A 55865-nucleotide genomic window follows, 5' to 3' on the forward strand; every position below is an offset into this window, starting at 1 on the left:
GCTCTGCGCCTTCGTCCAGTCGCACGGCACGTCGGCGTCGGCGATGCGCTCGGGCCAGCTCATCCCGAGCGCGATCGGCACGAGCATCCGCGGCGGCCCGGCCTGGGCGATCGTCGAGCCGTCGACGAACTCGACCATCGAGTGGATCATCTGCTGCGGGTGCACGACGACGTCGATGCGCTCGAACGGGATGTCGAAGAGCAGGTGCGCCTCGATGACCTCGAGGCCCTTGTTGACCAAGGTCGCCGAGTTCGTCGTGATGACGCGGCCCATGGCGAAGTTCGGGTGGGCCAGGGCCTGCTCGGGCGTCACGTCGGCGAGCTCGGCCCGGCTGCGTCCGCGGAACGGACCGCCGCTCGCGGTGACCACGAGGCGCCGCACCTCCTCGGCGCGGCCGCCCCGCAGGCACTGGGCGATCGCGGAGTGCTCCGAGTCGACGGGCACGATCTGACCGGGCGCTGCGACCGCCTTGACGAGCGGGCCGCCGATGATGAGCGACTCCTTGTTCGCCAGCGCCAGCGTCGTGCCGGCCCGCAGCGCGGCCAGCGTCGGCTCGAGGCCGATGGCTCCGGTGATGCCGTTGACGACGACGTCGGCGTCGCGGGCGGCGAGGGTCGTGCTGGCGTCGGGGCCGACGAGCACCTCGGGGGCGTATGCCGTCACGCCCGCCTCGTCGGCAGCGCGGGCGATCGCGCGCGCCACGTCGTCCTCCGTTGCACTCGCCACCGCCACGACCGGCACGCGCAGCGCCACGGCCTGCCGGGCGACGAGCTCGAGGTTGCTCCCGGCCGAGAGGCCCACGACCTCGAACCGGTCGGGGTTGCGCTCGACGAGGTCGATGGCCTGGGTGCCGATCGAGCCGGTCGAGCCGAGCAGGACGATGCGGCGGCGTGCCGGTGCCGAGATGTCGGCCGGGGTGTCAGTCACCCGGGCATTGTTCCGCAGACTCGAGTCAGGCAGTCACTCCCCGCGCCCGCAGCAGCTCGTCGCGCTCGAACGCGTAGGCGACCGCCCACGTCATCCGCAGGCGGTACATGCGGATGTCGTCTCCCCACGACCAGGGGCTGCTGCCGTAGTGCGCGGTCCAGTGCGCCTCGACCTCGTCGCGCTCGGGACCCGGCTGCATGAGGTCGGCGTAGCCGTGGGTGAAGAGGGCGAGGTCCTCACCGTCGACGTGGGCCACGCTGACCGCCGGCCGCGCCGCCAGGTGGCGGGCCTTGGCCGACGCGCCCGACGTGCTGAAGGTCCAGGTGCCGTGGAGGAAGTGGCCGTCGAGGGCGCTGATACGAGGCTCACCGGCTGCGGTGACCGTCGCGACCGACAGCACCTTCATGCCGGTCAGCAGCGCCACGAGCTGCTCGGCCGTCAGCGTGCGCTCGTCGGTGATGATCGCCCGCAGGTGCCCGGTGGCTCGCGCGATCGACGCGTCGAGCAGGGACTGGAGCGCGGCCGTCTCCTCGCTGGTCTCGAGCATGGTCCGACGTTAGACCCGATCGCCGACGCCCGAGGGTCAGCCGACGCCCTCGCCGAGGTAGAACACCGAGTCGCCGAGGAAGAAGCGCGGGCCGTAGTCGTAGGCCTCTCCCGGGTCTGGGACGTGCGGAGGCGGGAGCACGACGCTCGATGGCACCGAGGCGGCGTGCGTCGCCACCGCCGTCGGACCCTCGGTCTGCCCCGGTGGGAGGAATCCGGTCCGCGCGTCGCGCTGCGGACGGGCACCGCCCTCGGCGAGGTTCTTGATGACGTCGAGCCGGGTCTGCATGAACGCGGCGACAGCCGAGGAGTCGACGACGCGGCCCGGACCCGATGGCAGCCAGCCCGTGAAGGTCTCGGTGAGCCGGCTCCCCTCGCCGAGCGCCTCGATGGTCGTCACGACGTCGCTCTCGTGCGAGGCGGTGAGCTCCCGCTCGACGACTCGTGACGGCTGCACGGCTTCGACCACGAGCGACACGGTGGCTCCACGGCGTCCGCCGGCGTGACGGTGCACCGCGACGACGTGCTCGCGTGCGGGTTCGTCCGCGAGTCCCACCCGGACGAGGTGCTCGGTGTCGGGCTTGACCAGCAGTTCCGAGGACGGCTCCCCCAACACCTCCCAGAGCCTCTCCGGCGGCACCGTCAGGTCGATGGTCGCCGTCTCGCTGACGGGCGTGAACCCGGGAGGCGCGGTGGCCCCGACGGCCGGCGCGACAGACCCGGGAGCCGGTGCGACGACCCCGGGCCCCAGCACTCCGCACCGCGCCACGCGTTCCACCAGCTCGTCGGACTCGGCGTCGACGAGCGCGTCCCGGTCGCGGCCGTCGAGGTCGGCCTTGAGCCCGAGGAGTGCGCGGACGAGCCAGGCCCGGGCGAACGAGGCCGCGTCACCCGGTAGGGGGCCGCACAGCTGCTGCGCCACGACGCAGCCCTCGTCGAGCGGTTCGAGCGTCGTCGTGAGCGTGCGGGCGCTGGTGCCGTCAGCGGATCGCGTCACGACGCGCCGACCCTCTTCGAGCTCGACCACGGTGCTGAGTCCCGCCCAGAGCCGTCCGTTGCGCCGACGCCACACGCCGACGAACTCGGGCAGGTCGCCCGCCACGCGTCCGGGGAGGGACAGCACGCGTACGCAGTCGACGCCCAGCTCCGTCGACGCCGGGGGTGCGACGAGGTGCTGCCAGACCGTCGCGACGGGCTGCTCGACGAAGACGCGGTGGCCGACCTCAGCGGCAGCGGAGACCGGGGCCGGGTCGTCACGACGTCCGGCCCGCCCACCGAGAAGGCCACGGAGGATGCCCACGCCCGGCAGTCTCCCCCGGCGGGCGCCCGGCGTCAGTCGATTCGCGGCATTCGCCGACCTCGGCACGGTCACCGGTGGAGGTCGTCCGGCATGATGACGACGTGAAGTCGGTCGCGTCGCGCCACGTGCTCCTCGGCGTCCTGGTCGTCGCCCTCGTCGTGCTGGCGTGGCTCGTCGTCAGGGTGGCCCAGGGACCGTCCGACGCGCAGGGACGCACCTCCTCGGGCGCGCCCGCGTCGCCCGGAACCCGCGACACTCGGACGACGACCACTGCTCCGACAGGCACCGACCCCGTGTCCGGTCTGCCGTGGGTCGAGGAGTCGGCCCTGCCGCGAGAGGCGCGGGACACCCTCGCGCTGATCCGCGCTGGTGGCCCGTTCCCCTACCCACGCAACGACGACAAGACGTTCGCCAACCGGGAACGCTTGCTGCCCAACAGGACTCGGGGCTACTACCGCGAGTTCACCGTCGTGACGCCGGGATCCGACGACCGCGGTCCTCGACGCCTCATCACAGGCGGCGACGGTGAGATCTACTGGACCGACGACCACTACGCGTCGTTCCACCGGGTGAAGGAGACGACGTGACGACCTTTCTCGGCCGCCACAGCGAGCCGGACGACCACCTCGACCAGCTGCGCTGGCTCGGCCACGACGTGCGGGTCGTGTCCGGCGGCCACGACAAGGACAGCGTCCTCGAGGCGTTCGCCACGGCACTGGACCTGCCCGACTGGTTCGGCCACAACTGGGACGCCCTCCTCGACGCGCTGCGAGACCTCGAAGGTCCGCGCGGAGTTCCCATCGAGCTCGTGTGGGACCGAACCCAGGGGCTGCGCACCTCCGAGCGCGCCACCTACGAGACGGTCGTCGCGGTCCTCGAGCAGGTCGACGAGGAACGCCCCGACCTCAACGTCACCGTCATCGCGCGCTAGGGCAGAGCCCGACCACGTATGCCGTCACGCCGCCCCCGCGCGACGGCCCGGGCCGCGGACGCCGCCGGACGGCATCCGTCCTCGGAGGTGCGCGTCAGTTGACGAAGACCCGCTCGTCGATGAGGCGTTCCTTGACCTCCTGGCCGTCGGTGTGGAACCGGCCGTGCGTGAAGTCCTTGTGGAACTCGAGCTCGACGCCGGCCCGACCGTGGCGGTTCTTCTCGACCGTGACCACGCACCAGTCGCTGAAGCGCTGGGCGTTGCCGAGGTCGTAGATGAGGTGGTCGCGCGCGACGATGTCGACCTTCTCGCTGAGGATGAGCACGATGTCCGACTCGTAGGCGAGCGCCGACGAGCCGCGCAGGTCGTGGATCCGCATGCGACGGCCGGCCCCCAGGCTGGCCTTGTCGGCGGCCGCCACCGCGACCACCGGCACGCCGGCCTGCAGCGCGAGCTCCTTCAGGCCCTCCGCGGCGGCGGTCACGACGTCGCCGTCCGGTGCGTCACGCATCGGCACCTTCTGGAGGTAGTCGACGAGGACCAGGGGCGCCTCGCCGGTCTGCTGCGCGACCTCGTCCACGATCCGTCGGATCTCCGCGAGCGTCGTCGAGCCGTTCGACTCGTGGATGTGCAGCCGCTCGCCGAAGTCCGCGAGGGCGAAGAGTGCCGGGAGGGCTCCGGGGAGCGGGGTCAGGACGTCCTCGAGGGTGAGGCCGCCCGAGTCGGACTCGAGCGCGCGGCGCACCTCGTGCACCGTCGCGACCTCACCGGGGATGCGCTCGGCGGCCTCCATCGACACGAGTCGCTCGAAGAGCGTGTGCGCCTCGTGCTCGTAGGAGAAGAAGAGCGCCGTGCGACCGGCGGCGACCGCGTTGCGCACGAACTGCATGCCGATGGTGGTCTTGCCGTTGCCCTGCGGTCCGCCGAGGAGCACCAGCTCACCCGCACGGAATCCCCCCGTCAGGGTCTCGTCGAGGGCCGGGAAGCCGGAGGACCACACGGACACACCGGCCGAAGCCCCGCGCCGCAGCGCCGAGTCCGTGTCGTCGAGCAGGGAGGCGAGCGAGCGAAGCGCCCCACCTCCCAAGCGCCCCGCTTGAGTCGTCATGGAAGGGATTGCACCACAACGGTCGTGCTACCCGGACCGGTTTCGCGTAGTTTGCCCCCGACGTTCGTCGGCGGGGGAACGCCTACAGGGCGATGCCGACGTACTTGGTCTCGAGGTACTCGTCGATGCCCTCGAAACCGCCCTCGCGCCCGACACCGGAGGCCTTGACGCCGCCGAAGGGCGCGGCAGGGTTGGACACGATGCCCTGGTTGACCCCGACCATGCCGTACTCGAGCGCCTCGCTCATCGCGATGGCGCGCGAGAGGTCCCGGGTGAAGAGGTACGCGACGAGGCCGTACTCGGTGTCGTTGGCGAGGCGGACGGCCTCGGCGTCGGTGCGGAAGGTCGTCACCGGCGCGACCGGGCCGAAGATCTCCTCGCGTGCCATCTCGGCGTCGGTGGGCACGTCGGCGAGCACGGTGGGCTCGTAGAACCAGCCGTCGCCGTCGGGCACCAAGCCGCCGACCAGCACCTTCGCGCCCTTGGCGACGGCGTCGTCGACGAGCGCGCTGACCTTGTCGCGTGCCTTCTCGTCGACCAGGGGTCCGACGTCGACGCCGTCCTTCGTCCCCTTGCCGAGCGTCAGGGCCCCCATCCGCCTCGCGAGCTCGGCGCTGAACTCGTCTGCGAGCGACTCGTGGACGTAGAACCGGTTCGCCGCCGTGCAGGCCTCGCCCATGTTGCGCATCTTGGCGAGCATCGCGCCGTCGACGGCCTTGTCGACGTCGGCGTCCTCGAAGACGAGGAAGGGTGCGTTGCCGCCGAGCTCCATCGAGACCCGTAGGATGCCCTGGGAGGCCTGCTCCATCAGCGAGCGACCGACGGGGGTCGAGCCGGTGAAGGTGAGCTTGCGCAGCCGCGGGTCGCGGATGAGGGGCTCCATGACGGCGCCGGTGGTCTCGTGCGTCGTCATGACGACGTTGAGCACGCCGTCGGGCAGGCCGCACTCGCGTAGCAGGTCGGCCAGCGCCAGCATCGTCAGCGGCGTCTGGCTGGCCGGCTTGACGACCATCGTGCAGCCGGCTGCGATGGCGGGCCCGATCTTGCGGGTTCCCATGGCCAGCGGGAAGTTCCACGGCGTGATCATCAGCGTCGGGCCGACCGGTTGCTTCATCGTCATGAGGCGGGTCGCACCGTTGGGCGCCGTGGACCACCGGCCCGAGATGCGCACGGCCTCCTCGGAGAACCAGCGGAAGAACTCGGCGCCGTAGGCCACCTCGCCGCGGCTCTCGGCGAGCGTCTTGCCCATCTCGAGGGTCATGAGCATCGCGAACTCCTCCGCGCGCTCGGTGATCTTCTCGTATGCCGCCCGGAGGAGCTCGCCGCGGTCGCGCGGGGGCGTCTTCGCCCAGTCGGACTGCGCCGCCACGGCGGCGTCGAGCGCCGCACGGCCGTCGGCGACGGTGGCTGCCGCCACGTGCGTCAGCACCTTGCCGGTCGCGGGGTCGTCGACGGCGATCGTCTCGCCGTCGCCGCCGTCGCGCCACTGCCCGCCGATGTAGAGGCCCTTGGGCACTGAGTCGATCACTGACTTCTGCGTCACCGCTGCCATGCCTGAAACCCTATTCCTCGTCGATGTTCCGTGATGGGTGCCTCCCGGCCCCTGTGCGAGCCGTTCCCGGCCGCGCCGGGCCCTGGTGGGCGGTCGAGCGCCTCGAGCACCCTGACCGCCTCGAGCTCGCCAGCGCTCCTCAGCGCTCGTCAGCGTTCGTCGATGCCCCAGGCAGACCCGTACCCGTCCGGCTTCGAGGCTGCCAGGAGCTCGAGGAACGGGACGGCGTCGAACGCCTCGGGGCCGAGCACGCCCTCGCCCTTCCACACACCCCGGGCGAGCAGCTCGAGCGCGACGACCGGGTTGACGGCGGTCTGCCACACGACGCACTGGGCGCCGTAGTCGCGCATCGTCTGCTCGTTGTCGACGACGTGGTAGAGGTACGTGCGCCGCGGCCGGCCGTCCGTGCCCGTGCCGGTGACGAACAGTCCGGCGCAGGTCTTGCCGGTCATCCGCGAGCCGATGCTCGCGGGGTCGGGCAGCACGGCCGCCACGACGTCGCGGGGGCTCACCTCGACGCCCTTGACCCGCACCGGGTCGGTGCGGTCGAGCCCGAGCGTGTTCAGCACCTTGAGGATGGTGATGAACTCGTCGCCGAGGCCGTACTTGAAGGTGACCCGCTTCGCGTCGACCCAGCGTGGCATGAGGAGCACCTCCTCGTGCTCGACGTTGACGCACTCGACCGGGCCGATGCCCTCCGGGAAGTCGAACACCTCCGGCTCGCTGAACGGCTCGGTGGTGAACCACCCCCGGTCCTTCTCCCAGACCACGGGAGGGTTGAGGCACTCCTCGATCGTCGTCCACATCGAGAAGCTCGGCGCGAAGACCTCGTTGCCGTCGTCGTCCCGCACCACGAGGTTGGCGCCGTCGCGCGTGCCCAGCTCGTCGATCTCGCTGAAGAGGTGGTCTGCCGCATAGCGCGCGAACACGTCGGACAGCCCCGGCTCGACGCCGATGCCGACGAGCGCGAGCCGGCCGTCGGCCTCCCACTCCCCCGCCACCGCGAACTGCTCGTCGCCCAGCTTGACCCCGGTGACGGCATACGGCTGCTCAGGATGGCGGCGCGAGAGGCTCATCGCCATGTCGAGATAGTCGGCGCCGGCAGCCTTGGCAGCGTTGAAGGTCGACATGTTGAACTTCGGGTCGACGGCGTTGAACACATGCGTCGCGCCGTGCTCGCGCGCGAGTGCAGTCACGGCCTCCACCGACGACGCATCGACCTGGGCCGCGACGAAGCGACTCTCACCCGGGTGTCGCCCGCCGACCGCGGCGACGGTGCGTGAGGCCCGCGCGATGTCGTAGTCGGCGACGACCCAGAGCTCGAAGAAGTCGCGCTCGGCCGCGATGCGCGCGGCGGCGTCGCCGACCCCACCCGAGCCGATCATGAGGACGCGCATGGAGACTCAGGCCACCTGTCTGTTGCGGCGGGCCCCGACGACCTGGCCCGCGACCACGACGCCGAGAGCGATGAGGAACATGACCGTTCCGATGGCGTACACCTGCACCGGCACACCGCGCTGGGCGGCGCCCCACACGTACATCGGGAAGGTGATCGAGCTCGGGCTCGCGTTGAAGTTCGTGATGATGTAGTCGTCGAAGCTCAGCGAGAAGGCGAGCAGTCCTCCCGCCGCGATTCCCGGCGCCGCCAGGGGCAGCGTCACCCGCAGGAACGTCTGGGTCGGGTTGGCCCCGAGGTCGGCGGCGGCCTCCTCGAGCCGGGGGTCGAGGGTCGCCACCCGGGCCTTGACCGCGACGACGACGAACGAGACGCAGAACATGATGTGCGCGATGAGGATCGCCACCGGCCCGGCGGGGATGCCGGCCATCAGGAAGAGCGTCAGCAGGCTCGACCCCATGACGACCTCGGGAGTGGCCATCGGCATGAAGATGAGCAGGTTGGTGGCGGAGCGTCCCCTGAACCGGTAGCGGCCCAGGGCGAAGGCGATCATCGTGCCGAGGATCGTCGCGATGATCGAGGCGGTGATGCCGATGCGCAGGCTCAGACCCAGCGAGTCGCAGATGCCTGGAGCGCCACAGGGGTTGGTCCAGGCGTCGGTGGAGAACTCGTTGAACGTGTAGTTGAACTTGCCCTTCGGGTCGTTGAACGAGAAGACCGCGACGATGACGTTGGGCACGAGCGTGTAGGCGAGCACGGCGAGTGCTGCGAACGTGATGAGGTGACGCTTGATCCAGGCCATCAGAGCAGCTCCTCCGTGCCGGCCTTGCGGACGTAGGAGGCCACAAGCGCCAGGATGATGACGAGCAGCACGAACGAGAGCGCTGCAGCGAGCGGATAGTCGAGGACGCGTAGGAACTGGCTGTCGATGACCGCCCCGATCATCGTCGTCTGGGTGTTGCCGAGCAGACGAGCGTTGATGAAGTCACCCGAGGCCGGGATGAACGTCAGCAGGGTCCCGGCCACGACGCCCGGGAGGGACAGTGGCCACGTCACCTTGCGGAAGGTCTGCCACGGCGAGGCGTACAGGTCGCTCGCCGCCTCGAGCAGCCGCGGGTCGAGCCGCTCGAGGGTCGCGTAGAGCGGCAGGATCATGAACGGCAGGAAGTTGTAGGTCAGTCCCATGACCACCGCGAACGGTGAGAAGAGCAGCGAGTCGTTGGCGGTGAGCCCCAGCGCCTGGAGCACGCTGGTCACCCCGAGCTTGTTGGCCCAGTCGGTGACGACCCAGTTGTCCGACAGAATCGTCTTCCAGGCGAGCGTCCGGATGAGGAAGCTCGTGAAGAACGGCGCGATGACGAGCACGAGGACGACGTTCTTCCAGCGCCCCGCCTTCTGCGCGATGAAGTAGGCGAGCGGGTAGCCCAGCACGAGCGCGAGGACCGTCGCCGTGCCGGCGTAGAGCAGGGAGCGCAGCATCTGCGGCCAGTAGGTGGTGAGCGCCTGACCGTAGACCGCGATGTTGCCCGTGAAGACGAAGCCGTCGTCGACGTTGCCCTCCTGCAGGGACTGCGAGGCAAGGGTGATCATCGGCACGACGAAGAAGACGAACAGCCAGAGCAGGCCCGGGAGCAGGAGCGCGTAGGGGACCCAGTTGCGGCGTCGTCGGCCCTCCGCGACCGAGCTTCCGGTCGAGAGGACCGCGGCGTCAGCCACGATCGTCCACCAGCTCGGCCCCCGCCTCGGCGTCCTGGGACGCGTCGAGGGCGAAACCGTGCTCGGCGGCCCACGAGACGGTCACGTTCTCGCCCAGGCGTGCCCGCGCCGTGCCGTCGTTCTGCTGGACGACGGTCAGCTCCTGTCCCCAGGGCATCTCCACGCTGTACTGCGTCGCGACCCCGGTGAAGGACACGTCTCGCACGAGGCCGCTCAGGCGGTTGGGACCACCTGACTCGCCGAGCCGGAGCTTCTCGGGACGCACGCCGAGCCAGACGTCCCCCACCCCCTGGGGCAGGTGGTCGCGCACGACCTCGAGCTCGGTGTCGTGGCTGCGGACGCGGACGACGCCGTTGCCCGACTCGCTGCCGAGCACCGAGGCACGCAACAGGTTGGACTGGCCGAGGAAGTTGGCCACGAAGGTCGAGCTCGGGCGCTCGTACAGCGTCGCCGGGTCGCCGAGCTGCTCCATCCGACCGGCGTTCATGACGGCGATGCGGTCGGCCATCGTCATGGCCTCCTCCTGGTCGTGCGTGACGTGGATGAACGTCAGCCCGACCTCCTGCTGGATCCGCTTGAGCTCGATCTGCATCTGCCGGCGCAGCTTGAGGTCGAGGGCCCCCAGGGGCTCGTCGAGCAGCAGCACGTCGGGACGGTTGACGAGAGCGCGCGCGAGCGCCACCCGCTGCTGCATGCCGCCGGAGAGCTGGGTCGGTCGTTTCGTCGCCACCTGCTCGAGCTGGACGAGCTCGAGGGCCTCCCTCGCCTTGCGCTTGGCGTCCTTGTCGCCTCGGCGCTTGAGGCCGAACATGACGTTGTCGACGACCGTCATGTGCGGGAACAGGGCGTACGACTGGAAGACGGTGTTGACGTTGCGCTGGTAGGCCTTCGTGTCGGTGATGTCCTCGTCGCCGATCGTGATCCGGCCACCCGTCGGGTCCTCCAGCCCCGCGATCATGCGCAGGGTCGTCGTCTTGCCGCAGCCCGAGGGCCCGAGCAGGGCGAAGAACGAGCCGGCCTCGATCGTCAGGTCGAGCGGGTGGACGGCCGTGAAGGTCGCGAACGACTTGGTCAGCGCGACCAGCGACAGGTCGCCCTTGCCTGTTCGGTCCACGGTCGTGTCTCCCATCAGGCGGTGGTGAGGGCCGAGTAGGCCTTGGCGAACTTCGTCTCCTCGTCCGCGGTGAGCGGGCGGAACACCTGGGCCTTGGCCAAGGTCTCCGCGCTCGGGAAGATCAGCTGGTTCCCGCCGAGCTCGGCGTCCGTGGCCGCGACCGCCGCCCTCGTCCCGGCCACGGGCGGGATGTAGTTCACCCAGGCCTCGACCTCGGCCATGACCTTGGGGTCGTAGTAGTAGTCGATGAGCTTCTCGGCGTTCTTCTTGTGCTTGGCCAGCGCCGGGACGACGAAGTTGTCGGTCCAGAGCGTGTAACCGGCGGCCGGGAGCGTCAGGCCGAGCTCGGGGCTGTCGACCTTCAGGGAGGCGACGTCGCCGGACCACGCGACGCACGCCGCGATGTCGCCCTTGGCCAGACCGTCGGTGTAGTCGTTGCCGGTGAAGCCCTTGAGCTGCCCGGAGTCCTTCGCCTGCTGGATCATGGCGAGAGCTGCTTCGAAGTCCGCGGCGGTGAACTTCGAGATGTCCTTGCCCTGCTCCATCATGACGAGGCCCATGGTGTCGCGCATCTCGGTGAGGAGCGTGACCTTGCCCTTGAGCGACGGGTCGGTGAGCAGCTGGGTGATCGTCTCGATCTTCTTGCCGCCGGTCGCCTTCGTGTTGTAGCCGATGCAGCCGAAGCCGGCCTGCCAGGGCAGCGAGTACTGGCGCCCCGGGTCGAACTCGACGTTCTGGAACGACCCCTCGAGGTTCTTGGCGTTCGGGATGTTCGCCATGTCGAGCTTCTGCACGTAGCCCTGGCGAATGAGGCGCGCCACCATCCAGTCGGTGCTGACCCACACGTCCCGGCCCGTGTCGGTGCCACCCTCCAGCAGGGGTCGGACCTTCGCGTAGAACTCGTCGTTGTCGTTGTAGTCCTCGGTGTAGTTGACCTTGATGCCGGTCTTCTTCGTGAAGGCGTCGAGGCTCGGGCGGCTCTTGCCGTCCTCCGAGACGTCGATGTACTCCTGCCAGTTCGACCAGTTGACGATCTTCTCGGTGTCGGACATGTCCTTGGCGGCCGCTGCGGTCCTGGCGGCGCTCGCGGTGCCGCTCGCGCCGCTGCCGCTCGACGGGTTCTTTCCCGCCGAGCCGCAGGCGGCGAGGAACGCCGCGGCGCTCACGCCCGCGGCGCCCATCATGGCCGACCGGCGGGACACCATGCCGCGTAGCAGGGCAGCGCGCAGCACGGGGTTGTCGCGGTCGAAGCTCTTGTCGTTCATCTACGTCTCCAGGGGTTTCGGGATCGGTCAGGAGGGGATCGACACTGACCCGGTCGGGCTGGTGGTGCAGGTGCCGGCGGCCCCCGCCGCCGGTGGACGGTGCGCCGCCGAGTCGGGACGGCGGCGCACCGGGGCTCAGGACTCGATGTTGGCCATCACGTGCTTCACGCGGGTGTAGTCCTCCAGTCCGTACATGGACAGGTCCTTGCCGTAGCCGCTGTGCTTGAAGCCCCCGTGAGGCATCTCGGCGACGATCGGGATGTGCGTGTTGATCCACACGCAGCCGAAGTCGAGCTTGCGGCTCATCCGCATCGCCCGACCGAAGTCCTTGGTCCACACGCTCGAGGCCAGGCCGTACTGCACGCCGTTGGCCCAGGCGAGCGCCTCGGCCTCGTCGGTGAACTGCTGCACGGTGATGACCGGGCCGAAGATCTCGTTCTGGATCTGCTCGTCGTCCTGGCGCAGGCCGGCGAGCACGGTCGGCTCGAAGAAGTAGCCGTCGCCGAGGCCGTCGGCCCGTCGGCCGCCGGCCGCGACCCGTGCGTGGTCGGGGAGGCGGTCGATCATGCCACCGACGTGGGCGACCTGGTTCGGGTTGTTGACGGGGCCGAAGAGCGCGTCGGCGTCGTCGGGCATACCGACCTTGGCCTCGTTCCTGGCGTACTCCGCGAGGGCGTCGACGAATTCGTCGTGGATGCGGGGACCGGCAAGGACGCGGGTGGCCGCCGTGCAGTCCTGACCGGCGTTGAAGTAGCCACCGATCGCGATGCCCTCGACGGCTGCCTCGAGGTCGGCGTCGTCGAAGACCACGACGGGCGCCTTGCCGCCGAGCTCGAGGTGCACGCGCTTGAGGTCGCGCGAGGCGCTCTCGGCGACCTGCATGCCGGCGCGCACCGAGCCGGTGATCGCGACCAGGGCCGGCGTCGGGTGCTCGACGACCATGCGGCCGGTCTCACGGTCACCGGTGATGACGTTGAAGGTGCCCTCGGGCAGGAACTCCGAGGCGAGCTCGGCGAGCAGCAGCGTCGTCTCCGGCGTCGTGTCGGACGGCTTGAGCACGATGGTGTTTCCCGCGGCCAGGGCCGGCGCGATCTTCCACATCGCCATCATCATCGGGTAGTTCCACGGGGTGACCTGGCCGACGACGCCGATGGGCTCGCGGCGCACGAAGGAGGTGTGCCCCTTCATGTACTCCCCGGCCGACTTTCCCTCGAGCACGCGCGCCGCGCCGGCGAAGAAGCGCAGCTGGTCGAGCATCGGAGGCATCTCCTCGCTCGCAGTCAGGGCGTGCGGCTTGCCGGTGTTCTCACCCTCGAGCCGGACGAAGTCGTCGGCTCGGGCCTCGATGGCGTCGGCAAACTTCAGCAGCGCCTGCTGGCGCTCGCTCGGGGTCGTGTCACCCCACGTCTCGAACGCCTTGGAGGCCGCGGCATACGCCCGGTCGACGTCGGACTGGCTGCTCACGGGCGCCTTGGCCACGACCTGCGCCGACGACGGGTCGACGATGTCGGTCATGGTGTCGCCCTCGGGGTCGACGTACTGGCCACCGATGAAGTTGCGGAGCTGGCGGGGCTTCGAAGTCATGCGGGAATGCTAAACGCAGACCTTCGCAATCAGGAAGGGTTGATGGGCCACTTCTTCGGAATCAGTTGGGAAGGCACTTGCCAACAGCGCGTTCCACAGGTCAGTATCGGGACATGACGACCATCCGAGGCGTGGCCAACGCGGCCGGTTCCGGAGGCGGTAGGGCACGGAAACCGGCGGTCAACCTCGACGACGTGAGCAAGACGATCATCGAGCTGCTCCAGCACGACGGCCGCAAGTCGTACGCGTCGATCGCCCAGCAGGTGGGGCTCTCCGAGGCCGCCGTGCGCCAGCGCGTGCAACGGCTGCTCGACGCCGACGTGATGCAGATCGTCGCCGTGACCGATCCCCTGCAGGTGGGGTTCCAGCGACAGGCCATGGTCGGCCTGCGCGTGTCCGGCGACATGACGTCGGTGGCCGACGCCCTCACCGAGATGGACGAGGTCTCCTACGTCGTGACGACGGCCGGCAGCTTCGACGTGCTGGCCGAGGTCGTCTGCGAGAACGACGCCCACCTGCTCGAGCTGCTCACCAGCCGCATCCGCCCTCTCCCGGGCGTCACGGCGACCGAGACGTTCGTCTACCTGAAACTCAACAAACAGCTCTACAACTGGGGTACACGATGAGCATCAACCCGAACCAGGTCTGGGAACCGTCCTCGGACACCCGGACGCCGACCGGCACCCTCCACTCGGAGGCGGCCCGAGACCACCTGTGGATGCACTTCACGCGCCACTCGGTGTTCGAGGAGAAGGACACCGGCGGGCTCGGCCACTCGGTCCCCATCATCACCAAGGGGAAGGGCTGGACGATCTGGGACGACCGTGGCAACGAGTACATCGACGGGCTCGCCGGCCTCTTCGTCGTCCAGGCCGGCCACGGGCGCGAGGAGCTCGCCGAGGCCGCTGCCAAGCAGGCCAAGGAGCTGGCGTTCTTCCCGCTGTGGAGCTACGCCCACCCCAGGGCCATCGAGCTCGCCGAGCGTCTCGCGGCATACGCCCCCGGTGACCTCAACCGCGTCTTCTTCACGACCGGCGGCGGCGAGGCCGTCGAGACCGCCTGGAAGCTCGCGAAGCAGTACTACAAGCTGACCGGCAAGCCGACCAAGCACAAGGTCATCTCGCGTGCCGTCGCCTACCACGGCACCCCGCAGGGCGCCCTGTCGATCACCGGCATCCCGGCGGCCAAGGAGATGTTCGAGCCGCTCGTGCCCGGCGCGCACAAGGTGCCGAACACCAACCTGTACCGCGCGCCCGAGCACCTGCGCGACGACGAGAAGGCCTTCGGGCGCTGGGCCGCCGACCGCATCGCCGAGGCCATCGAGTTCGAGGGTCCCGACACCGTCGCGGCCGTCTTCCTCGAGCCGGTGCAGAACTCCGGTGGCTGCTTCCCGCCGCCGGCCGGCTACTTCGAGCGCGTGCGGGAGATCTGCGACGAGTACGACGTGCTGCTCGTCTCCGACGAGGTCATCTGCAGCTTCGGCCGCATCGGCTCGATGTTCGCCTGCGACGACTTCGGCTACGTGCCCGACATCATCACGTGCGCCAAGGGCATGACGAGCGGCTACTCCCCCATCGGCGCGATGATCGCGAGCGACCGTCTCTTCGAGCCGTTCAAGCAGGGCACGACGTACTTTCCGCACGGCTACACGTTCGGCGGGCACCCCGTGTCGGCCGCGGTCGCGATGGCCAACCTCGACATCTTCGAGCGCGAGGGCCTCAACGACCGGGTCAAGCAGAACGCGCCGGCGTTCAAGGCGGCCCTCGACCGGCTGCTAGACCTGCCGCTCGTCGGCGACGTGCGCGGCGCCGGCTACTTCTACGGCATCGAGCTCGTCAAGGACAAGGCCACGCGCGAGACCTTCAACGACGCCGAGTCCGAGCGCCTGCTGCGCGGCTTCCTCTCCAAGGCACTGTTCGACGCCGGGCTCTACTGCCGCGCCGACGACCGCGGCGACCCCGTCATCCAGCTCGCGCCGCCGCTGATCATGGGGCCCGAGCAGTTCGACGACATCGAGTCGCGTCTGCGGTCGGTGCTCGTCGAGGCCGAGAACCACCTCTGACCGCTTCTTCCTCGCGTATGCCGTGGGGGTAGCGCAAGGGCACGGAGCCACCCGTTCGCGGGTGGCTCCGTGCGTTTCCGGCCGGACTTCGTCGCGCACGGCCGCCGGAACGCTGGGTGGCGCCGTTCGTTGGGTAGGTATCCGTCAGATGCGACGCCGACGCAAGGAGAACGACATGGGATTCCTCGACAAGCTGCTCGGGCGCGAGCCGCTGCAGCAGCAACAGCGCACTGCCCCCGCCCCGACCGGCCAGCCCTACCAGGTTCCGTCGCCTCGAGGGGGCGCCTCGAGCGAGGACGAGCGCGCCATCGCCCGCTACAAGTACCTCCTGCGCACCGCGGACCCGGAGGACATCGAAAGGGTGCACGCCGAGGCGTTCGGCAAGCTGTCGCCCGAGCAGCGCCAGATGGTGCTCCAGCGCCTCACCGAAGACCTCCCCGAGAACGAGCGGCCCCGCAGCGACCAGCCCGCCGACCTCGCCCGTAGCGCCACGCGCGCGGAGATGAGCCGGCCCGGCTACCTGCAGGGAGCGTTCGGCGGCGGACGCGGGATGGGCGGCGGCATGGGCATGGGCGGCATGATCGCCGGCTCGATGCTGGGCACCATCGCCGGTGTCGTCGTCGGGTCCGCGCTCGCCGACATGATGCTCGGCGGCTACGAGTCCTCGCCCGAGGCCCAGGAGGCCGGCGACGCGGGCGCCGACGCCGGCGACTCGGGTGATGCCGGGGGCGACTCGGGCGACTCGGGCGACGGCGGCGGCGACGCGGGTGATGCCGGCGGCGACGCGGGTGATGGCGGCGGTGATGCCGGCGGCTCCGACTTCGGGGACTTCGGCGGCGGCGACTTCGGCGGCGGCGACTTCGGCGGCGGCGACTTCGGCGGCGGTGACTTCGGCGGTTTCTGACCGGTGAGCGGGCCGGGTTCCGCAGCGCCCCGGCTGCGGAACCCGGCCTTGGCCGGGGCCCGACTCAGACGCCCGCGAGCCAGTGGAAGAGGGCAGCGATCCCCAGGATCACCGGCACCGACGCGAACGTGCTGACGAAGATGGTGTCGCGGGCCAGGTTGACCTCGCGGCGGTAGCGGACGGCATACGTGAAGATGTTCTGGGCCGTGGGCAGGGCGGCCGTCACGACCACGGCGAAAAGGGCCTCGCCGCGAAGCCCCAGCGCCAGGCCCACCCCGAGGGCGATCGCGGGCATGGCGAGGACCTTGAGCCCGACCACGGTCCACACGTGCGCGGCGCCCCTGCCCGTCGCAGGTCGTGGGCCACGGCGTAGCGAGATGCCGAAGGCGACGAGCATCGAGGGAACGGCCATCGCACCGAGCAGGTCGATCGGCGCTGCCACGACCCGTGGCAGCTCGATGTCGAAGACGGCGATGAGCAGGCCAGCGATGGCACCGAGCGTGATCGGGTTGCTGAACATCCGACGCAGGCTCCGCAGCAGCGTCGGCCGCTCGCCGCGGGCGTCGCTGTCGAAGAGCGCCATGGAGATCGGCGTGATGACGAGCAGCTGCATGAGCAGGGTCGGCGCCACCCAGGCGACGTCGCCGAGCACGTAGAGCGCGATGGGGATGCCGAGGTTGCCCGCGTTGACGTAGGCCGCCGACAGGCTCCCGATGAGGCGTGACCCGAGTCCCTCTCCCGCCCAACGGAACCGGGCGACGAGCAGGTAGACACCCACCACCGACGCGAAGCTGATGAGCGACGTCACGAGGTTCGCCGACAGCACGGCGTCGAGCGACGTGCGCTGCATGACGGTGAGCAGCAGAGCCGGTGACGCGACGTGGAAGGCGAGCCGCGACAGGTTGACCTGTGCCGACTCGTCGAGGATGCGTCGATGCGCCAGGAACCAACCGACCGCGACGATGACCGCGATCGTCGCGAAACCCTCGAGGACCCCGACCATGCGCCCGATCCTGTCAGCGGGCCGGCGACGCGTGACGATCGGGTCCGGTCCTCGATCATTCACGGCGCCGCGCCGGGCAGGATGGGCGCATGGAGATCGAGACGCTCGAGGAGTTCGACGACCACCTCGAGTCGGACACCCCGCTGCGCGGGCTCAGGCTTCAGGACCTCGACCTCACCGGCTACGCCGGCCGCCTCGCCGCCCGAGGCGATCTCACCGGCCTCGTGGTGCTCGGCGGCGACGTGCCACTGGCGGAGGCCGAGGTGCTGCTGCGCGGCGGGGCGATCCTCTTCCCCGGCGTCGCGGAGGCGCCGGTCGACCCGTGGCGCGGGCTCTACCTGCCGTCCGACCTCTACGCCGGTCTCGAGCACGGCTACGCCGCGACCCCCGATGCGAAGGCGTACGCCTGGTTCGTCGACGCCAGGCTGCGCACCGACGCGTACTGCACCCTCGTGCGGGCGATCCACGACGACTCCGTGACCGACGACCTCGACGAGTTCGTCCAAGGTCGATCGGTGGTCGGCATCATGGGCGGCCATGCGCTACAACGCGACTCGCCGTCGTATGCCGCAGCGGCCGGCCTCGGCCACGCTCTCGCCGAGGAGGGCTACCTCGTCGCGACGGGCGGTGGTCCGGGGGCCATGGAGGCCGCCAACCTCGGCGCCCTGTGCCGCAGCGTGGAGGCCGTGCAGGAGGCGGTGGCTCGTGTTGCGCCGGTGCCGAGCTTCCGGCCGGACATCACGGCCTGGGCGGCCGGCGCGCTGGCGGCGCGTCAGGCCGTTGCCGGTGACGAGCCGGAGGCCACCACCGACACGCTCGGACCCGCGGCCCGTTCGCTCGGCATCCCGACGTGGTTCTACGGGCACGAGCCGCCGAACGTCTTCTGCGACGTCATCGCGAAGTACTTCTCGAACGCCATCCGCGAGGAGGGGCTGCTCGCCCGGTCCGATGCCGGGATCGTCGTGCTCGACGGCGCCGCCGGCACGGTGCAGGAGATCTTCCAGGCGGTGACGCCGCTCTTCTACGCCGCCGACGACGCGCCACTGCCGCCCCTCGTGCTCGTCGGGCGCGAGCACTGGACCGAGCGGGTGCCGGTCTGGTCGGCCATCACGGCCATGGCGGCCGGCCGCCCGATGGAGCAGGCCATCCACCTCGTCGACACGATCGACGACGTCCTCCCCCTCCTCCCGTCGCTCGACGCCGTCAGGAACTGAGCACTCGACGAAGGCGGCTGGGACGGTCAGGCGGGGTCGGTGGGGCGCAGCACCGGCGCGAGGGTGTCGAGCACCGACGCGTCCTCGATCGTGGCCGGCACGGCCGCGTGCTTGCCGTCGGCCATCTCGCGCATCGTCTTGCGCAGGATCTTGCCCGAACGCGTCTTGGGCAGGGCGGCCACGATGTCGACCCGGTGCAGGGCCGCCACCGCGCCGACCTCCGAGCGCACCCGCGCCACGAGCTCGCGGCGGATGCGGTCGCCATCGGCGTCGGCGTCGATGCCGGACTTCAGCACGACGAGGGCCCGCGGCACCTGACCCTTGAGGTCGTCGTGGACACCGATGACCGCGCACTCCGCCACCGCCTCGTGGCCGGCGAGCGCCGCCTCGAGCGACCCCGTGGAGAGGCGGTGCCCGGCGACGTTGAGCACGTCGTCGGTGCGGCCCATGACGAACAGGTAGCCGTCCTCGTCGAGGTAGCCACCGTCGCCGGTCAGGTAGTAGCCGGGGTGGGCCGACAGGTAGGAGCTGACGTAGCGGTCGTCGTCGCCCCACAGCGTCGGGAGCGTGCCGGGTGGCATCGGCAGCTTGATGCAGATCGCGCCCTCGACACCGGGCTCGACCTGCTGGCCCGAGCCGTCGAGCACCTGTACGTCGTAGCCGGGGACGGCCACCGTCGGTGAGCCCGCCTTGATCGGAAGCAATCCGATCCCCTTGGGGTTGCAGGCGATCGGCCACCCCGTCTCGGTCTGCCACCAGTTGTCGATGACCGGCTTGCCGAGCGCGGCCGATGCCCACTCGTAGGTGTCGGGATCGAGCCGCTCTCCCGCGAGGAAGAGCGCGCGGAAATGTGACAGGTCGTGCTCGGCCAGCTTCGAGGCGGTCGAGTCCTCCTTCTTGATCGCACGGAACGCGGTCGGTGCGGTGAAGAGGCAGACCGCGCCGTAGTCGGCGATGACCCGCCAGAACGCCCCGGCGTCGGGCGTGCCCACCGGCTTGCCCTCGTAGAGCACGGTCGTCGCGCCCGTCAGCAGCGGCGCGTAGACGATGTAGGAGTGGCCGACGACCCAGCCGACGTCGCTCGCGGTGAACATCGTCTCCCCCGGCGCCACGTCGTAGAGGTTCGCCATCGACCAGCGCAGCGCGACGGCATACCCGCCGCTGTCGCGGTAGATCCCCTTGGGCTTCCCGGTCGTGCCGGACGTGTAGAGGATGTAGAGCGGGTCGGTGGCGGCGACGGTGACGCAGTCGGCCGGCTCGGCGTCGGCGTAGACCTCGTCCCAGGTCATCTCCTCCCAGTCCGTGTCGCGCTCGCCGACCGCAGCCGGCGACTGCTCCCGCTGGAGCACGATGACGGACTCGGGCTTGTGGCTGCTGCGGTCGAGCGCCGCGTCGAGCATCGGCTTGTACTCGACGATGCGCGACGGCTCGACGCCGCAGCTCGCCGACACGACGACCTTGGGCTCGGCGTCCTCGAGGCGCGCGGCCAGCTCCTGCGGGGCGAAGCCGCCGAAGACCACCGAGTGGATGGCTCCCAGCCGCGCGCACGCGAGCATCGCGACGACCGCCTCGGGGACCATCGGCATGTAGATGACGACCCGGTCGCCCTTCTCGACGCCCAGGCCGGCGAGCGCTCCGGCGAAGCGCGACACGCGAGACAGCAGGTCGGCATACGTCAGCGTCTCCTTGCTGCCCGTCACCGGTGAGTCGTAGTGGAGGGCCGGCTGGTCACCACGGCCCGCGGCGACGTGCCGGTCGAGCGCGTTGAAGCAGACGTTGAGCTCGGCGTCGGGGTACCAGCGGTAGAACGGGGGTCGCGAGTCGTCGAGGATGCGAGTGGGTGGGGTCACCCAGTCGATGGCCGTCGCAGCCTCGCGCCAGAAGCCCTCGGGGTCGGCCAGGCTCGCGTCGTGGACCTTCCGGTATGCCGTGTCGGCGCCGTCGCTCATGCCCTCACTCTGCCGTCGCGCCCTCCACGACACCAGAGTCGATGCGCCGAGATGACGGCTCCACGGGACGAGCGGTACGGATCGCGACGCACATCACAGCGGCCAGGACGCAGAGGACGGCTGCCGCGTACCACGCGAGGTCGTAGGTGCCCAGCTGGTCGCGCACGAGACCGGCCCCGAGCGCGGCGACCGCGGCGCCGAGCTGGTGCGAGGCGAAGACCCAGCCGAACACGATCGGTGCCCGCTCACCGAACGCACTGCGGCACAGCGCGATCGTCGGCGGCACGGTCGCGACCCAGTCGAGTCCGTAGAAGAGGATGAAGGCGAGCATGTTGACGTGCAGGTCGTCGCTGAAGAGCGACGGCAGCAGGAAGAGCGAGGCGCCGCGCAGCGTGTAGTACGTGGCGAGGAGGGCGCGCGGGTCGACCCGGTCTGTGAGCCAGCCCGAGAAGACCGTGCCGACGACGTCGAAGACGCCGACGAGGGCGAGCAGGCCGGCAGCGGTGGTCGTCGGCATGCCGTGGTCGTGGGCCGCCGGGATGAAGTGGGTGCCCACGAGGCCGTTGGTGGACATGCCGCAGACCGCGAAGCTGCCGACCAGCAGCCAGAAGACGCCGGTGCGGGACGCGTCGCGCAGCGTGCCGAGGGCGAGGTGGACAGGGTGCCCGGTGGGCCGCGGCGGGCGCGCCACCGACGTGCCCTCGGGGGTACCGTACGCGGCGAGGCCGAGCACGCTCGGGTGGTCGTGCAGCTTCCACAGCACGAGCGGGACCACGGTCAGGGCCGCGGCCGCGGTGGCGATGGCCGCCGTGCGCCAGCCGTGGTGCTCCGCGAGCCAGGCGAGCACGGGCAGGAAGATGAGCTGCCCGGTGGCGCCGGCCGCGGTGAGGATGCCCGTGACGAGGCCGCGGCGGGCGACGAACCACCGGCCGGTGACGGTGGCGACGAGGCCCATCGACATGGCCCCGGTGCCCATCCCGACGACGATGCCCCAGCACAGCACCAGCTGCCACGACTGGGTCATCCAGATGGGCAGCAGCGAGCCGAGGCTCACCAGCGCCATCGCGACCGCGACGACCCGCTGGATTCCGAGGCGCTCCATCAGGGCCGCCGAGAACGGGGCCGCGAGCCCGAAGAGGACGAGGTTCACCGAGACGGCGCCGCCGATGACGCCCATCGGCCAGCCGAACTCGTCGTGGAGCGGCGTCATGAGGACGCCGGGGGTCGAGCGGAAGCCGGCGGCGCCGATGATGGTGAGGAACGTGACGACGGCGACCCACCACGCGGGGTGGATGCGGCGGGTCCGCGAGGGCGCGTCGACGGTGCGGTCGGTGAGGGTCACGGGGCAACTCTGCGGCATACGTGGTCGACGACACGAGTGGCCGGACGGACATCGTGTGAAAGAATCCGGCCATGACCCGGACCCCGGCCACTCGGCCTCACCTCGTCGTCGTGCTCGCCCTCGACACCGTCATCGGCTTCGAGCTGGGTCTCGCCCACCGGTTCCTCGCCTCCTCCGCCCTCGACCCCGGCTGGCCCGGCGAGCCGACCGGCTCGGCGCCGCCCTACGACGTGCGCATGGTGACGGTCGACGACGGGCCCGTCCGCACGTCCGCCGGCTACCAGGCTCTGCCCACCGACCCGAACACGCTCGTGGCGCAGGCCGACACGATCGTCATCCCGGGGATCAACGGCTCGATCATCCACGACGGCGCGCTCCCCGACCCCCTCGTCCGACTGGCGGCCACGGCACGGCCCGGCGCGCGCTGGCTCTCGATCTGCACCGGCGCGTTCGTGCTCGCGGCGCTCGGCAAGCTCGACGGTCGGGAGGCCACCACACACTGGTGCCACGCCGACGCCTTCCGGCGGCTCTTCCCGCAGGTGCTCCTCACGCCCGACGTGCTCTACGTCGACCACGGCGACGTGCTCACCTCGGCCGGGAACGCCGCCGGCATCGACCTGCTGCTCCACGTGCTCCGCTCCGACCACGGCTCCGAGGCCGCGAACAGGGTGGCCCGGGGTGCGGTGGTCGCGCCGTGGCGCGCCGGCGGCCAGGCCCAGTTCATCGACCGTCCGGTGCCCGACGAGTCCGACGCCGGCACCGGGCCGACCCGGGCGTGGGCGCTCGAGCGGCTCGACCAGACGCTCTCGCTCGCCGACCTGGCCCGGCACGCGGGGATGAGCGTGCGCACCTTCACGCGCCGGTTCCGCGAGGAGACGGGCGAGACGGCCGTGACGTGGCTGAACCGGGCGCGCGTCGACCGGGCGCGGCACCTGCTCGAGACGACCGACCTGCCCGTCGACCGGGTCGCCGCCGACGCCGGGTTCGGCACGACGGCCTCGCTCCGCCAGCACCTCGCGACGGCGGTCGGTCTCTCCCCGCTCGCGTACCGTCGCACCTACCGCGCCGAGTCCGCCTGACGAAGCGGCCCTCCAGGGGAGCTCGGCGCCCCGTCAGGTGGCGAGCGGTAGGTGCGGGTGCTTCGGCGAGCGTCCCTGGAACGACAGGATGGCCGGGTTCTGGATCTCGCCGCCGCGGATCTCGATGGAGCGTCGGATCGTCGGCGAGGCGTCCCAGGCCTCCGGACCGCCCATGACCGTCGGCAGGAACGGCAGGAGCGCCTCGCTGATCTCCCACGTGGCGGCGTCCCAGAGGTAGCTCGGGCTGTGGTCGACGGCGTAGTAGAGCACGTGGTCCCCGACCATGAAGGTGGGCTCCGTGAAGGTCGTCGGCCTCGCCCAGGTGAAACCCATGCCCTCGTCGCATGACACGTCGACGACGATGCTGCCCGGCGTCATCCGCTTGAGGTCGTCGTCGTCCATGAAGGTGAGTGGGGCGTCGGTGTCCTGGAGCACGCAGTTGACGACGACGTCGTGCTCGGAGAGGAACTCGCCCAGCAGCACCGGACCGTCGTCTGTCACGGCGTGGCTCACCCGCGCCGTGGTCTCGTCGGTGTCGAAGTGCACGATCCGCGCGGAGTGGATCGGCGAGGCCACGGCGGCCTTCTGGCGGTGGGTCAGCACGTCGACCTCGCCGATGCCAAGCGCCTTGAGGGCGGTCACGGCCCCGCGGGCGGTGGCACCGAAACCGATGACGACGGCTCGTCGTTGCGGGCCGTAGTCGCCCGTGATGCCGGCGATCTGCAGTGCGTGCAGCACCGAGCAGTAGCCGGCGAGCTCGTTGTTCTTGTGGAAGACGTGCAGGCTGAACGAGCCGTCCTTGTTCCAGTGGTTCATCGCCTCGAAGGCGATGAGGGTCAGCTGCCGGTCGATGGCGACCTGGGTCAGCTCGGCGTCCTGGACGCAGTGCGGCCAGCCCCAGAGGACCTGCCCGACGCGCAGCGCGGCGATGTCGGCGAGGAGCGGCTTCGGGGCCAGCACGACGTCGCAGCGCTCCACGAGCTGCTCGCGGCCGAGGAAGCCTCCGACGTAGCGCGCGAGCTGGTCGTCGGAGACGCCGTAGCGCTCGCCGTAGCCCCGCTCGAGGAAGACCCGGTCGCGCAGCCCCTCGGGCAGCCGGTCGAGGTGCTTGGGGTGCAACGGCAGCCGGTGTTCGTTCTCCTTGAGGGAGCGGGCCATCACGCCGAGGCTGAGCTGGGCCATGCGCGTACCTCCTGGTGATCGTCTCGCGCTCTGTCCGGGACGAGTTCGTCACCGGTGCCCGCGCAGGGACGACCCCGCCAGCGTACGCGTGTCAGGCCGTCGAGGCGGCGAGCTGCCCGCAGGCTCCGTCGATGTCCTGGCCGCGCGTGTCGCGGATCGTCGTGGGGATGCCGTGGGACCGCAGTCGCTCGACGAAGTTCTGCTCGACACCGGGTCGCGACGCGGTCCACTTCGAGCCCGGGGTCGGGTTGAGCGGGATCGGGTTGACATGCACCCAGCCCTTGCCGCGGGACGCCAGCTTCTCGCCGAGCAGGTCGGCGCGCCAGCCCTGGTCGTTGATGTCGCGGATCAGGGCGTACTCGATGGACACGCGCCGGCCGGTCGCCTCGTAGTAGCGGTGCGCGGCGTCGAGGGCCTCGTCGACCTTCCACCGCGTGTTGATGGGCACGAGCTCGTCGCGCAGCTCGTCGTCGGGGGCGTGCAGCGACAGGGCGAGCGTGACCGGGATGCCCTCGGCGGTCAGCTTGTCGATGCCGGGGACGAGCCCGACCGTCGACATCGTGATGCCGCGGGCCGACATGCCGAGCCCGTCGGGCGCCGGGTCGGTGAGACGCCGGATGGCGCCGATCGAGGCCTTGTAGTTGGCCAGGGCCTCCCCCATGCCCATGAAGACGACGTTGCTGACGCGCAGCGGGTGCTCGCGGTCCTCGTCGTCGTCGCCACCGGCGAGCTCGCCGCGGCGCAGCGCACGGGCGGCCCAGACCACCTGCTCGACGATCTCGCCGGCCGACATGTTGCGGGTGAGCCCCGCCTGGCCGGTCGCGCAGAACGGGCAGTTCATGCCGCAGCCGGCCTGGCTCGAGATGCAGATGGTGACGCGCTTCGGGTAGCGCATGAGCACCGACTCGACGATCGCGCCGTCGTGCAGGCGCCACGCGTACTTCATCGTCTGGCCGTCGTCGGCGACGCGCTGGACGATCGGCGTGAGCAGCGTCGGGAGCAGGTCGGCGACGAGCTCGGAGCGCACCTGCTTGGGCAGGTCGGTCATCTGCTCGGGGTCGTCGACGAGCCGCTCGAAGTAGTGAGTGGAGAGCTGCTTGGCGCGGAAGCCCTTGTGCCCGAGCGCCTCGACGGCCTCCTTGCGCTCGGCCGGGCTGAAGTCGGCGAGGTGCCGTGGGGGCTTGCCACGCCGCGGAGCCTTGAAGGTCAGCTGGCCCGGCACGGGTCGTGCAGTCGTCGGCTCGGGGAGCGCCACGGGGGCGGGTGCGGCGGGAGTCTCAGTCATGGCTCCCCCATTCTCTCAGGTGGAGTCAAAACCGGCCGTATGCCGTCGCGCTCGGTCACGTTGAGCCGTGCCGACGCGCCGACGCGCCGACGTGCCGACGTGCCGACGTGCCGACGTGCTCTCAGCTGGGTCGGGCCGCGAGCAGCGTGAGGACGGCCCAGACGATCGGCGCGACGACGACGAGCGAGTCGAGCCGGTCCATGACGCCGCCGTGCCCGGGGAGGACGTGCGACATGTCCTTGATGCCGAGGTCGCGCTTGATGAGCGACTCCATGAGGTCGCCGACGGTCGCCGCGATCGCGACCCCGATGCCGAGGGCGATGCCGATCCACCACGCGTGACCGAGGAAGAAGTGCACCGTGAGCGACCCGCCCACGACGCAGAAGAGCACCGAGCCGGCGAAGCCCTCCCACGACTTCTTCGGGCTGATCGACGGCGCCATGGGGTGCTTGCCGAAGAGCACGCCGGAGGCGTAGCCGCCGACGTCGCTGCACACGGTCGTGATGAGGAAGACGAACACGCGGCCGACGCCGTCCTCGGGGGCGAGCAGCAGCGCGGCGAAGCCCACGAGGAAGGTGGGGTAGGTCGCGATGAAGATGCCGCCCATGACGTCGCGTCCGGCACCGTCGAGGTTGCCGGTGCCGCGCCACAGCACGACGGCGAGGCAGGTCAGCGCCCAGGCGACGACGAGGCCGCCGGGGCCGTGCACGTAGGCCGCCCAGAGCACCCCGGCCATGCCGATGACCGGCGCGACGAGCGGCGCCTGCACGGCGGCGTGGCGCAGGGCTGCCCGCAGCTCCCACATGCCCACGGCGACCGCGAGGCCGACGAGGGGCAGGAACGACTCCTTGCGGATGAGCAGCGTGGCGACGATGAGCACGCCCAGGCCGACGCCGACGCCGATCGCCGCCGGCAGGTTGCGCCCGGCGCGGCTCTGCTTCTTCTCGAGCACCACCTCGGCCGGCAGGCCGGCGAGCTCGTCGAGCCTGGGGTCGTAGGGCACCGGGTCGAGCGGCCCGGGCGCGCCGTCGGCGGCCGGCTCCGCGCGGCCCGGGACGACGGCGCCCCGGTCCGCGGGATCCGACGAGGATCCGGACGGTGATCCGGACGGTGATCCTGACGGTGAGTCGGTCGTCATCATCGGGTCGAACGTCGAGGTCACACCTCGAGCAGCTCGGTCTCCTTGGCCTTGACGAGCGAGTCGACGAGGTCGGTGTGCTTCTTGGTGAGCCCGTCGAGCTCCTTCTCCGCACGCGAGCCGTCGTCCTCGCCGACCTCGCCGTCCTTGACGAGCTTGTCGAGGTCGGTCTTGGCCTTGCGGCGGATGTTGCGCACCGAGACGCGCGCCTCCTCGGCCTTGTGGTTGGCGAGCTTGATGTACTCGCGGCGGCGCTCCTCGGTGAGCTCGGGCATCACGCAGCGGATCTGGTTGCCGTCGCTGCTCGGGTTGACGCCGAGGTCGGAGTCACGGATGGCCTTCTCGATCTCGTGCATCGCCGACTTGTCGAACGGGATGACAAGGATGGTCCGCGGCTCGGGGTTCTGGAACGAGGCGAGCTGCTGCAGGGGCGTCGGGGCGCCGTAGTACTCGACCGTCAGCTTGTTGAACAGGCCCGGGTTGGCCCGCCCGGTGCGGATGCCCGCGAAGTCCTCCTTGAGGACCTCGACGGCCTTGTCCATCTTCTCCTCGGCCTCGAACATCGTCTCTTCGATCATGGCTCTCTGGCTTCCTCGTCCCTCGTCGGCGGGTGAACAGGGTGGTTCGCGGTGGTCGGCGGTCGTGCCGGGTGGTGCGGTGCGGTGAACGGCTGGCGGGTGGCTGGTGCCCGTCGCGGTCAGGCGTTGGTGACCAGCGTGCCGATCCTCTCACCGAGGAGCGCGCGCGTGATGTTTCCCGCACCCTCCATGCCGAAGACGACCATGGGCAGCTTGTTCTCCATGCAGAGGCTGAACGCTGCGGCGTCGACGACCTTGAGCCCCTCGACGATCGCGTCGTTGAAGGTCACGGTGTCGAGCTTCTTCGCGTCGGGGTTGGTGCGCGGGTCGGAGTCGTAGACGCCGTCGACTCCGTTCTTGGCGATGAGCACGGCGTCGCACTTGATCTCGAGGGCCCGCTGCGCGCTCACGGTGTCGGTGGAGAAGAACGGCATGCCGGCGCCGGCGCCGAAGATGACGACGCGCCCCTTCTCGAGGTGGCGGATGGCGCGGCGCGGGATGTAGGGCTCGGCGACCTGCTGCATCGCGATCGCGGACTGCACGCGCGTCTCGATGCCCTCCTTCTCGAGGAAGTCCTGCAGCGCGAGGCAGTTCATGACGGTGCCGAGCATGCCCATGTAGTCGGCGCGGGTGCGGTCCATGCCGCGCTGCTGCAGCTCCGCGCCGCGGAAGAAGTTGCCGCCGCCGATGACGACGGAGACCTGCACGCCGCCGCGCACGGCGTCGGCGATCTGCTTGGCGATGCCGGACACGACGGCAGGGTCGAGGCCGATGCTGCCGCCGCCGAACACCTCACCGGAGAGCTTGAGCAGAACCCGGTGGAAGGGGGTCTTCTGGGCGTCGGTCATGGCTCAGGGCCTCCTCGTGGGCAGCGTTCAGGCGGTCGGTCGATCTTTCCACATCAGGTCGGCATCGTCCGCATCGAGGGGCCACGAGGGCGCGAGGGCCGACGGGGACGCCGCCTGCGGGCGAACGTTCACTGGCGGGCCGCCCGGGCCAGCACCTGCGGCAGCGCCGCGGCGAGCCGTGCGTAGTCGTCCTCGTCGTTGTACGGCGCCGCCGCGAGGCGCAGGTAGCCGCGTCCGCCGATGGCGACCGGCGGCACGACGACGCCGGCGGCGTGCAGGTGCTGCCACAGCGCCTCGGCCGACTCCGTCGTCGTGGCCACGCCCTCCGGCAGCGCGACGAGGCGCAGGCAGGGGGCAGCAGGTATGCCGCCGTGCGGGCTCTCGGTGCCCAGCGCGGCGCGCACGTGGTCGGCCCCGCGCACGAGCAGGTCGGCGTTGCGGGCCACCTGCTCCCAGCCACCGAGGGCGCGCCAGGCCTCGAGGCCGTCGGGGACGGCGACCCACGCGGAGTGGTCGACGGTGCCCTGCAGGTCGAAGCGCTCGGGGTAGGGCAGGCCGTGGCTCCACGACGTGACGAGCGGGCGCATGCTCTCGCGGTGCTGGGCGGCCACCCACAGGGCGGCGGCGGCCCGTGGCGTGTAGGCCCACTTGTGCAGGTTGCCGGCCCAGAAGGCGACCCCGAGGGCCTCGATGTCGAGACCGGGGAGGGCCCCGGGCGCGTGCGCGGCGTCGACGAGCACCGGCACCGGGGCGACGGCCGCTGAGACCTCGGCCACGGGCAGCAGCAGCGCCGTCGGCGAGGTGATCTGGTCCACGACGACGAGCCGGGTGCGGTCGGTGACCGCCGCCGCGAAGGCTGCGGCCACCTCGGCGGGGTCGGCGTCGACCGCGAACTCCGCCGTGCGCAGCGTCGCACCGCGGGCCTCGGCCGACCATCCGGCGGTGAGGTAGCCGTGGTTGCTCACGACGACGTCGTCGCCGGCCCCGACGCCGAGTCCCTGGAGCACGACGCCGACCGCCTCGGTGACGTTGCGCAGCAGGGCGGTGGACTCGGTTCCGAGCCCCAGGAAGGCCGCCGCCGTGGCGCGGGCGTGCGCGAGCAGCTCGGGGAGCTCGTCGCGGAACGCGCGCATCGGAGCCCGCTCGATACGGCCGCGGGCGGCGTCCTGGGCCTCCCGCACGGCGCGGGGCACCGCGCCGAACGCGCCGTGGTTGAGGTGGGTCAGGGCCGGGTCGAGCTCGAACAGCTCGGCGATGTCACGACGCACCCGGCCCATCCTGCCTCAGGGCGTCGGGACCGCCCCCATGAGGGCGGGACACGCCGCGGCCTCGCTCTGGGTCAGCGGCGCCGGCGCCACCGACACCTCCCGCGAGCGGCCGAGGTTCCACGAGAGCAGGTCCTCCCGGGCCGCCCGGGCCTCGATCGTCGACGGCAGCACGATGCAGGCGGACAGGTTGCGTGGCAGGCCCGCGACGATCGTCGGGGTCGCGTCGGGGCCGAGCGTGCGCAGGTACGCGGCGTCGATCTTGCCCGTCGCGGCATACCGGTCGATGTTGTGCCGGGCCACCCACGCCTCCGGGTTGAGGATGCCGCCGACGAGCACGAACACGGCGGCCGACATGAGGGCCGCACGCGGCAGCCACCACCCACGGAGCCGGATGCCGGCCACCGTCACCAGCACGACGAGCAGACCCAGCCACAGCTCGAAGGCGTCCACCAGCACGCGCAGGACGGTGAAGCCGTACGCCTGCTGGTAGAGGTCCATGCGATGCAGCGCGGAGCCGACGACGACGAGCGTCAGCGCGCACAGCGTGCCGAGCACGACGCGGAGGACGAGACGGTCGCGGGCGGTCGCACGAGGCGCCTTGCGCGCGGCGATGGCGATCGTCAGCAGCGTGAGCACCGTGGCGAACGTCAGCTGCCCGAAGCCCTGGTGCACGTAGTCGGCGTACGTCAGGCCCGTCGTGCGCTGCACGTAGTCGTGACCGCCGAAGAGGGCGGCGGCCTGCGCCACGACGAACGCGACGAAGAGCGCGACGACGAGTCCCACCGGCACGACCCACTCGAAGGTGCGCGCGACAGGGCGACCGGCGGGCAGGGCGACCCGCTGGACCCTCGGCGGGTTGAGCGCGACGTAGGCGGCGGCGAGCAGCGCGCCACCCATGACGAAGCCGACGAAGAACCGGAACGTCAAGCTGTCCCAGGCGAGCTGGGGCACGAGGGCGCTGGCCCACGAGCCGAAGATCGCGTCACCCGAGGCGAAGAGGCCACCGAAGACGACCAGTGCGACGAGCGAGATCGCCGCCGTGCGCACGATCGGCCACACGATGCCGACGCGGCTGGTGGCGCTGATGCTCCGACCGAGCAGCGGCAGGCCGCGGAGGGCGGCGAGCGGCCACGAGGCGGCGCCCGCGACCATGGAGAGCAGCCCCCTGGCCCCGGTCAGGGCCGTGGTCACCAGGAGGATCCCGAGCAGGACGGCGAGCACCAGGAGCCACTCGGTCGACCGCAGCACCGCGAGCGAGGCGAGGCCGACGCAGACGGCCGACGTCGCGACCGTCCACGGCCGGCGTCGCTCCTGCGAGGTGCGCCAGAGCACGACACCACCGACCGTGAGCACGAGGAACAGGGCCACGCCCATGTCGCGGTACGGCAGCACCACGGCGGCCAGGACGCCCACCCCGACGCAGGTGAGCAGCAGCCTCACCTGGGGGCCGACGCCGGTCTCGGGCCACAGGTCGCCGAAGACCGAGTCGAGCAGCGGCTTCGGCGCGCCGACCGGCACGGAGCCGTATGCCGTGGGGCCGCCGGCTGCGGCCCGCCCGCCCGGAGGGACGGCTGGGGACGATCCTGCTGTGGCGGGAGTCGGGACGGGCACGACGCTCTCCTTGCTGCTGGTCGGTGTGCTGTCGGCAGGGCTGTCGGCAGGGCTGCCGGCAGGGCTGCCGGTGGGGATGTCAGTAGGGATGTCAGTAGGGATGCCCGCGGCGGCGCTCGTCGGCGCGCTCGTGGTGGCGCTCGGCCCGTCGAGGGACGGGGCGGCATACGTGGTCGGGATGGTCGCGGGCCGCGGGGTGCGGGGCAGGACGGCGCGGATGCGGGCGCCGCGCTCCCCCGACGGCGTCGGCAGGGCCGCGATGGAGCCGCCGTGCAGCTCGCACACCCAGCTGGCGATGGCGAGCCCGATGCCCGTGCCACCCCCGGCGTCGTCGCCGGAGCCGAACCGGTCGAAGACGCGCTCGGCGTGCTCCGGTGCGATGCCGGCGCCCTCGTCGGAGACGAGCAGCCACCAGCGGTCGTCGCCCTCCGGTCCGGCGCTGACGGTGACGGTGCCCCCGGTGGGGCTGTGCCGGTCGGCGTTGTCGAGCAGGTTGGCGAGCACCTGGTGCAGGCGGGCGGCGTCGGCCGTGACGGCGAGGCCCTCGGGCACTTCGACGACGTGGACGGTGCCGCGACGCGAGACGCCCGCCTCGGCGACGGCGGTCTCGACGAGCTCGCGGACGTCGAGCGTGGCCAGGGCGAGCGGGACCCGCCCGCCGTCGACCCGGCTGAGGTCGAGCAGGTCGCCGACGAGCGCGCCGAGCCGCTCGGCCTGCGCGAGGGCAGTGCGCAGCACGGCGTCGTCGGGGCGGACCACGCCGTCGACGAGGTTCTCGAGCAGCGCCTGCTGCGCCGTGAGCGGGGTCCGCAGCTCGTGGGAGACGGTTGCAACGAGCTGCCGACGCTGCCGGTCGGCGTCCGCGAGGTCGGCGGCCATCGTGTTGAAGGCGGCCGAGAGCGTGCCCACCTCGTCGGTTGCGGTGGCCGTGACCCGTTGCGAGTAGTCGCCGGTCGCCATCCGTGACGCGGCCGCCGTCATCTCGCGCAATGGCGAGGTCATACCGCGGGCCAGCCACTGGGTGACCCCGAGGGCCGCGACCACGGTCACCGGGACGGTGAGCCAGATCGGCACCTCGGCGCGGTCGCCGATCTCGGACACGAGGATCGCCGCGACGATGCTGACCGCGACGAGCAGACCGAGCTTGACCTTGATCGAGCGGATGGCATCGAGGGGGCGGTCGGTGTTCACGGGGTCTCGTCCGCGTGCGCGCTCGCCGCGCGCGTCGTGCCGTCGGAGTCCGCTGGGTCGGCCTCGAGGGCGTAGCCGACGCCGTGGACCGTGCGCACGCGGGCGGCGCCGATCTTGGCCCGCAGGGACTTCACGTGGCTGTCGAGGGTGCGCGTGCCGCCGGCGTCGGCCCAGCCCCACACGTCGCGCATCAGCTCGTCCCGGCCACGGACGGCGCCGGGCTCGGCGGCGAGGGCGAGGAGCAGGTCGAACTCGAGCGGCGTCAGGTGCACCTCGGCCCCCCGCACCGAGACGCGGCGCGACCCACGGTCGACGCCGAGGTCGCCGACGGACAGGACCGGTGGCTGCTCGGCCGCGAGCAGGCGGGCGCGTTCGACCCGCCGCAGCAGGGCCCGGATGCGGGCGACGGCCTCTCGCATGCGGAACGGCTTGGTGACGTAGTCGTCGGCTCCGACGCCGAGACCCACGAGCAGGTCGGTCTCGTCTGCGCGGGCCGTGAGCATGAGCACCGGCACCGGCCGGTCGGCTTGGATGCGGCGGCACACCTCGAGACCGTCGAAGCCTGGCAGCATGAGGTCGAGGACGACGAGGTCTGGCTCGTGCTGGCCGTAGGCCTCGACGGCGCCGGGGCCGTCGAACGCCTGCACGACCCGGAACCCTTCTGCGACAAGGCGATCCGTGACCGCCTGGTTGATGGTCGGGTCGTCCTCCACGACGAGCAGCGTCGTCTGCGAGGGCGCGTTCGACCAGCGCTCCGTGTTCCCCTGGCTCATGCCTCCGACTCTAGGAGCGTGCAGCCGGAGGGCGCGGGTGCGACGTGTGGAGATCGTGTGAAGGTCGCTCTGCCACAGCCGGCTCGCGCCCCGTCGGCGCCTTCGTGCCTCAGATGAAGAGCAGCTGCGCCCCGTCGGTCAGCTCGATGAAGTCGGACGCCGAGATGATGCCCTCGACATCGTCCCGCAGGTCGGCCTCGGTGAGGTGCTGCATGTCCGCCGACATCCGGCACGCCCACAGGTGCCCACCCGATGCCACGATCTGGTCGAGGAAGTCCGGGACCTCGGGCACGTTCAGGTCGGCGATGGCCTTCTTCATCTGGGACGTCGCCAGGTGGGTCATGCCCGGGATGCCGCCGAGCCCCTGGGGCAGGTGGGTCGCGGTGTTGCCGAGCATCGTGAACTTCAGGTGCCCCGACGTCTTCCGGTTGATCATGTCGAAGCCCCAGAACGTGAAGAACAGGTGGGTCTCGACGCCCTCGCCCAGGGCGGCGTTCGCGAGGATCAGGCCCGGGTAGGCCATGTCGAGGTTGCCCTTGCTGCAGATGATCGCGAGCTTGCGGCCCTGCGCCTCGGGGGCGTCGAACATCGGCACGATGGGCGTCTGCGTTTCGGTCCGGGTGGTCATCACACGCATCCCTTCGGCTTGGGAAGTCCCGCGACGTAGGCCATCTTCTTGGCGGGCTTGCCCGGGAAGAGGTCGAAGAGGGACTTGACGGGCGTGCCGGTCTGGGTGCTGACGCGACGCAGCGTGGCGGTCTCGCCGTGGTGGGCGAAGTCGTCCCGGAGGAACCGGACGAGCCGCCAGTGCTCGTCGGTCAGCTCGATCCCGATGACCCGGCCGAGCTCGCGGCCGAGGTCCTCCGACCACTGCTCGGGCCGGGTGAGGAATCCCTCGTCGTTGACCTCGACGGCATGGCCGGCGATCGTCGTGGTGGGCATGGTGGCGCTCCTTTCACGCGCTCACGCGGCGGGGACCTTCCCCGCCATGGACATCTGCGCGGGCAGGCCGAGGGGTCGTCCGGGGAGCAGCAGGTTCCAGTAGAGGTGACGGAACGCGAGCTTGCCGAGGTGGTTCGCACGCGACTCCTTGAGCAGCCGCATCGGTCCGAGGTGCGGCAGCGGGAAGGTGCCGGTCAGCGGCTCGGTGTCGTAGTTGAAGTCCAGCAGCATCGCCTTGCCGCCGCCCGACTCGACGAAGCAGTTGGCGTGCCCGTCGAATCGGCGCGTCATCGGCCGGCCCTGCACGTGCTCGACGAAGTTGTCGACGAAGACCTCGACGGAGAAGTGGGCGACCGACCCCGCCTTGGACGTCGGGATGTCACTCGCGTCACCGAGCACGAAGATCGAGGGGTGCTCGCTCGAGAGCATCGTGTGCTTGTCGACCGGCACGTAGTTCAGCTCGTCGCCGAGTCCCGAGCGGGCCACGAAGTGGGCGCCCATGTTGAGCGGCACGGTGACGAGCTGGTCGTAGGACACCTCGCGCTCGTCGTAGGAGACGAGGGCGCGCCGGTCCTGGTCGATGCGCTCGACCATGAAGTCCGTCTCGAGGGTGATGCCCTTGTCGGCCAGCAGGTGCCCCAGCTCACGGCTCGCCACCGGCTTGGTGAAGGCGCCGTCGAGCGGGGTGACGTACACGATCTCGGTGCGGTCGCGCAGGCCCCGGCGGCGCAGGAAGTCGTCGGCGAGGAAGGTGAACTCGAGCGGGGCGACGGGGCACTTGATGGGCAGCTCGGTGACGTGCACGACGAGACGGCCCCCCGTGAAGCCGGCCAGCGACCTGCGCAGCGCCAACGCGCCCTCGTAGGTGTAGAACTCGCCGACGCTGCGGTGCCACTCGGGCCCCAGCATCCCCGGCGTCTTGTCGGGTCGGGGCGAGGTGCCGGAGGCGATGACGAGCTCGTCGTAGCCGATGGTGCGGCCGTCGACGAGAGCGACCTGGCGAGCCTCCGGGTCGACGCGGTCGACGTCACCGAGCACGAGCTCGACGCCGTCGGCGATGAGGGTGTGGCGGCTGCGGCGGACCTGCTCCGGCTCGATGAGCCCGAACGGCAGGAAGAGGTAGCCCGGCTGGTAGTCGTGGACGTCGTCACGGTCGACGACGGTGATACGCCACTCGCTGGTGGGGAGGCGGTGCCTCAGCTTGTTCACGACCATGGTGCCGGCCGTGCCCGCTCCCAGAACCACGAGTGACCTCATGGTGGTGGTCATGCTCCGAAGGTACCCCCATGGGTATATGGAGCGCTGTGAACCAGCAGACATGCCACCTGTGATGTGCGAGACAACCCCTGTCCCGCAACCCGATCGGGCGTCCGGCCGGGTCAGCCGGGGCTGAGCCACCGAGAGAACAGGCGGGTCACGAACGGCAGGAAGACGTACGTCATCCACGGCGTCGCGACCAGGGTCGTCACGAGCACGCGCAGCGCCGGCGGCCAACCCTCGGCAAAGGGCATCAACAGGTAGGTCAGGGCGAGGCTCGTCGGGAAGAAGGCGAGCCAGATGACGCTCGCCTGCTTCCACCGCGGCGGCGCCGCCTGAACCGGACCACCGGCCGCCTCCACCGAACGCGACGCCGGCTCGTCGAACCAGCCCTCGATGCCGGTGCGGTACTCGGTCCTGCCGTGCTCGACGAGGTCGGCGGCCGAGCGAAGCCAGCGGATGCGCTCGGGCGAACGCTCCCAGGCCTCGAGGTGCCCCCGCGAGGCGAACCGGTAGAGCATGTGCCAGTCGGCGACGCCGGAGCGCACCCAGCCCGCACCGAGGAACCCGTCGAAGCGCTCGGCCATCGAGGTGCCGGCGTGCACCCACGCCAGCATGAGCAGCTCGTCCTCCGGTGCGACCCGCCGGGTGATGGCGACGGTCAGCGGTCCGGGCGCCGTGACGGTGTCGTGGGGCGCGATGCCCATGAGTCCTCCTCTGGTCGAACGTGTTCCGGTGGAGATGCCTGAAAGGCCCCCGAGACGCGACGATGCCGGCCGCCCCGACTGGGGCGACCGGCATACGTCGTCGTGCTGCGCGGCCCGCGGTGGCGCCGAGTCAGCGGAGCCGGCGAGTCGGTGAGGTCAGGACCTCACTGGCCGACGCGGAAGCGCGCGAAGGACTTCGCCGAGGCGCCGCCCTCCTCGAGCACCTTGGCAACCGTCTTCTTGGGCTCCTTGGCGAACGGCTGCTCGAGCAGGACGTTCTCCTTGAAGAAGCCGTTGACGCGACCCTCGATGATCTTCGGGAGCGCAGCCTCGGGCTTGCCCTCCTCCTTGGCCGTGGCCTCGGCGACGCGACGCTCGTTCTCGACCGTCTCGGCCGGAACCTCGTCACGCGTGAGGACGGTCGGGCTGAACGCCGCGATGTGCATCGCGACGTCGCGGCCGACGGACTCGTCGCCACCCTCCAGCGCCACGAGGACACCGATCTGCGCGGGCAGGTCGGGGCTCGTCTTGTGGAGGTAGGAGACGACCTTGTCGCCCTCGAGGCGCGCCACGCGGCGGACCTCGATCTTCTCGCCGATGGTCGCGTTGGCCTCGTCGATGAGCTCCTGGACGGTCTTGCCGTCGTCGAGCGTGCTCTTGAGGAGCGAGTCGGCGTCGGTGGCGCCGGCCGCGACGGCCTGCGCGAGGACCTGGTCGGCCAGGGCGATGAACTTCTCGCCCTTCGCGACGAAGTCGGTCTCGCAGTTGACCTCGACCAGGGTGCCGACGCCGTCGGTGGCCGAAGCCGCCACGAGGCCGTTGGAGGCCGAGCGGCCCTCACGCTTCGTGACGCCCTTGAGGCCCTTGACGCGCAGGATCTCGATGGCCTTGGCGCGGTCGCCGTCGGCCTCGTCGAGCGCCTTCTTGACGTCCATCATGCCGGCGCCGGTCTGCTCGCGCAGCGCCTTGATGTCAGCGGCGGTGTAGTTCGCCATGCTCTGTATCGCTCTTTTCCTCAGATGTGGATGACTCGAAGTGGCTGGTAGAGAAGGACTCAGGCCTTCTCGGCAGCAGCCTCGGCCGGAGCCTCGGTGGCCTCGGTGGCCTCGGTGGCCTCGGCGGCGGGCGCCTCGGCCTGAGCCTCAGTGGCCTCAACGGCCTCGGTGGCCTCGGCGGCCTCAGCGGGCGGAGCCTCGGTCGCAGCGGCAGCCTCGGCGTAGAGCTCGCGCTCCCACTCCGCCAGCGGCTCCTCGGCCTGCGCGTCGCCACCGGACTTGCCGGAGGAGCGCTGGACGAGGCCGTCGGCGACGGCGTCGGCGATGACCCGCGTCAGCAGCGTGACGGAGCGGATCGCGTCGTCGTTGCCGGGGATCTTGTAGTCGACCTCATCGGGGTCGCAGTTCGTGTCGAGGATCGCGATGACCGGCAGGCCGAGCTTGCGCGCCTCGTCGACCGCGAGGTGCTCCTTCTTCGTGTCGACGATCCAGACGGCCGAGGGGACCTTGGCCATCGTGCGGATGCCGCCGAGGGTCTTCTCCAGCTTGTCCTTCTCGCGCTTGAGGATGAGCAGCTCCTTCTTCGTGTAGCCCGAGCCGGCCACGTCGTCGAAGTTCAGCTCCTCGAGCTCCTTGAGGCGCGTGAGGCGCTTGGAGATCGTCTGGAAGTTGGTGAGCATGCCACCGAGCCAGCGGTGGTTGACATACGGCATGCCGACGCGCGTCGCCTGCTCGGCGATGGGCTCCTGGGCCTGCTTCTTCGTGCCGACGAAGAGGATGGTGCCGCCGTGGGCCACGGTCTCCTTGACGAACTCGTAGGCGTTGTTGATGTACGTCAGCGACTGCTGGAGGTCGATGATGTAGATGCCGTTGCGCTCGGTCATGATGAAGCGCTTCATCTTCGGGTTCCAGCGACGGGTCTGGTGCCCGAAGTGGACGCCGCTCTCGAGGAGCTGGCGCATGGTGACGACGGCCATGCCGTGTTCTCCCTTGTGTCGTTGTTGTCAGTTGTGCGTGGGCCGGTCACCGCGAGTCGGTCACGTGCGGGCACGCGATCGCCGTACGGCATACGGCCTCACTCCTGGCGCCTGACGCACCCCGCCCCGCCCGGAGGTGGGGACTGCCGTGGTGCGACCCGGTCGGAGAGACCGGCAGTAGACGCGCGAATTTCGGTCCCGTGCGACGAGCACACGTGACCGCCGTCCATCGTACGGCCTGACCCGGGTGGTGGAGAAATCGGAGCGACCAGACAGAATGGCCCGCATGGTGGACTGGCTGGCGATGATCCCGGCCTTCGTCGTCCTCTCGGTCGTGCTGCTGCTCCCGGGCTGGCTGCTGGTGCGCGCCCTGGGCGCTCGCGGGCTCGAGGCGCTGGCCGTCTCGCCGGCCGTGTCGACCGGTCTCATCGCCGCCTTCGCGACCCTCGCGCAGCGTGCCGGCGTCCGCTGGGGGCTGCTCCCCCTTGCCGTCGTGACGCTCGCGGCGGTGGGTGTCGCACTGCTCGGCATGCGGCTCTTCGGCCGCCACGACCCCGACCTCGGCACGGCGCGGCGCTTCCTCGGTCGACCCCGCCCCGACGCCGTCATCGCGATCGGCATCGGTGTCGTGCTGGCGCTCGCGACGATCCTGCCGTCGATCGGCCGTCCCGACGAGCTCGTCGACAGCCCCGACGCCGTCTACCACCTCGACCGCATCCGCACGTTCCTCGAGACCGGCAACTTCTCGATCGTCAACCCCACCTTCTACCCCAACGGTTTCCACGCGTGGATCGCGACGAGCCTGCTGCCGGGCGTCGCCGACGTGCTGCCGGGCACCAACGTCGCGACCGTGGTGCTCGCCGCGCTCGTGTGGCCCGTCGGCTGCGTCGCCCTCGTGCGCCACGCCCTCGGCACCTCGCGCCTCGTGACGTATGCCGCCGGGTTCGCCTCCGCCGCCTTCATCGCCTTCCCCACGTCCCTCCTGGGGTGGGGCGTGCTCTGGCCCAACCTCATGGCGACCGCGCTCACCCCGGGCGCGCTCGCGCTGATGCTGCAGGCCGCTCGGTCCAGGCGCATCGGGCAGTGGCTCGGCTTCGTCGCCGCGCTCCCCGGCCTCGCGCTCATCCAGCCGAACGCCCTCGTCGCGCTCGTGCTCTTCGCGCTCGTCTGGTTCGTCGCCGCGCGCCTGCGCGCCGGGCTGCTGCACCACCTGTCGTGGCCCGCGGTGGCGCGCGACCTCGCCGTCGTCGCCGTCGTCGGCGTCGCGGGGCTGGTCGCCGCGCCGGGGGTGTCGGCGCGGCTCGCCTCGACCCAGTCCTACGAGTGGAACGACCGCGTCTCCGTCTGGACCGCCCTCGTCGAGGTCGTCGGCGGACGGCTGCAGATCTCCAGCGTGCTCTGGGGCCTTGTCGTCCTCGTCGCGCTCGGCATCGGCTGGATCGCCGTGCGGGCCCGTGCGGCGGTCCCCGTCGTCGCGATGTGGCTGGCGTGCGTGGCCCTCTACGTCATGGCCGCGTCGTCGAGCGCCTCCTGGACGGCGCTCGTCACGGGCTACTGGTACAACGACAAGGTGCGCCTGGCCGCGCTGGCCGCGGTCCCGGGTGTCGTGCTGGTCGCAGCCGCGGCGCCGGCCCTGCGCGAGGTGCTGCGCCGTGCACCGCGCGTCGGGGCCCGACTCGAGGCCCGGCCCGTCGCCACGGCGCTCGTGGCCCTGCTCGTCCTGCCGGTGCTCACGCTCGGTCTCAACGCGGCCACCCGCCACCGCATGCTCAACGGCTTCTTCCAGCCCGGCTCACCCGACCGCGTCATCCTCGGCTACGACGGACAGGACTCGCTGCATCGCCTCAACGCGCTCATCCCCGCGGGGCAGGGTGTCGTCGGACGGCCCGAGAACGGCACGCCGCTCATGTGGGCCCTCTTCGGCACCAACACCCTCTACCGCTCGATCCCCATCCCGACGACGGGCGACGAGATCCTCATCGGCACCGGCTTCGACAACCTCTCCGGACGCCCCGAGGTGTGCGAGGCCCTGTCGCGCCACGACATCCGCTGGGCGATCGGCTCGAAGCACGTCTACTGGCTCGACCGTCCCGAGCGCAGCTCCGGCCTCGACGACCTCGACGCCAACGACGGCGTCGAGAAGGTGCGGACCGACGGCGACTACACCCTCTACCGCATCACGGCGTGCGGTCTGGGCGACCGCGCGCCGGCCTGAGCGCGGGCAGCCGAGCCCGCCGCACGGCATACGCAAGCAGGGCCCAGTGGGGGCGGGGACGAGTTCGCGTACCCAATTGCGGACAAGCTGTAACACTTCGGCAGGACCCACGATGGTGGGGGTGCAGCCCCCACCGAGACCCCTGACCGGGTGGGTGCTGCTGGTTCGCGGCACGGCCCCCTCCACAGCACCTCGCGAACCCACGAGAGCCCCCGCCCCTTCCGGGCGGGGGCTCTCGTGTCGCGCCACCGCCCGCCGACGCGCTCCCCCGCACGTGGCTACTCTCGGGCCATGGCCTCGCCGCTCATCCAACGCATGCAGCCCTTCGGGACGACGATCTTCGCCGAGATGTCGGCGCTCGCGGCGCAGACGGGCAGCATCAACCTCGGCCAGGGCTTCCCCGACACCGACGGGCCGGCCGAGATGCTCGCGGCGGCGAAGGGCGCGATCGACGGTGGGCGCAACCAGTACCCGCCCGGCCCCGGCGTCCCCGAGCTGCTCGCCGCGATCGCCGCCCACCAGCAGCGCTTCTACGGCCTCGCGCTCGACCCTGCGTCGCAGGTGCTCGTGACCGCCGGAGCCACCGAGGCGATCGCCGCGGTCGTGCTGGCGCTGTGCGAGCCGGGCGACGAGGTGGTCACCTTCGAGCCCTACTACGACTCGTATGCCGCGACGATCGCCCTGGCCGGCGCCACCCGCCGTACGTCCGTGCTCCGGTTCCCCGACTTCTCCGTCGACGAGGCGTCGCTGCGGGCAGCCTTCTCGTCGCGCACGCGGCTCGTGCTGCTCAACACGCCGCACAACCCGACCGGCAAGGTCTTCACGCGCGACGAGCTCGAGCTCGTCGCGGCGCTGGCGCGACAGCACGACGCCTGGGTGGTCACCGACGAGGTCTACGAGCACCTCGTCTTCGACGACGCGGAGCACGTGCCGGTCGCCACGCTGCCCGGCAGGTTCGACCGCACCATCACCATCTCCTCGGCGGGCAAGACCTTCTCGGCGACCGGCTGGAAGGTCGGCTGGCTCTCGGGCCCGGCCGAAGCCGTCGCTGCTGCACGCACCGTCAAGCAGTTCCTCACCTACGTCGCGTCCGGGCCGTTCCAGCCTGCCGTGGCGTTGGCCCTCGGACTCGGCGACACCGTGTATGCCGGCCTGCGCGACTCGCTCCAGGCCAAGCGCGACCTGCTGTGCTCGGCGCTGGAGGCATCCGGACTCGAGGTCTCCCGCCCGGCCGGCACCTACTTCGTCATCGCGGACGCCGCGCCCCTGGGCGCCGTCGACGGGCTCGAGTTCGCGCGGCGCCTGCCCGAGATCGCCGGCGTGGTCGGTGTCCCGGTGTCGGTCTTCCACGACGACCAGGACGCGGCTCGCACGCTCATCAGGTTCGCCTTCTGCAAGAAGGACGACGTGCTGCTCGAGGCGAGTCGCCGGCTGGCCGCTGCCGGGAGGTCCTGAGCGGACGTCTGGCAGCTGCTCGGGCACCGATGTCCACAGCCCCTCGCCGAATGGGGGGCTCGTCCACAACGGTGGGGTGCCACGGCAGCGGTGACGCCTGCGGACCGCAGCATGGGTTTCATGACGATCGGCTCGCTCCTGCTCACGGCGGTGGTCGCTGCGGCCTCGGTGACGGCCACCATGACCGTCACCGCGGCGAGCACGGCTGAGGTGACGGCGGCCACGCCTCGAGCGGCGGCAGCGACCAGGGTCATCACGGCGAGGGCAACAGCGGTGCCGGCCTTGGTGGGCGGGCAGCTCGCGCGTTCGGCTGCGACCGCAGCGTCGCCGACCGCTCCCCTGGCTGCCTCTCGCTGGGCCTGGCCGCTCGAGCCGACGCCGTCGGTGGAGCGCCGGTTCGACCCGCCCGACCAGCCGTGGTTGCCGGGCCATCGAGGAGTCGACCTGGCAGCGGTGTCGGGGCAGTCGGTCCACGCGCCTGCCGCCGGCACCGTGACCTTCGCCGGGTCGCTCGCGGGTCGCGGCGTGCTCGTCGTCGCGCACGACGGAGGACTGCGGAGCACGTTCGAGCCGGTGGACGGCGCCGTCGCCGTCGGCGCGCGCGTGGCACGCGGCCAGGTCGTCGGCGTCGTCACCTCGACGCCGGGCCACTGCGCACCTGACGTGTGCCTGCACTGGGGCGTGCGCCGTGGCGAGACCTACCTCGACCCGCTCGCCTTCGTGGGGCGCGCGCGGGTCGTCCTCCTGCCGCTCTGACACCTCCCGCGACGGCGCGGCGCGCGCGTCCGCCTACTCGCGGACGACCGTCGGTCCGCGTGCCGGTACCGTCGCACCGACCACCAGGCCGCCGGCGCGACGGCTCAGGCGCGCGGGTGGGCCTGCTCGTAGCTGCGCCGCAGCCGGTCGACCGAGACGTGGGTGTAGATCTGGGTCGTGGCGAGGCTCGCGTGGCCGAGGATCTCCTGGACCATGCGCAGGTCGGCCCCGCCCTCGAGGAGGTGGGTCGCGGCGCTGTGGCGCAGGCCGTGAGGCCCGAGATCGGGCGCGTCCGGCAGGTGCGACAGCAGCTCGTGCACCGCGGCACGCACCTGACGAGCGTCGACGCGACGACCCCGCCGACCCAGGAAGAGCGCCGGGCCAGAGTGCTCGCCGACCAGCTTCGAGCGGACCGCGAGCCACGCCTCGATCGCACGGCCGGCCGGCGCGCCGAAGGGGACGATGCGCTCCTTCGCGCCCTTGCCCATCACGCGCACGACACCCTGCGACAGGTCGAGGTCGTCGATGTCGAGCGCTGCGAGCTCGCCGACCCGGATGCCGCTGGCGTAGAGCAGCTCGAGCACGGCACGGTCACGCACGTGAATGGGGTCGTCGTCGTCGGCCCGGGTCGCGGCGAGGTCGAGCAGCTCGGTGGCCTCGGTCTGCCGGAGCACGCCGGGCAGCGAGGCGCGCCGCTTCGGAGCGACGAGCCGCAGGGACGGGTCGCTCGGGATGCGGCCGGTGTGCTCCGCCCACCTGAGGAAGGTGCGAGCCGAGGCCGCGCGCCGGGCGATGGTGGCCCGGGCCGCTCCCGCGTCGGCCTGCACTCCCAGCCAGGAACGCAGGTCGCCGATGCGCAGGTCCGCGACCTCGTCGATGCCCCGCTCGGCCGCGAAGGTGAGCAGGTGGCGCACGTCGCCGAGGTAGGCGCGGCGCGTGTGGACGGAGCGACCGCGTTCGGCGCCGAGGTGTCGCGAGTAGGCGTGCAACAGCTCCGAATGGCGCTCGAGCACGTCAGGCCCGGAGCCGGTCTCGCTGTCAGCCACATCCGTCACTCCCGCACCATGACAAAAGCCAGCGCCCAAGGCAAGCGACGAGATCCCGACAGGCCCATGCCACCCCCGCAGCCCCTCCCGGCGGGCCCTCTCGATCTCTGCGAACGCCTCGTCGAGAAGGCGATCCGTCCGGATCCGCCGATCGGACGGATCGCTTTCTCGATCACGGAGTCCGTCGATCGAGAGAACGCTCCGTCCCGATCTGGGGCCGGAGTGTTCTTTCGATCGAGGGTGGGCGTCAGCCGGCTCGGGGTTTGCGTTGCGGGCGCTTGCGCCAGGTGCCCGCTGACTCGGTGACCAGCCCGAGCTGCTCGAGGCGGCCGAGTGCCGCACGCACCGTGAGGGTGGCGTGGGCGGCCGACCGCACGATGTCGTCGAGCGGGACGGCCGAGCGGAACGGCACCGCCTCGAGCACCGCCGCGTCGACCGGTTGGAGGTCGTCGCCGGGGCGGACCGGGCCGCGGCCCGGCTCGACCGCATCGTCACCCAGGTCACCGACGAGGTCGATCACCTCGTCGACCGACGTGACGAGGACCGCTCGGCCGTTGCGCAGCTCCTCGTGGCAGCCCGCCGACATCATCGAGGTGACCGGGCCCGGGACGGCCCCGACGGGCCGGCAGGCCGCGACGGCGTGGGTGACCGTGTTGCGCGACCCGGACCGGAGGTCGGCCTCGACGACGATGGTGCCGCGGGTCAGCCCGGCGATCAGCCGGTTGCGGGCCAGGAACCTCGACTTCATCGGAGCCGAGCCGGGGGCCACCTCCGCGATGACGAGGCCGTCGGCGGCGATCCGCGAGATGAGAGCGGCGTGGCCGGAAGGGTAGGGCCGTTCAACCCCGCCGGCGAGCACCGCGACAGTTGCGCCGTCGACGGCGAGCGCCCCGCGGTGGGCGGCTCCGTCGATGCCGAAGGCTGCGCCGCTGACGACGGTCCAGCCCCGGCGAGCGAGCCCCGCGGACAGCTCGGTGGCGAGCTGCTCGCCGTACGTCGTGGCCGTGCGCGACCCCACGACCGCCACGGACCGCTCGACCGTCTCGGCGAGGTCGAGCCGGCCCCGGACCCACAGGCACCACGGCGGCACCGGGATCGTGTCGAGACGCTCGGGCCACTCCGGGTCACCCGGCACCACGAGACGCGCCCCCACCTTCGCGGCGATGTCGAGGTCTCGCTCGGTGTCGAGCACCGCGAGCCTCGCACGGAATCTCGCGAGCGTGCCCACGCCTGAGCGCACCTGCTCGAACGCCTCGACGGCGCCGTGCTCGGTGACGAGCTTGTGGACCTCGCCGTCGGCGGGCTCGACGACCCGCGACAGCGCCGCACGGGCGCGCCGGTCAGGCTCCATGCACACCTCGCTCGCTCGACGCGCCCTCATGCTGCGGCCTCCGAACGGTGTCGCAGCGACAGCGCGACGTCGACCTCTTCGCGGCCGGGGCGCTGCCGGCCCATGAGGTCGCCGATCGTCCAGGCGCACCGGAGGGTGCGGTCGTAGCCGCGCAGGCTGAGCGCTCCGGTGTCGAGCAGCCGGTCGAGCGTCAGCGTGGCCGCTGCGGGGAGGAGCCACGGTCGCGACCGGAGCTCGGAGCCAGGAACGTCGGCGTTGACACCGCGGCTGCGCTCGAGCACGGTGCGCCATCGGTCACCCTGCGCGGCGCGAGCCGCGGCGACCCGCGCGGCGACCACCGCGGACGGCTCGCCCGGCGTGCCACCTGCCATCGAGAGCCCCGGTGGCTGGACGTGCACCTGCAGGTCGACGCGGTCGAGGAGGGGTCCGCTGAGCTTGCCGAAGTACGCGCGCCTCATCAGCGGGGTGCAGGTGCAGTCGAGTCCCTTGCCCCACGCCTTGCCGCAGGGGCACGGGTTGGCGGCGAGCACGAGCTGGAACCGCGCCGGGAAGACGACCGAGTCGTGGGCTCTCGCGATCGACACGAGACCGCGCTCGAGCGGCGTGCGCAGCGACTGGAGCACGCTCTTGTCGAACTCGGGCGTCTCGTCGAGGAAGAGGACTCCCCGGTGCGCCTGCGTGATGGCTCCCGGTCGGATGCGGCCGCTGCCGCCGCCGATGACGGCGGCCTGGGAGGCGCCGTGGTGCGGTGCCACGAAGGGCGGGTGGGTGATGAGGCGGGCGTCGTGGCCGGAGCCGAGAGCCCCGAGCACGGAGTGGATCGCGGTGACCTCCATCGACTCACTCTCGTCGAGCGACGGCAGCAGCCCGGGCAGCCGCTCGGCCAGCATCGTCTTGCCGGCCCCCGGTGGACCGGCGAGGAGCAGGTGGTGGCCGCCCGCAGCGGCGATCTCGAGGGCCAGCTTGGCCTCGGCCTGGCCGACGACCTCGATGAGGTCGCGCACCGGCTCAGGCTCCGGCGCCGCGACCGAGGGCACCGGGACCTCTTGCACCGCAACACCTTTCGCGAGGCTGCCGTAGCGCCGCACCAGTTCGGTGACCTCGGCCACGGGATGCACCCGCACGCCTGACACGAGCCGCGCCTCGCCCGCGTTGGCGACCGGGACGACGACGTGCCGAACGCCGGCGAGCGCGGCAGCATGGACGAGCGGCAGCACGCCGGGGACCGGGCGAACCGTGCCGTCGAGCCCCACCTCCCCGATGTGGACGACGTCGCGCACCACCCGGGCGGGCAGCAGGTCCATCGCGGCCGCCACGGCCACGAAGATGCCGAGGTCGAAGCCGGTGCCGACCTTGCGCTCCCCCGCCGGCGACAGGTTGACGGTGACGCGGCGCTGGCTCACGGCCATCTTCTCGATCAGCGCAGCGGCCGCCTTGATGCGGTCGGAGGACTGCTTGACCGCCGAGTCGCCGAGGCCGCTGATCGCGAAGCCGGGCAGGCCGGTGGTGACGTGCGCCTCGACGTCGACGACGAACCCGGTGACGCCCCGCAGCCCGACGGATCGGGTGCGCCCCAGACCCACGCCCATCAGCACACCCCGCGCAGGTGCTGCAGCTGCGCCGCACCCGCGGGCGGCCGCAGGATCGAGATGACGTCGATGCGCAGGTCGAGCCCGCGCACGGTCTCGGCGTGCTCGTCGCGCCAGAGACCGGCAAGGCGGCGCAGCCGTCGTTGCTTGCGCCAGGTCACGGCCTCGAACGGCGCGCCGAACGCCTCGGTCGTGCGCGTCTTCACCTCACACACGACAAGGTCGCGGCCCTCGCGGGCGACGACGTCGATCTCGCCCCGGACGCACCGCCAGTTGCGGTCGAGGACGGTCAGGCCGTGGGCGAGCAGGTAGCGGCAGGCGAGGCGTTCGCCGTAGTCGCCGAGGGCGCGGGTGGAGAGGTCCATACCGGCCACCCTCCCGGCACCCCGTCGGGCACGACAGGGGTCAGCGAGAGGCTGTGGACGGCATACGTGGTCGGCGAGGGGGTGTGGACGAAGTCGCGCCGATCAGCGCAGGATCAGGTGAAGTCGCCGTTCTCGGGCAGCTTGATGTCCGGCTTGGGCAGCTCCTCGACGTTGACGTCCTTGAACGTCACGACGCGCACGTTCTTGACGAAACGCGCCGGCCGGTAGATGTCCCAGACCCAGGCGTCGGCCATCGTGACGTCGAAGAAGACCTCGCCGCCGTCGCTGCGCACCTTCACGTCGACGGAGTTCGCGAGGTAGAACCGGCGCTCGGTCTCGACGACGTGGGTGAAGAGGCCGACGACGTCGCGGTACTCCTTGTAGAGCTGGAGCTCCATCTCGGTCTCGTACTTCTCGAGATCTTCCGAACTCACCTGATCGCCGTCCCTGTCTGCTCTGCCGTGATGGCCACCGGAGCGAACGTCTCCGTGACCTCATTCAACACCTCGACCGGCGTCTCGGCGTAGACGCCGGGCAGGCGCCACGACCGCCGGTGCAGATCGCAGGGCCCGAGACGCGCGAGGGCCTCGAGGTGCTCGGGGGCGGAGTAGCCCTTGTTGAGCCCCCAGCCGTATGCCGCGTGCTGCTCGCCCAGCGCGACCATGAGGGTGTCGCGCTCCACCTTCGCGAGCACGCTCGCGGCCGCGACCGACGAGCACTTCATGTCGGCCTTGACCATCGTGGTGACGGGTGGCGTGGCCGGGCCGGCGTCGTCGGCGAAGGCGAGCAGGCCGACCTCGGTGGGCGCCGTGAGCCAGTCGTGGTTGCCGTCGAGGATGACGAGGTCGGGAACGATGCCGAGCCCGTCGAGGGCGCGCAGCCCGGCGAGCCGGAGTGCGGCCATGATGCCGATCTCGTCGATCTCGTCGTTGCTCGCGTGCCCGACGCCGTGGGCCACCGCCCAGCGCCGGATGCGCGGCACCAGACCGTGCCGCGCCTTCTCGGTGAGCAGCTTCGAGTCCTTGACGCCCACGGGGGCCGACCGCACCGTCTCGTCGATGACGACGACGCCGACGCTGACGGGACCGGCCAGCGCGCCGCGGCCCACCTCGTCCATGCCGGCGAGGAGCCGGTGGCCGGAACGCTGCAGGGCGCGCTCGACCCGCAGGGACGGCTTCTTGGAGGGGGCGGGGGGTGCCATGGTGCTGTCCGCGTCCGTCAGCCGGCCGCGACCTTCGTCGCCGACGCGGTCGGCTTGCCGCTCGGCTTCGGCTTGACCGTCGCCTTGGTGGTGGGCTTGTTCAGGGGGGCGTTGCCCACGGCCTTGGGGGCCGGCACCGAGGCGAAGGTGCGCTCGGGAACGCCGAGCCACGTGACGTGGTCGATGGGCCAGACGACGAACAGCGCCCGCCCGACGAGCTTGTCCATCGGCACGGAGCCCTGGGCACCGGTGCCGTCGTCGTGCCAGCGGCTGTCGGACGAGTCGGAGCGGTGGTCGCCCATGACCCAGATGCGCCCGGCCGGGACGGTGATGTCGAACTTCTTGCCCTCGCTGGGGAAGTCGCCCGGCTTGATGTAGGGCTCGGTGATCTCGACGCCGTTGACCTTGAGCTTGCCGGTGTCGCCGTCGGCCTGCACACGGTCGCCCGGCAGGCCGATGACGCGCTTGATGAGGTGGTTCTCCGCGTCCTCCGGCAGCAGGCCGACGAAGACGAGGGCGTCGTGGAACGGGCCGCCGACGTCGCTGCGCTGCTCGCCGAGGCTGCCGAGCCACGGGGTCGGGGCGCCCGGGTCCTCGAACACGACCACGTCGCCACGCTTGAGGTCGAAGGGGCCGGGCGTCAGCTTGCTGACGATGACACGGTCGTCCTTGACGAGGGTGTTCTCCATCGACCCGGACGGGATGTAGAACGCCTGGAAGAGCCACGTCTTGACGACGAAGGAGAGCGCCATCGCGAGGACGACGACGATGAGCAGCTCCTTGACCCCGGCCAGGACGGTGCCGAGGAAGCCGCGGGGCTCGTCGTCGTCGTAGTCCTCATCGGGGTCGTCGACGTCGTCCCTCTCGTCGATGCCGTCGACAGGTCGCCCGCGCGTGGGGTCCTCGGGGCGTCCGGTGTACTGCGACATCACTCACCATTTCGTGGGACGGAGGCAATTTGTCCTTGGTCGACCGACCCGAGCCGATCGAGCGGCCAGTATCGCACCCAAACCTTGCCGATGATGTCGGTGCCGGGCACCATGCCGCCACCCGGCTCACCGAGGTGCGCGCGCGAGTCGGCGGAGGCCCCGCGGTTGTCGCCCATCATCCAGAAACGGTCGGGCGGGACGGTGACGTCGAAGGGGATGGCACTCGGTCGCGCACCGGGCGCGAGGTACGGCTCGGTGACGGCGACGCCGTTGATCTCGAGGCGGCCGTCGGGCGCACAGCAGCGCACGTGGTCGCCCGGCAGGCCGATGACCCGCTTGACGTAGTCGGTCGGCTGTCCCTTGCCGGCCAGGCTCTCGACGGCCTCGACGAGCCGTTGGAGCACGCCGCGCTGGGGCACCCGCAGGTTGAACGCCTCGGACGCGTCGAAGACGACGATGTCGCCCCGCTGGAACTGGTCGGAGGGCGTCGTGCGGGACACGAGGAGGCGGTCGCCGACGAGCAGGGTGTCCTGCATCGACTCGCTCGGGATGCCGAAGGGCGTCACGAAGAACGCCCGGAGGACCACGACGGCGAGCAGCAGGACCGCGGGGCCGAGCAGCCAGCGGTGCCGTCGGGCTGCGGCATACGCCCCGGCACTGTCCCTTCCGGGACGCGACGAAGGCGCGGCGGATCCCTTGCCGGGGATCGCCTCGGAGCTCGTGTCCGGGACGGCCCGCTCGGGGTCCACCGCGCCTCGCGTGGTCAGACGGACGTCTGCGTCAGCAGGTCGTCAGCTCTTCGCGCCGGCCTTGGCCGGGATGCTGTCGCGCTTCTCGCGGATCTTGGCAGCCTTGCCGCGCAGACCGCGCAGGTAGTAGAGCTTCGCGCGACGCACGTCACCGCGGGTCACGACCTCGATCTTGTCGATGACCGGGGTGTGGAGCGGGAAGGTGCGCTCGACGCCGACGCCGAAGGAGATCTTGCGGACCGTGAAGGTCTCGCCGATGCCGCCGCCGTGGCGACGGATGACGATGCCCTGGAACACCTGGACACGCGAGCGCGTGCCCTCGATGACCTTGACGTGGACCTTGAGGGTGTCGCCGGCGCGGAACTCGGGAACGTCCGAGCGCAGCGATGCGGCGTTGATCTCGTCAAACGTGTGCATGATGCTTCGCTTTCTCAGGTGCCACAGGCCACCTCGTCACAATGTGGGTGTTGCGTCCGTCGGGCCGCGTGGCCACCCGGGTGGTGCTGGTGGCCGACTCCCCCTGTGGCAGGGGCCGTCGTGTGCCGGACGCAAGGAGCAAGTCTGCCAGAGCACGCCGCATACCTGAAATCGAGCCGGCGACCCGCTCACGCCCGACGTCCCGCTCCCTCAGCACCTAGCGTGGGCCCGTGGACGTCTCCCCCGGCTGGCCCGTCGTCATCTCCCTCGTCATCCTCCTGGCGGTGACCGTCGTGGCCGACCGGCTCGGTCGGATCGACCTGGAGCGCCAGGCCGTGCTGGCCGGTGGTCGCGCCGTCGTGCAGCTGACCCTCGTCGCGCTCGTCATCACCGCCGTCGTGGGGTCGCTGTGGCTCTCCTTCCTCGCCGTGGCCGTCATGTTCGCCATGGCTGTGGTCACGACGACGCGGCGCGTCGGGGCTCCCGGCGCCTGGCCGTGGGCCGCGGCCGCCATGGCGTGCGGGGTCGTGCCCGTCGTCGGCATCGTCCTCGCGACGGGCGCGGTGCCCCTCGCGGGCATCGCCCTCATCCCCGTCGCCGGGATCGTCATCGGCAACACGATGACGGTGCACACGCTGGTCGGCCGGCGCACGTTCGCGGCCCTGCGGGACGAGCGTGGCCAGTACGAGGCGGCACTCTCGCTCGGCCTCACGTCGGGACAGGCCATCGACGAGGTCATCGCGCGTCGGGTCCCCGAGGGCATCCTGCCGAGCCTGGACCAGGTGCGCACGTCAGGGGTGGTGACGCTGCCGGGCGCGTTCATCGGCGTCATGCTCGGCGGCGGGAGCGCGGTCCAGGCGGCCACCGCGCAGGTGCTCGTGCTCTTCGCGATCATGGCGACGCAAGCGGTCACGGCGGGCGTCCAGGCGGCCCTCATCCGGCGTCGGCTGCTGCTGCCCGACGACCTGCGCGAAGGCCTCGCGGCCTGAGCGGCACGCGCGTCCGACCTCAGCGGCGCCGCTTGACCAGGGTGACGGCGCCGGGGATCGGCGCGGCAGCGTCGGTGACGCGGTAGCCGGCCTTCTTGTAGAAGCGCAGGTTGTCGGTGCTCTTCGCGCCCGTGTGGAGCGAGAACGTGCGTGTGCCGTCGGGCGCGGTGGACTCGGCGTGCTCGAGGAGGCGTCGGCCGAGCCCACGTCCCTGGAGGTCGGGCACGACGCAGAGACGGCCGATGTGCCAGTCGTCGCCGTGCTGCGAGGTCCGCACGGCGCCGACGAGGCGGCCCGCCCGGCGCGCGACCCACGTACGCGTCGTGTCGAGGCTGGCGCGGACGTCGTCGACGCTCTCGTGCAGGGCGGGGATGTCGAGGGTGTCGTTGGCGATCGCCTCCTGCACCCAGCAGGCGCGCATCAGCACGGCCAGCTCGGGCACGTCGCCGGGTGTGGCAGCAGCGATCTCGATGTCGCCGTCCCCGTGCGAGGCGTGCAGCAGGTCGGGGCGGCGCGCTGCCGTGCGGGCCAGGCGCTGCTCGTGCCGCCAGGCCGCGATGGCGCCGTGGTTGCCCGACAGCAGCACCTCGGGCACCTCACGCCCGTTCCACGTGCGCGGCTTCGTGTAGATGGGGTACTCGAGCAGCCCGTCCTCGTGGGACTCCTCGACGAGGGACTCGGCGTTGCCGATGACACCCGGGACGAGGCGGCCGACGGCCTCGACGATGGCGAGCACCGCGACCTCTCCGCCGTTGAGCACGTAGTCGCCGAGGCTGACGACCGAGACCTCGAGGCCGAGGTCCTCGCGGGCGTGCTCGTAGACGCGCTCGTCGATGCCTTCGTAGCGGCCGCAGGCGAAGGCGAGCCACGGTTCCTGCGCCAGCTCCCGGGCGAGAGCCTGCGTGAAGGGCTGCCCTCCGGGCCCGGGGACGACGAGCCGCGGCTTCGTCTTCGGATCTCCCTGTGCGACGACGTCGTCGAGAGCCTCGGCCCACGGCTGCGCCTTCATGACCATGCCGGCTCCCCCGCCGTACGGGGTGTCGTCGACGGAGCGGTGCCTGTCGTGGGTGTGGTCGCGCAGGTCGTGCACGCGCACGTCGAGCAGGCCGTCCTGACGGGCCTTGCCGATGAGCGACAGGTCCAGCGCGGCGAGGTAGTCGGGAAAGATCGAGACGACGTCGATGCGCATCGCGGGCCGCGAAGCCGCTCGGGGCTCAGGCGTGCCGGGTGACGAGCCGGTCACTCGGCACCTTCGCGGTAGAGGTCGAAGAGGCCGGGCGGGGCGTCGACGACGACGTGGTCGTCGGCCACCGTCGGCACGATGCGCTTCACGAACGGGACGTAGGCCGTCACGCCGTCGGTGAGGGTGACGACGAGGCGGTCCTGGGCCGCGCCGAGCTCGAGGCCGCTGACCGTGCCGACCTGCTCGCCCGATGGGTCACGCACCTCCAGTCCGACGAGGTCCTCCTCGTAGTAGCCCTCGTCGTCGTCGGCCTTGGTCGCCGACTCCGGCATCACGAGCCTCGTGCCCCGCAGCCCCTCGGCGCCGGTGCGGTCGGGGATCTCCTCGAAGGTGAGCAGCCAGATGCCGCGGTGCACGCGGGTCGACGCGACGGTCAGGGCCGTCGGCACTCCCGAGCCCGGCTCGGCCTCGGTCGCGACGACGGTGCCCGGTGCGAAACGCGACTCGGGGTCGTCGGTGTGCAGCTGCACGGTGACCTCGCCCCGGAGTCCGTGCGGCTTGCCGATGCGGGCGAGGACGACGTTCATGGCCCGAATCCTCTCAGGTTTGGCGGCGGCCCGGGCGCGCGCCCGCGGAGTGCGGCGGAGCAGGCGCGACGGCATACGTGGTCGGTGGGAAACGGCAGTGGGGCACCCCGGTCACCCGGGATGCCCCACTGCGCTGGCGTTCTGGCGGTGGCTCAGCGCACGCGGTCGGTGTCGACGATGTCGACCCGGACGTTGCTGTTGCCCGCGAGGGCGCCCACGACGGTGCGCAGCGCGCTCGCCGTGCGGCCGGAGCGGCCGATGACGCGGCCGAGGTCGTCGGGGTGCACCCGGACCTCGAGCAGCTCACCGCGACGCAGCTCCTTGCGGCGCACGACGACGTCCTCGTCGTGGTCGACGATGCCCTTGACGAGGTGCTCGAGCGCCTCCTCGAGCATGCTCAGGACTCGCTCTTCTCGGCGTCGGTCGCCTCGGCGGCAGGCGCCTCGGCGGTCTCGGCAGCCTTCTCGTCGGCCTTCTCGTCAGCCTTGGGCTCGGCCTTCTTGGCAGCCTTCTTCTTCGGGGTGGTCGCACCCTCGGAGCCGGCGTCGGACTTGCCACCGGCGGCGGCGACGGCAGCCTCGTAGAGGTCCTTCTTCGAGGTCTTGGCCTCCTTGGTCTCGACCTTGCCCTCGTCGACGAGCTTGATCAGGGCGGCGACGGCCTCGGTGGGCTGGGCGCCCTGGCTCAGCCAGTAGTGCGCGCGCTCGATGTCGATGTCGATGAGCGACGGCTGCTCGGTGGGGTGGTACTTGCCGATCTCCTCGATGGCCCGGCCATCGCGCTTGGTGCGCGAGTCCATGACGACGACGCGGTAGAACGGTGCACGGATCTTGCCCATGCGCTTCAGACGGATCTTGACGGCCACTGTGGCGGTCTCCTCAACCAGTAGTGAGCGCGGCGAGACCGGCTGGGATCAGCCGGGGTGCCGACGCTCGGTGTGTAGGCGTCCGGTCCAGCCGAGAGGGGGCCGGACGGGTACAGCCCTCCATTGTGCCAGACGTGGAGGGGTGGTCCGGACACGGCCACGGGCGTCCCGCTCAGGCGTACGCGGCCCGCACGGCCAGCGCGTGCCGCACGACCTCGCTCCGCGGCAGGTCGAACGCCGCGTCGAGGTGCGGCACGACGGAGGGGTCGAAACCGGCCCTCGCGAGGCCCATCCGCAGCTCCGGCGCGCTCGCGCGCACCTCGACGACCCCGCCGATGGGCGAGGAGCGGAGCAGCTCGAAGAGCGCGGCCGGGCGCTCGACCACGGCCGAGGAGAAGAGCGGGATGCCGAGCTCGGCGGCCACGGCAGCGCCGACGCTCGTGCCGCGCGACCCGGCGTCGTAGCCCGGTGCGCCGGTGACGACGCACGCGATGCGCCGGTGGCCCTGCGCGCGGTAGGGCACGGCCGGCCAGTCCGTGGAGAGCATCGTGAAGCGCTCGTGGTCGCGCCAGTCGCGGCGGCCGTCGGGGCCCGGCAGGTGCAGGAAGTCCCGCGAGAAGCCCTCGTGGACGAAGCCGAGCGACCGCACGAGCCCCGCCGAGCGGTGGTTGGCCGGCTGGATGTTCGCCTCGATGCGGTGCAGGCCCATGCCGTGCGGCTCGTCGTCGAACGCGAGCTCGACGGTCAGGCGCAGGCCCTCCGCGAAGAGGCCGCGGCCGGCATACGGGTCGTAGGAGTCGTAGCCGATGGTCGCGCTGCGGAACGACCCGCCGACCACGTTGGCGACGTTGATGCGCCCGACGAGCCCGTGCGAGCCCTCGGGGTCGAGGGCGTGGACCATGAACGTGCGGTAGGTCCGCGACTGGTTCTCGAGGACGACGGGCAGGTTGTGCGGGTTGGGGATCGCGAAGTCGGCGAGGCGGCGCTCCGACCGCGTCACGGCGTCCGCGTATGCCGTCGCGTCGGCCGGCGTGGGCGGGCGCACCTCGACCCGCTCCCCCATCGCGGTGAAGGGCTCCGGGGCGTCGTGGTCAGCGGACAACGCGACCTCGCAGGACGACACCCAGGGGGTCGGCGACGGTGGTGACGTCGGCGCGCGGGTCGGACGCGTAGACGACGAGGTCGGCGTCCTCCCCCTCGGCGAGGCCCGGGCGCCCGAGCCAGTCGCGGGCACCCCACGTCGCCGCGGAGACGACCTCGACGTTGCTGAGACCGGCCTTCGTCAGCTCGAGCATCTCCCGGGCGACGAGCCCGTGCGGCAGGCTGCCCCCGGCGTCGGTGCCGACGTAGATGGGGACGCCGGCCTCGTGGGCCGCCCCGACGGTCGCGTAGCGCCGCTCGTGGAGGTCGAGCATGTGGCGGTGGTAGTCGGGGAACTTCTCCTGGGCCGGGGCGGCGAGGTCGGGGAACTGGGCGATGTTGACGAGGGTCGGCACGATGGCGATGCCCTGGGCGGCGAAGGTGTCGATGGAGTCCTCGCGCAGGCCGGTCGCGTGCTCGATGCAGTCGATGCCCGCCGCGGCGAGGTCGCGGAGGGACTCCTCGCCGAAGCAGTGCGCGGTGACGCGCACACCCTCCTCGTGCGCGGCGGCGATGGCGTCCGCGACCGCCTGCCGCGACCAGCTCGGCGCCAGGTCGCCCACGTCGCGGTCGATCCAGTCGCCGACGAGCTTGACCCAGCCGTCGCCGCGGTGCGCCTCGAGCCGGACGTGGCGGACGAGCTCGTCCTCCTCGACCTCGTGGGCGTAGTTGCGGATGTAGCGGCGGGTGCGCGCGATGTGCCGGCCCGCGCGGATGATCTTCGGCAGGTCGTCGCGCTCGTCGACCCAGCGGGTGTCACCCGGCTGCCCCGCGTCGCGGATGAGCAGCGTGCCGTGGTCACGGTCGGTGACCGCCTGCTGCTCCGCCTCGTCGCGCGGCACCTCACCGTGCGGTCCGAGACCGACGTGGCAGTGCGCGTCGACGAGGCCCGGCAGCACCCAGCCCTCGAGCGTCTGCTCGTCGGACCGGTCGGTCGGCGGTGTGAACGTCACCCGCCCGCCCACGACCCACAGCTCGTCGACCACGTCGTCGGGCCCGACCAGCACGCGGCCACGGACGCGGAGCACCGGTGCACTCATGGCCCCGACCCTAGCCGGAGCCGCCCGCGAGGTCGGTGAGGACGTCGGCCCAGTGCGCCATGAGCGTCGCGTGGTGTCCGGCTCCCTCGTGCACCACGAGCCGCGAGGTCGGCAGGTGGGCGTGCAGCCACCGGGCGTGCTCGAGTCCGACGACCCGGTCGTGGTCGCCGTACCAGAGCGTGACCGGGGCCCGGACGGCTGCGGGCTCGAGGTCCCAGCCGGCGCTGAACGCGAGGGCATCGCG

55 protein-coding genes (2 of these 55 running past the window's edge) are annotated in these 55865 nt (G+C 71.4%); 11 read left to right on the top strand and 44 right to left on the bottom strand.

Features of this window, described 5'->3' with window-relative positions; genetic code table 11:
* The 3 genes in view from dxr to ACXR8F_RS12055 are tightly spaced (at most 36 nt apart) and all read right to left on the bottom strand, a layout consistent with a single transcriptional unit that may run on beyond the window.
* Positions 1-927 carry the 5' portion of a 1-deoxy-D-xylulose-5-phosphate reductoisomerase gene (gene dxr / locus ACXR8F_RS12045; RefSeq protein ID WP_458800722.1) on the bottom strand. The gene continues 294 nt to the left of window position 1, outside the view, so 927 of the gene's 1221 nt are visible here — the first part of the coding sequence; its start codon is at positions 925-927; the stop codon falls past the left edge of the window.
* A 25-nt stretch (positions 928-952) separates the two neighbouring features.
* The gene (locus tag ACXR8F_RS12050) at positions 953-1474 is read right to left on the bottom strand and encodes a pyridoxamine 5'-phosphate oxidase family protein (RefSeq protein WP_458800723.1); all 522 of its coding nucleotides are present in this window, start codon (positions 1472-1474) and stop codon (positions 953-955) included.
* A 36-nt stretch (positions 1475-1510) separates the two neighbouring features.
* A complete protein-coding gene (locus ACXR8F_RS12055) occupies positions 1511-2773 on the bottom strand; it encodes an SRPBCC family protein (protein WP_458800725.1) in 1263 nt (420 codons plus the stop codon).
* 101 nt (positions 2774-2874) lie between these two features.
* Between ACXR8F_RS12055 and ACXR8F_RS12060 the strand changes: the two genes are divergently transcribed.
* Both ACXR8F_RS12060 and ACXR8F_RS12065 read left to right on the top strand, forming a co-directional pair.
* Positions 2875-3360 carry a guanyl-specific ribonuclease gene (locus tag ACXR8F_RS12060; protein WP_045191780.1) on the top strand — a complete coding sequence of 162 codons (486 nt, stop codon included), beginning with the start codon at positions 2875-2877 and terminating at the stop codon, positions 3358-3360.
* On the top strand, positions 3357-3704 hold the full coding sequence (locus tag ACXR8F_RS12065; protein ID WP_052677370.1) for a barstar family protein: 348 nt from the start codon (positions 3357-3359) through the stop codon (positions 3702-3704). The genes ACXR8F_RS12060 and ACXR8F_RS12065 overlap by 4 nt, the downstream gene beginning before the upstream one ends.
* A 94-nt stretch (positions 3705-3798) precedes the next feature.
* Here ACXR8F_RS12065 and ACXR8F_RS12070 read toward each other — a convergent pair whose 3' ends face one another.
* From ACXR8F_RS12070 to ACXR8F_RS12105, 8 genes are all read right to left on the bottom strand, one after another.
* Positions 3799-4812 (bottom strand): DnaB-like helicase C-terminal domain-containing protein, encoded by a 1014-nt coding sequence (locus ACXR8F_RS12070; RefSeq protein ID WP_045191711.1) that lies wholly within the window; start codon positions 4810-4812, stop codon positions 3799-3801.
* Positions 4813-4894: 82 nt separating this feature from the next.
* Positions 4895-6364 carry an NAD-dependent succinate-semialdehyde dehydrogenase gene (locus ACXR8F_RS12075; protein ID WP_458800728.1) on the bottom strand — a complete coding sequence of 490 codons (1470 nt, stop codon included), beginning with the start codon at positions 6362-6364 and terminating at the stop codon, positions 4895-4897.
* 149 nt (positions 6365-6513) lie between these two features.
* Positions 6514-7761 carry a saccharopine dehydrogenase family protein gene (locus tag ACXR8F_RS12080; RefSeq protein ID WP_458800730.1) on the bottom strand — a complete coding sequence of 416 codons (1248 nt, stop codon included), beginning with the start codon at positions 7759-7761 and terminating at the stop codon, positions 6514-6516.
* 6 nt (positions 7762-7767) lie between these two features.
* Positions 7768-8562 (bottom strand): ABC transporter permease, encoded by a 795-nt coding sequence (locus ACXR8F_RS12085; protein WP_045191708.1) that lies wholly within the window; start codon positions 8560-8562, stop codon positions 7768-7770.
* The gene (locus ACXR8F_RS12090; protein WP_458800732.1) at positions 8562-9476 is read right to left on the bottom strand and encodes an ABC transporter permease; all 915 of its coding nucleotides are present in this window, start codon (positions 9474-9476) and stop codon (positions 8562-8564) included. The genes ACXR8F_RS12085 and ACXR8F_RS12090 overlap by 1 nt, the downstream gene beginning before the upstream one ends.
* Complete coding sequence (locus tag ACXR8F_RS12095; RefSeq protein ID WP_045191706.1) at positions 9469-10605, bottom strand: ABC transporter ATP-binding protein; 1137 nt, start codon at positions 10603-10605, stop codon at positions 9469-9471. The genes ACXR8F_RS12090 and ACXR8F_RS12095 overlap by 8 nt, the downstream gene beginning before the upstream one ends.
* On the bottom strand, positions 10605-11855 hold the full coding sequence (locus ACXR8F_RS12100) for a polyamine ABC transporter substrate-binding protein (RefSeq protein ID WP_458800734.1): 1251 nt from the start codon (positions 11853-11855) through the stop codon (positions 10605-10607). Before ACXR8F_RS12100 ends, ACXR8F_RS12095 begins: the two co-directional genes overlap by 1 nt.
* A gap of 135 nt (positions 11856-11990) precedes the next feature.
* Complete coding sequence (locus tag ACXR8F_RS12105; RefSeq protein ID WP_458800736.1) at positions 11991-13439, bottom strand: gamma-aminobutyraldehyde dehydrogenase; 1449 nt, start codon at positions 13437-13439, stop codon at positions 11991-11993.
* Between the two features lie 113 nt (positions 13440-13552).
* On the opposite strand from ACXR8F_RS12105, the gene ACXR8F_RS12110 reads away from it, so the two are divergent.
* The 3 genes from ACXR8F_RS12110 (at position 13553) to ACXR8F_RS12120 (ending at position 16405) form a co-directional block, all read left to right on the top strand.
* The gene (locus tag ACXR8F_RS12110) at positions 13553-14065 is read left to right on the top strand and encodes an Lrp/AsnC family transcriptional regulator (RefSeq protein WP_045191703.1); all 513 of its coding nucleotides are present in this window, start codon (positions 13553-13555) and stop codon (positions 14063-14065) included.
* Entirely contained in the window at positions 14062-15501 is a 1440-nt protein-coding gene (locus ACXR8F_RS12115; protein ID WP_458800738.1) for an aspartate aminotransferase family protein, read from the top strand. Before ACXR8F_RS12110 ends, ACXR8F_RS12115 begins: the two co-directional genes overlap by 4 nt.
* A 175-nt stretch (positions 15502-15676) precedes the next feature.
* Positions 15677-16405, top strand: a complete 729-nt coding sequence (locus ACXR8F_RS12120; RefSeq protein WP_458800740.1) for a hypothetical protein — start codon at positions 15677-15679, stop codon at positions 16403-16405.
* A gap of 64 nt (positions 16406-16469) precedes the next feature.
* Here ACXR8F_RS12120 and ACXR8F_RS12125 read toward each other — a convergent pair whose 3' ends face one another.
* Positions 16470-17408, bottom strand: coding sequence for an AEC family transporter (locus ACXR8F_RS12125; protein ID WP_045191700.1), 939 nt, complete (start codon positions 17406-17408; stop codon positions 16470-16472).
* Between the two features lie 89 nt (positions 17409-17497).
* Here ACXR8F_RS12125 and ACXR8F_RS12130 point away from each other — a divergent pair, with 89 nt between their 5' ends.
* Complete coding sequence (locus ACXR8F_RS12130; protein WP_458800743.1) at positions 17498-18622, top strand: LOG family protein; 1125 nt, start codon at positions 17498-17500, stop codon at positions 18620-18622.
* Between the two features lie 26 nt (positions 18623-18648).
* Here the strand turns inward: ACXR8F_RS12130 and ACXR8F_RS12135 are convergent, their stop codons facing one another.
* Both ACXR8F_RS12135 and ACXR8F_RS12140 read right to left on the bottom strand, forming a co-directional pair.
* Positions 18649-20571: a propionyl-CoA synthetase gene (locus ACXR8F_RS12135; protein WP_458800745.1), complete on the bottom strand. Its 1923-nt coding sequence runs from the start codon at positions 20569-20571 to the stop codon at positions 18649-18651.
* A gap of 4 nt (positions 20572-20575) precedes the next feature.
* Positions 20576-21931 (bottom strand): MFS transporter, encoded by a 1356-nt coding sequence (locus tag ACXR8F_RS12140; RefSeq protein ID WP_458800747.1) that lies wholly within the window; start codon positions 21929-21931, stop codon positions 20576-20578.
* Between the two features lie 53 nt (positions 21932-21984).
* Between ACXR8F_RS12140 and ACXR8F_RS12145 the strand changes: the two genes are divergently transcribed.
* On the top strand, positions 21985-22992 hold the full coding sequence (locus ACXR8F_RS12145; protein ID WP_458800749.1) for a GlxA family transcriptional regulator: 1008 nt from the start codon (positions 21985-21987) through the stop codon (positions 22990-22992).
* 33 nt (positions 22993-23025) lie between these two features.
* Here ACXR8F_RS12145 and ACXR8F_RS12150 read toward each other — a convergent pair whose 3' ends face one another.
* The 14 genes from ACXR8F_RS12150 to rpsB form a co-directional block, all read right to left on the bottom strand.
* Positions 23026-24174 carry a N(5)-(carboxyethyl)ornithine synthase gene (locus tag ACXR8F_RS12150; protein ID WP_458800751.1) on the bottom strand — a complete coding sequence of 383 codons (1149 nt, stop codon included), beginning with the start codon at positions 24172-24174 and terminating at the stop codon, positions 23026-23028.
* 91 nt (positions 24175-24265) lie between these two features.
* Positions 24266-25459, bottom strand: a complete 1194-nt coding sequence (gene rlmN / locus ACXR8F_RS12155; protein ID WP_458800753.1) for a 23S rRNA (adenine(2503)-C(2))-methyltransferase RlmN — start codon at positions 25457-25459, stop codon at positions 24266-24268.
* Between the two features lie 121 nt (positions 25460-25580).
* Positions 25581-26621 (bottom strand): phosphatidate cytidylyltransferase, encoded by a 1041-nt coding sequence (locus tag ACXR8F_RS12160; RefSeq protein WP_458800755.1) that lies wholly within the window; start codon positions 26619-26621, stop codon positions 25581-25583.
* Entirely contained in the window at positions 26618-27175 is a 558-nt protein-coding gene (gene frr / locus ACXR8F_RS12165; protein WP_045191693.1) for a ribosome recycling factor, read from the bottom strand. Before frr ends, ACXR8F_RS12160 begins: the two co-directional genes overlap by 4 nt.
* Before the next feature lie 119 nt (positions 27176-27294).
* Positions 27295-28023: a UMP kinase gene (pyrH, locus tag ACXR8F_RS12170; protein ID WP_045191692.1), complete on the bottom strand. Its 729-nt coding sequence runs from the start codon at positions 28021-28023 to the stop codon at positions 27295-27297.
* Between the two features lie 128 nt (positions 28024-28151).
* A complete protein-coding gene (locus ACXR8F_RS12175; protein ID WP_458800758.1) occupies positions 28152-29291 on the bottom strand; it encodes an aminotransferase class V-fold PLP-dependent enzyme in 1140 nt (379 codons plus the stop codon).
* A 15-nt stretch (positions 29292-29306) separates the two neighbouring features.
* Entirely contained in the window at positions 29307-32093 is a 2787-nt protein-coding gene (locus ACXR8F_RS12180; protein WP_458800760.1) for a DUF4153 domain-containing protein, read from the bottom strand.
* Positions 32090-32866, bottom strand: coding sequence for a response regulator (locus ACXR8F_RS12185; protein WP_458800762.1), 777 nt, complete (start codon positions 32864-32866; stop codon positions 32090-32092). The genes ACXR8F_RS12180 and ACXR8F_RS12185 overlap by 4 nt, the downstream gene beginning before the upstream one ends.
* Positions 32867-32975: 109 nt before the next feature.
* Positions 32976-33494 carry a DsrE/DsrF/DrsH-like family protein gene (locus ACXR8F_RS12190; protein ID WP_458800764.1) on the bottom strand — a complete coding sequence of 173 codons (519 nt, stop codon included), beginning with the start codon at positions 33492-33494 and terminating at the stop codon, positions 32976-32978.
* Positions 33494-33808 carry a TusE/DsrC/DsvC family sulfur relay protein gene (locus tag ACXR8F_RS12195; RefSeq protein ID WP_458800766.1) on the bottom strand — a complete coding sequence of 105 codons (315 nt, stop codon included), beginning with the start codon at positions 33806-33808 and terminating at the stop codon, positions 33494-33496. Before ACXR8F_RS12195 ends, ACXR8F_RS12190 begins: the two co-directional genes overlap by 1 nt.
* A 21-nt stretch (positions 33809-33829) precedes the next feature.
* Complete coding sequence (sqr, locus tag ACXR8F_RS12200; protein ID WP_458800768.1) at positions 33830-35077, bottom strand: type III sulfide quinone reductase, selenoprotein subtype; 1248 nt, start codon at positions 35075-35077, stop codon at positions 33830-33832.
* 110 nt (positions 35078-35187) lie between these two features.
* Positions 35188-35772 carry an antibiotic biosynthesis monooxygenase gene (locus ACXR8F_RS12205; RefSeq protein ID WP_458800770.1) on the bottom strand — a complete coding sequence of 195 codons (585 nt, stop codon included), beginning with the start codon at positions 35770-35772 and terminating at the stop codon, positions 35188-35190.
* Positions 35773-35936: 164 nt separating this feature from the next.
* A complete protein-coding gene (gene tsf, locus ACXR8F_RS12210; protein WP_045191683.1) occupies positions 35937-36767 on the bottom strand; it encodes a translation elongation factor Ts in 831 nt (276 codons plus the stop codon).
* Between the two features lie 59 nt (positions 36768-36826).
* Positions 36827-37744 carry a 30S ribosomal protein S2 gene (rpsB, locus tag ACXR8F_RS12215; RefSeq protein WP_458800773.1) on the bottom strand — a complete coding sequence of 306 codons (918 nt, stop codon included), beginning with the start codon at positions 37742-37744 and terminating at the stop codon, positions 36827-36829.
* 286 nt (positions 37745-38030) lie between these two features.
* On the opposite strand from rpsB, the gene ACXR8F_RS12220 reads away from it, so the two are divergent.
* From ACXR8F_RS12220 to ACXR8F_RS12230, 3 genes are all read left to right on the top strand, one after another.
* The gene (locus ACXR8F_RS12220; RefSeq protein WP_458800775.1) at positions 38031-39959 is read left to right on the top strand and encodes a DUF6541 family protein; all 1929 of its coding nucleotides are present in this window, start codon (positions 38031-38033) and stop codon (positions 39957-39959) included.
* A gap of 291 nt (positions 39960-40250) precedes the next feature.
* Positions 40251-41414 (top strand): pyridoxal phosphate-dependent aminotransferase, encoded by a 1164-nt coding sequence (locus tag ACXR8F_RS12225; RefSeq protein ID WP_458800777.1) that lies wholly within the window; start codon positions 40251-40253, stop codon positions 41412-41414.
* 120 nt (positions 41415-41534) lie between these two features.
* Positions 41535-42170: a murein hydrolase activator EnvC family protein gene (locus tag ACXR8F_RS12230; RefSeq protein WP_458800779.1), complete on the top strand. Its 636-nt coding sequence runs from the start codon at positions 41535-41537 to the stop codon at positions 42168-42170.
* Positions 42171-42274: 104 nt separating this feature from the next.
* On the opposite strand, the gene ACXR8F_RS12235 is transcribed toward ACXR8F_RS12230, so the two are convergent.
* The 9 genes from ACXR8F_RS12235 to rplS form a co-directional block, all read right to left on the bottom strand.
* Positions 42275-43216: a tyrosine recombinase XerC gene (locus ACXR8F_RS12235; RefSeq protein ID WP_458800821.1), complete on the bottom strand. Its 942-nt coding sequence runs from the start codon at positions 43214-43216 to the stop codon at positions 42275-42277.
* Between the two features lie 247 nt (positions 43217-43463).
* Entirely contained in the window at positions 43464-44567 is a 1104-nt protein-coding gene (gene dprA / locus ACXR8F_RS12240; RefSeq protein ID WP_458800781.1) for a DNA-processing protein DprA, read from the bottom strand.
* 26 nt (positions 44568-44593) lie between these two features.
* On the bottom strand, positions 44594-46156 hold the full coding sequence (locus ACXR8F_RS12245) for a YifB family Mg chelatase-like AAA ATPase (protein ID WP_458800783.1): 1563 nt from the start codon (positions 46154-46156) through the stop codon (positions 44594-44596).
* The gene (locus ACXR8F_RS12250) at positions 46156-46521 is read right to left on the bottom strand and encodes a YraN family protein (protein WP_458800785.1); all 366 of its coding nucleotides are present in this window, start codon (positions 46519-46521) and stop codon (positions 46156-46158) included. Before ACXR8F_RS12250 ends, ACXR8F_RS12245 begins: the two co-directional genes overlap by 1 nt.
* Positions 46522-46634: 113 nt before the next feature.
* A complete protein-coding gene (locus tag ACXR8F_RS12255; protein ID WP_045191677.1) occupies positions 46635-46955 on the bottom strand; it encodes a DUF2469 domain-containing protein in 321 nt (106 codons plus the stop codon).
* On the bottom strand, positions 46952-47722 hold the full coding sequence (locus tag ACXR8F_RS12260) for a ribonuclease HII (protein WP_458800788.1): 771 nt from the start codon (positions 47720-47722) through the stop codon (positions 46952-46954). The genes ACXR8F_RS12255 and ACXR8F_RS12260 overlap by 4 nt, the downstream gene beginning before the upstream one ends.
* 17 nt (positions 47723-47739) lie before the next feature.
* Positions 47740-48651: a signal peptidase I gene (gene lepB / locus ACXR8F_RS12265; RefSeq protein WP_045191675.1), complete on the bottom strand. Its 912-nt coding sequence runs from the start codon at positions 48649-48651 to the stop codon at positions 47740-47742.
* Entirely contained in the window at positions 48651-49400 is a 750-nt protein-coding gene (lepB, locus tag ACXR8F_RS12270) for a signal peptidase I (protein ID WP_458800790.1), read from the bottom strand. The genes lepB (ACXR8F_RS12265) and lepB (ACXR8F_RS12270) overlap by 1 nt, the downstream gene beginning before the upstream one ends.
* A 42-nt stretch (positions 49401-49442) precedes the next feature.
* Entirely contained in the window at positions 49443-49817 is a 375-nt protein-coding gene (gene rplS, locus ACXR8F_RS12275) for a 50S ribosomal protein L19 (RefSeq protein ID WP_045191672.1), read from the bottom strand.
* 230 nt (positions 49818-50047) lie between these two features.
* Here rplS and ACXR8F_RS12280 point away from each other — a divergent pair, with 230 nt between their 5' ends.
* Positions 50048-50806, top strand: coding sequence for an ABC transporter permease (locus tag ACXR8F_RS12280; RefSeq protein WP_458800793.1), 759 nt, complete (start codon positions 50048-50050; stop codon positions 50804-50806).
* A 19-nt stretch (positions 50807-50825) separates the two neighbouring features.
* Here ACXR8F_RS12280 and trmD read toward each other — a convergent pair whose 3' ends face one another.
* The 7 genes from trmD to ACXR8F_RS12315 all read right to left on the bottom strand — a co-directional run.
* Positions 50826-51995 carry a tRNA (guanosine(37)-N1)-methyltransferase TrmD gene (gene trmD, locus ACXR8F_RS12285; protein ID WP_458800795.1) on the bottom strand — a complete coding sequence of 390 codons (1170 nt, stop codon included), beginning with the start codon at positions 51993-51995 and terminating at the stop codon, positions 50826-50828.
* 50 nt (positions 51996-52045) lie between these two features.
* The gene (gene rimM, locus ACXR8F_RS12290; protein WP_458800798.1) at positions 52046-52576 is read right to left on the bottom strand and encodes a ribosome maturation factor RimM; all 531 of its coding nucleotides are present in this window, start codon (positions 52574-52576) and stop codon (positions 52046-52048) included.
* Positions 52577-52728: 152 nt separating this feature from the next.
* The gene (locus ACXR8F_RS12295; RefSeq protein ID WP_045191668.1) at positions 52729-52971 is read right to left on the bottom strand and encodes an RNA-binding protein; all 243 of its coding nucleotides are present in this window, start codon (positions 52969-52971) and stop codon (positions 52729-52731) included.
* A 2-nt stretch (positions 52972-52973) separates the two neighbouring features.
* Entirely contained in the window at positions 52974-53441 is a 468-nt protein-coding gene (gene rpsP, locus ACXR8F_RS12300) for a 30S ribosomal protein S16 (protein ID WP_458800801.1), read from the bottom strand.
* Between the two features lie 172 nt (positions 53442-53613).
* On the bottom strand, positions 53614-54543 hold the full coding sequence (locus ACXR8F_RS12305) for a GNAT family N-acetyltransferase (RefSeq protein ID WP_458800803.1): 930 nt from the start codon (positions 54541-54543) through the stop codon (positions 53614-53616).
* The gene (locus ACXR8F_RS12310; RefSeq protein WP_045191666.1) at positions 54533-55621 is read right to left on the bottom strand and encodes an amidohydrolase family protein; all 1089 of its coding nucleotides are present in this window, start codon (positions 55619-55621) and stop codon (positions 54533-54535) included. Before ACXR8F_RS12310 ends, ACXR8F_RS12305 begins: the two co-directional genes overlap by 11 nt.
* A gap of 10 nt (positions 55622-55631) precedes the next feature.
* Positions 55632-55865: the final stretch of an alpha/beta fold hydrolase gene (locus tag ACXR8F_RS12315; RefSeq protein ID WP_458800805.1), read on the bottom strand. The gene runs 624 nt beyond the window's last position; the window shows 234 of its 858 coding nt (coding positions 625-858); the start codon falls outside the window, past its right edge; it ends in the stop codon at positions 55632-55634.

Source organism: Terrabacter sp. AAH1 (genome assembly GCF_054456855.1).

Bases quoted from the DNA above. Each gene is read 5' to 3' on its own strand.
- rimM (WP_458800798.1), bottom strand. From the start codon at position 52,576: ATGAACGTCGTCCTCGCCCGCATCGGCAAGCCGCACGGACTCCGGGGC.
- ACXR8F_RS12120 (WP_458800740.1), top strand. From the start codon at position 15,677: ATGGGATTCCTCGACAAGCTGCTCGGGCGCGAGCCGCTGCAGCAGCAA.
- frr (WP_045191693.1), bottom strand. From the start codon at position 27,175: ATGATCGAAGAGACGATGTTCGAGGCCGAGGAGAAGATGGACAAGGCC.
- tsf (WP_045191683.1), bottom strand. From the start codon at position 36,767: ATGGCGAACTACACCGCCGCTGACATCAAGGCGCTGCGCGAGCAGACC.
- ACXR8F_RS12250 (WP_458800785.1), bottom strand. From the start codon at position 46,521: ATGGACCTCTCCACCCGCGCCCTCGGCGACTACGGCGAACGCCTCGCC.
- ACXR8F_RS12130 (WP_458800743.1), top strand. From the start codon at position 17,498: ATGGAGATCGAGACGCTCGAGGAGTTCGACGACCACCTCGAGTCGGAC.
- ACXR8F_RS12105 (WP_458800736.1), bottom strand. From the start codon at position 13,439: ATGACTTCGAAGCCCCGCCAGCTCCGCAACTTCATCGGTGGCCAGTAC.
- ACXR8F_RS12295 (WP_045191668.1), bottom strand. From the start codon at position 52,971: ATGCTCGAGGAGGCGCTCGAGCACCTCGTCAAGGGCATCGTCGACCAC.
- ACXR8F_RS12125 (WP_045191700.1), bottom strand. From the start codon at position 17,408: ATGGTCGGGGTCCTCGAGGGTTTCGCGACGATCGCGGTCATCGTCGCG.
- trmD (WP_458800795.1), bottom strand. From the start codon at position 51,995: ATGCGCATCGACGTCGTCTCGATCTTTCCCGACTACCTCGCCGCGCTG.
- ACXR8F_RS12220 (WP_458800775.1), top strand. From the start codon at position 38,031: ATGGTGGACTGGCTGGCGATGATCCCGGCCTTCGTCGTCCTCTCGGTC.
- ACXR8F_RS12185 (WP_458800762.1), bottom strand. From the start codon at position 32,866: ATGAGCCAGGGGAACACGGAGCGCTGGTCGAACGCGCCCTCGCAGACG.
- ACXR8F_RS12080 (WP_458800730.1), bottom strand. From the start codon at position 7,761: ATGCGCGTCCTCATGATCGGCTCGGGTGGGGTCGGCGACGCCGCCGCG.
- ACXR8F_RS12205 (WP_458800770.1), bottom strand. From the start codon at position 35,772: ATGGGCATCGCGCCCCACGACACCGTCACGGCGCCCGGACCGCTGACC.
- ACXR8F_RS12225 (WP_458800777.1), top strand. From the start codon at position 40,251: ATGGCCTCGCCGCTCATCCAACGCATGCAGCCCTTCGGGACGACGATC.
- ACXR8F_RS12190 (WP_458800764.1), bottom strand. From the start codon at position 33,494: ATGACCACCCGGACCGAAACGCAGACGCCCATCGTGCCGATGTTCGAC.
- dprA (WP_458800781.1), bottom strand. From the start codon at position 44,567: ATGGAGCCTGACCGGCGCGCCCGTGCGGCGCTGTCGCGGGTCGTCGAG.
- pyrH (WP_045191692.1), bottom strand. From the start codon at position 28,023: ATGACCGACGCCCAGAAGACCCCCTTCCACCGGGTTCTGCTCAAGCTC.
- ACXR8F_RS12075 (WP_458800728.1), bottom strand. From the start codon at position 6,364: ATGGCAGCGGTGACGCAGAAGTCAGTGATCGACTCAGTGCCCAAGGGC.
- ACXR8F_RS12230 (WP_458800779.1), top strand. From the start codon at position 41,535: ATGACGATCGGCTCGCTCCTGCTCACGGCGGTGGTCGCTGCGGCCTCG.
- ACXR8F_RS12140 (WP_458800747.1), bottom strand. From the start codon at position 21,931: ATGCCGCAGAGTTGCCCCGTGACCCTCACCGACCGCACCGTCGACGCG.
- ACXR8F_RS12260 (WP_458800788.1), bottom strand. From the start codon at position 47,722: ATGGCACCCCCCGCCCCCTCCAAGAAGCCGTCCCTGCGGGTCGAGCGC.
- ACXR8F_RS12145 (WP_458800749.1), top strand. From the start codon at position 21,985: ATGACCCGGACCCCGGCCACTCGGCCTCACCTCGTCGTCGTGCTCGCC.
- ACXR8F_RS12050 (WP_458800723.1), bottom strand. From the start codon at position 1,474: ATGCTCGAGACCAGCGAGGAGACGGCCGCGCTCCAGTCCCTGCTCGAC.
- ACXR8F_RS12110 (WP_045191703.1), top strand. From the start codon at position 13,553: ATGACGACCATCCGAGGCGTGGCCAACGCGGCCGGTTCCGGAGGCGGT.
- ACXR8F_RS12070 (WP_045191711.1), bottom strand. From the start codon at position 4,812: ATGACGACTCAAGCGGGGCGCTTGGGAGGTGGGGCGCTTCGCTCGCTC.
- ACXR8F_RS12245 (WP_458800783.1), bottom strand. From the start codon at position 46,156: ATGGGCGTGGGTCTGGGGCGCACCCGATCCGTCGGGCTGCGGGGCGTC.
- sqr (WP_458800768.1), bottom strand. From the start codon at position 35,077: ATGACCACCACCATGAGGTCACTCGTGGTTCTGGGAGCGGGCACGGCC.
- rlmN (WP_458800753.1), bottom strand. From the start codon at position 25,459: ATGACTGAGACTCCCGCCGCACCCGCCCCCGTGGCGCTCCCCGAGCCG.
- ACXR8F_RS12100 (WP_458800734.1), bottom strand. From the start codon at position 11,855: ATGAACGACAAGAGCTTCGACCGCGACAACCCCGTGCTGCGCGCTGCC.
- ACXR8F_RS12135 (WP_458800745.1), bottom strand. From the start codon at position 20,571: ATGAGCGACGGCGCCGACACGGCATACCGGAAGGTCCACGACGCGAGC.
- ACXR8F_RS12085 (WP_045191708.1), bottom strand. From the start codon at position 8,562: ATGGCCTGGATCAAGCGTCACCTCATCACGTTCGCAGCACTCGCCGTG.
- rpsB (WP_458800773.1), bottom strand. From the start codon at position 37,744: ATGGCCGTCGTCACCATGCGCCAGCTCCTCGAGAGCGGCGTCCACTTC.
- rplS (WP_045191672.1), bottom strand. From the start codon at position 49,817: ATGCACACGTTTGACGAGATCAACGCCGCATCGCTGCGCTCGGACGTT.
- lepB (WP_045191675.1), bottom strand. From the start codon at position 48,651: ATGTCGCAGTACACCGGACGCCCCGAGGACCCCACGCGCGGGCGACCT.
- ACXR8F_RS12310 (WP_045191666.1), bottom strand. From the start codon at position 55,621: ATGAGTGCACCGGTGCTCCGCGTCCGTGGCCGCGTGCTGGTCGGGCCC.
- ACXR8F_RS12150 (WP_458800751.1), bottom strand. From the start codon at position 24,174: ATGGCCCAGCTCAGCCTCGGCGTGATGGCCCGCTCCCTCAAGGAGAAC.
- ACXR8F_RS12095 (WP_045191706.1), bottom strand. From the start codon at position 10,605: ATGGGAGACACGACCGTGGACCGAACAGGCAAGGGCGACCTGTCGCTG.
- ACXR8F_RS12115 (WP_458800738.1), top strand. From the start codon at position 14,062: ATGAGCATCAACCCGAACCAGGTCTGGGAACCGTCCTCGGACACCCGG.
- ACXR8F_RS12195 (WP_458800766.1), bottom strand. From the start codon at position 33,808: ATGCCCACCACGACGATCGCCGGCCATGCCGTCGAGGTCAACGACGAG.